Annotated in this window: 45 protein-coding genes and 1 tRNA gene (2 of these 46 running past the window's edge); 13 read left to right on the top strand and 33 right to left on the bottom strand. The window is 39.5% G+C overall.

The annotated features are described in order from the left end of the window. The 12 genes from AC04QZ_RS13580 to AC04QZ_RS13525 form a co-directional block, all read right to left on the bottom strand. On the bottom strand, nucleotides 1-1,262 hold the 5' portion of the coding sequence (locus tag AC04QZ_RS13580; RefSeq protein ID WP_478358186.1) for a SusD/RagB family nutrient-binding outer membrane lipoprotein. 307 nt of this gene lie to the left of the window's left edge; 1,262 of the gene's 1,569 nt are visible here — the first part of the coding sequence; the start codon lies at nucleotides 1,260-1,262; its stop codon lies beyond the left edge, outside the window. Between the two features lie 10 nt (nucleotides 1,263-1,272). Beyond that, nucleotides 1,273-4,500, bottom strand: coding sequence for a SusC/RagA family TonB-linked outer membrane protein (locus tag AC04QZ_RS13575; RefSeq protein WP_478358185.1), 3,228 nt, complete (start codon nucleotides 4,498-4,500; stop codon nucleotides 1,273-1,275). Nucleotides 4,501-4,604: 104 nt separating this feature from the next. Next, nucleotides 4,605-5,765 carry a TIGR03364 family FAD-dependent oxidoreductase gene (locus AC04QZ_RS13570; protein WP_478358184.1) on the bottom strand — a complete coding sequence of 387 codons (1,161 nt, stop codon included), beginning with the start codon at nucleotides 5,763-5,765 and terminating at the stop codon, nucleotides 4,605-4,607. Between the two features lie 181 nt (nucleotides 5,766-5,946). Next, nucleotides 5,947-7,266 carry a DUF5690 family protein gene (locus tag AC04QZ_RS13565; protein WP_478358183.1) on the bottom strand — a complete coding sequence of 440 codons (1,320 nt, stop codon included), beginning with the start codon at nucleotides 7,264-7,266 and terminating at the stop codon, nucleotides 5,947-5,949. 1 nt (nucleotide 7,267) lies between these two features. After that, nucleotides 7,268-7,426, bottom strand: a complete 159-nt coding sequence (locus AC04QZ_RS13560; RefSeq protein WP_478358182.1) for a hypothetical protein — start codon at nucleotides 7,424-7,426, stop codon at nucleotides 7,268-7,270. 100 nt (nucleotides 7,427-7,526) lie between these two features. Beyond that, nucleotides 7,527-8,417, bottom strand: a complete 891-nt coding sequence (locus AC04QZ_RS13555; protein WP_478358181.1) for an alkaline phosphatase family protein — start codon at nucleotides 8,415-8,417, stop codon at nucleotides 7,527-7,529. A 172-nt stretch (nucleotides 8,418-8,589) separates the two neighbouring features. After that, nucleotides 8,590-9,159 carry a helix-turn-helix domain-containing protein gene (locus tag AC04QZ_RS13550; RefSeq protein ID WP_086549023.1) on the bottom strand — a complete coding sequence of 190 codons (570 nt, stop codon included), beginning with the start codon at nucleotides 9,157-9,159 and terminating at the stop codon, nucleotides 8,590-8,592. Nucleotides 9,160-9,305: 146 nt separating this feature from the next. Next, entirely contained in the window at nucleotides 9,306-9,464 is a 159-nt protein-coding gene (locus AC04QZ_RS13545; RefSeq protein WP_478358180.1) for a hypothetical protein, read from the bottom strand. A 342-nt stretch (nucleotides 9,465-9,806) separates the two neighbouring features. Then, entirely contained in the window at nucleotides 9,807-11,267 is a 1,461-nt protein-coding gene (locus AC04QZ_RS13540; RefSeq protein WP_478358179.1) for a M23 family metallopeptidase, read from the bottom strand. A 56-nt stretch (nucleotides 11,268-11,323) separates the two neighbouring features. Beyond that, nucleotides 11,324-12,289 (bottom strand): STING domain-containing protein, encoded by a 966-nt coding sequence (locus AC04QZ_RS13535; RefSeq protein WP_478358178.1) that lies wholly within the window; start codon nucleotides 12,287-12,289, stop codon nucleotides 11,324-11,326. A gap of 32 nt (nucleotides 12,290-12,321) precedes the next feature. Beyond that, nucleotides 12,322-12,594 (bottom strand): hypothetical protein, encoded by a 273-nt coding sequence (locus tag AC04QZ_RS13530; RefSeq protein WP_478358177.1) that lies wholly within the window; start codon nucleotides 12,592-12,594, stop codon nucleotides 12,322-12,324. Between the two features lie 28 nt (nucleotides 12,595-12,622). After that, a complete protein-coding gene (locus AC04QZ_RS13525) occupies nucleotides 12,623-13,570 on the bottom strand; it encodes a caspase family protein (RefSeq protein WP_478358176.1) in 948 nt (315 codons plus the stop codon). 255 nt (nucleotides 13,571-13,825) lie between these two features. On the opposite strand from AC04QZ_RS13525, the gene AC04QZ_RS13520 reads away from it, so the two are divergent. Further along, nucleotides 13,826-14,284, top strand: coding sequence for a hypothetical protein (locus AC04QZ_RS13520; RefSeq protein WP_478358175.1), 459 nt, complete (start codon nucleotides 13,826-13,828; stop codon nucleotides 14,282-14,284). A gap of 56 nt (nucleotides 14,285-14,340) precedes the next feature. Here AC04QZ_RS13520 and AC04QZ_RS13515 read toward each other — a convergent pair whose 3' ends face one another. Continuing rightward, nucleotides 14,341-14,472, bottom strand: a complete 132-nt coding sequence (locus AC04QZ_RS13515; RefSeq protein ID WP_478358174.1) for a hypothetical protein — start codon at nucleotides 14,470-14,472, stop codon at nucleotides 14,341-14,343. 498 nt (nucleotides 14,473-14,970) lie between these two features. On the opposite strand from AC04QZ_RS13515, the gene AC04QZ_RS13510 reads away from it, so the two are divergent. Next, on the top strand, nucleotides 14,971-15,798 hold the full coding sequence (locus AC04QZ_RS13510; RefSeq protein WP_478358173.1) for a sensor histidine kinase: 828 nt from the start codon (nucleotides 14,971-14,973) through the stop codon (nucleotides 15,796-15,798). Next, nucleotides 15,767-16,462 (top strand): response regulator, encoded by a 696-nt coding sequence (locus AC04QZ_RS13505; protein WP_478358172.1) that lies wholly within the window; start codon nucleotides 15,767-15,769, stop codon nucleotides 16,460-16,462. Before AC04QZ_RS13510 ends, AC04QZ_RS13505 begins: the two co-directional genes overlap by 32 nt. 132 nt (nucleotides 16,463-16,594) lie before the next feature. Here AC04QZ_RS13505 and AC04QZ_RS13500 read toward each other — a convergent pair whose 3' ends face one another. Further along, on the bottom strand, nucleotides 16,595-19,846 hold the full coding sequence (locus AC04QZ_RS13500; protein WP_478358171.1) for a TonB-dependent receptor: 3,252 nt from the start codon (nucleotides 19,844-19,846) through the stop codon (nucleotides 16,595-16,597). A 463-nt stretch (nucleotides 19,847-20,309) separates the two neighbouring features. On the opposite strand from AC04QZ_RS13500, the gene AC04QZ_RS13495 reads away from it, so the two are divergent. Then, a complete protein-coding gene (locus AC04QZ_RS13495; RefSeq protein WP_478358170.1) occupies nucleotides 20,310-20,810 on the top strand; it encodes a GNAT family N-acetyltransferase in 501 nt (166 codons plus the stop codon). Nucleotides 20,811-20,818: 8 nt separating this feature from the next. Here the strand turns inward: AC04QZ_RS13495 and AC04QZ_RS13490 are convergent, their stop codons facing one another. The 6 genes from AC04QZ_RS13490 to AC04QZ_RS13465 form a co-directional block, all read right to left on the bottom strand. Next, nucleotides 20,819-21,394, bottom strand: a complete 576-nt coding sequence (locus AC04QZ_RS13490; RefSeq protein WP_478358169.1) for a DUF4256 domain-containing protein — start codon at nucleotides 21,392-21,394, stop codon at nucleotides 20,819-20,821. A gap of 564 nt (nucleotides 21,395-21,958) precedes the next feature. Next, nucleotides 21,959-22,543, bottom strand: a complete 585-nt coding sequence (locus AC04QZ_RS13485) for a YdeI/OmpD-associated family protein (RefSeq protein WP_478358168.1) — start codon at nucleotides 22,541-22,543, stop codon at nucleotides 21,959-21,961. Between the two features lie 49 nt (nucleotides 22,544-22,592). Beyond that, the gene (locus tag AC04QZ_RS13480; protein WP_478358167.1) at nucleotides 22,593-22,976 is read right to left on the bottom strand and encodes a DoxX family protein; all 384 of its coding nucleotides are present in this window, start codon (nucleotides 22,974-22,976) and stop codon (nucleotides 22,593-22,595) included. A 6-nt stretch (nucleotides 22,977-22,982) separates the two neighbouring features. Next, entirely contained in the window at nucleotides 22,983-23,450 is a 468-nt protein-coding gene (locus AC04QZ_RS13475; RefSeq protein WP_478358166.1) for an SRPBCC domain-containing protein, read from the bottom strand. 6 nt (nucleotides 23,451-23,456) lie between these two features. Further along, complete coding sequence (locus tag AC04QZ_RS13470; protein ID WP_086549015.1) at nucleotides 23,457-23,780, bottom strand: ArsR/SmtB family transcription factor; 324 nt, start codon at nucleotides 23,778-23,780, stop codon at nucleotides 23,457-23,459. 198 nt (nucleotides 23,781-23,978) lie between these two features. After that, a complete protein-coding gene (locus AC04QZ_RS13465; RefSeq protein WP_478358165.1) occupies nucleotides 23,979-25,793 on the bottom strand; it encodes a cytochrome c peroxidase in 1,815 nt (604 codons plus the stop codon). A 234-nt stretch (nucleotides 25,794-26,027) separates the two neighbouring features. On the opposite strand from AC04QZ_RS13465, the gene AC04QZ_RS13460 reads away from it, so the two are divergent. Together AC04QZ_RS13460 and AC04QZ_RS13455 are read left to right on the top strand one after the other, a co-directional pair. Then, nucleotides 26,028-29,987, top strand: coding sequence for a metallophosphoesterase (locus tag AC04QZ_RS13460; protein ID WP_478358164.1), 3,960 nt, complete (start codon nucleotides 26,028-26,030; stop codon nucleotides 29,985-29,987). 83 nt (nucleotides 29,988-30,070) lie between these two features. Beyond that, nucleotides 30,071-30,811 carry an ankyrin repeat domain-containing protein gene (locus AC04QZ_RS13455; RefSeq protein ID WP_478358163.1) on the top strand — a complete coding sequence of 247 codons (741 nt, stop codon included), beginning with the start codon at nucleotides 30,071-30,073 and terminating at the stop codon, nucleotides 30,809-30,811. A gap of 77 nt (nucleotides 30,812-30,888) precedes the next feature. Here AC04QZ_RS13455 and AC04QZ_RS13450 read toward each other — a convergent pair whose 3' ends face one another. The 6 genes from AC04QZ_RS13450 to AC04QZ_RS13425 form a co-directional block, all read right to left on the bottom strand. Then, nucleotides 30,889-32,751 carry a glycoside hydrolase family 36 protein gene (locus tag AC04QZ_RS13450; protein WP_478358162.1) on the bottom strand — a complete coding sequence of 621 codons (1,863 nt, stop codon included), beginning with the start codon at nucleotides 32,749-32,751 and terminating at the stop codon, nucleotides 30,889-30,891. Between the two features lie 54 nt (nucleotides 32,752-32,805). After that, nucleotides 32,806-35,622, bottom strand: a complete 2,817-nt coding sequence (locus AC04QZ_RS13445; protein WP_478358161.1) for an NPCBM/NEW2 domain-containing protein — start codon at nucleotides 35,620-35,622, stop codon at nucleotides 32,806-32,808. A 119-nt stretch (nucleotides 35,623-35,741) separates the two neighbouring features. Further along, nucleotides 35,742-37,481, bottom strand: a complete 1,740-nt coding sequence (locus AC04QZ_RS13440; protein ID WP_478358160.1) for a RagB/SusD family nutrient uptake outer membrane protein — start codon at nucleotides 37,479-37,481, stop codon at nucleotides 35,742-35,744. A 19-nt stretch (nucleotides 37,482-37,500) separates the two neighbouring features. Next, nucleotides 37,501-40,683, bottom strand: coding sequence for a SusC/RagA family TonB-linked outer membrane protein (locus AC04QZ_RS13435; protein ID WP_478358159.1), 3,183 nt, complete (start codon nucleotides 40,681-40,683; stop codon nucleotides 37,501-37,503). A gap of 88 nt (nucleotides 40,684-40,771) precedes the next feature. Beyond that, nucleotides 40,772-41,791 carry a FecR family protein gene (locus AC04QZ_RS13430; RefSeq protein ID WP_478358158.1) on the bottom strand — a complete coding sequence of 340 codons (1,020 nt, stop codon included), beginning with the start codon at nucleotides 41,789-41,791 and terminating at the stop codon, nucleotides 40,772-40,774. Nucleotides 41,792-41,846: 55 nt separating this feature from the next. Further along, the gene (locus AC04QZ_RS13425) at nucleotides 41,847-42,395 is read right to left on the bottom strand and encodes an RNA polymerase sigma factor (protein WP_478358157.1); all 549 of its coding nucleotides are present in this window, start codon (nucleotides 42,393-42,395) and stop codon (nucleotides 41,847-41,849) included. Between the two features lie 365 nt (nucleotides 42,396-42,760). Here AC04QZ_RS13425 and AC04QZ_RS13420 point away from each other — a divergent pair, with 365 nt between their 5' ends. The 5 genes from AC04QZ_RS13420 (at nucleotide 42,761) to AC04QZ_RS13400 (ending at nucleotide 51,901) form a co-directional block, all read left to right on the top strand. Beyond that, on the top strand, nucleotides 42,761-43,309 hold the full coding sequence (locus tag AC04QZ_RS13420) for an RNA polymerase sigma factor (RefSeq protein WP_478358156.1): 549 nt from the start codon (nucleotides 42,761-42,763) through the stop codon (nucleotides 43,307-43,309). A gap of 75 nt (nucleotides 43,310-43,384) precedes the next feature. Next, nucleotides 43,385-44,383: a FecR family protein gene (locus AC04QZ_RS13415; RefSeq protein ID WP_478358155.1), complete on the top strand. Its 999-nt coding sequence runs from the start codon at nucleotides 43,385-43,387 to the stop codon at nucleotides 44,381-44,383. A 246-nt stretch (nucleotides 44,384-44,629) separates the two neighbouring features. After that, a complete protein-coding gene (locus AC04QZ_RS13410; protein WP_478358154.1) occupies nucleotides 44,630-47,860 on the top strand; it encodes a SusC/RagA family TonB-linked outer membrane protein in 3,231 nt (1,076 codons plus the stop codon). 64 nt (nucleotides 47,861-47,924) lie between these two features. Further along, nucleotides 47,925-49,715: a RagB/SusD family nutrient uptake outer membrane protein gene (locus tag AC04QZ_RS13405; protein ID WP_478358153.1), complete on the top strand. Its 1,791-nt coding sequence runs from the start codon at nucleotides 47,925-47,927 to the stop codon at nucleotides 49,713-49,715. Nucleotides 49,716-49,825: 110 nt separating this feature from the next. Then, nucleotides 49,826-51,901 (top strand): sulfatase-like hydrolase/transferase, encoded by a 2,076-nt coding sequence (locus AC04QZ_RS13400; protein ID WP_478358152.1) that lies wholly within the window; start codon nucleotides 49,826-49,828, stop codon nucleotides 51,899-51,901. Nucleotides 51,902-52,146: 245 nt separating this feature from the next. Here AC04QZ_RS13400 and AC04QZ_RS13395 read toward each other — a convergent pair whose 3' ends face one another. From AC04QZ_RS13395 to AC04QZ_RS13380, 4 genes are all read right to left on the bottom strand, one after another. Beyond that, nucleotides 52,147-52,548, bottom strand: a complete 402-nt coding sequence (locus tag AC04QZ_RS13395; RefSeq protein ID WP_478358151.1) for a (R)-mandelonitrile lyase — start codon at nucleotides 52,546-52,548, stop codon at nucleotides 52,147-52,149. 36 nt (nucleotides 52,549-52,584) lie between these two features. Next, nucleotides 52,585-52,992, bottom strand: coding sequence for a putative quinol monooxygenase (locus tag AC04QZ_RS13390; protein WP_478358150.1), 408 nt, complete (start codon nucleotides 52,990-52,992; stop codon nucleotides 52,585-52,587). 648 nt (nucleotides 52,993-53,640) lie between these two features. Beyond that, nucleotides 53,641-53,946 (bottom strand): GIY-YIG nuclease family protein, encoded by a 306-nt coding sequence (locus AC04QZ_RS13385; protein WP_478358149.1) that lies wholly within the window; start codon nucleotides 53,944-53,946, stop codon nucleotides 53,641-53,643. A gap of 99 nt (nucleotides 53,947-54,045) precedes the next feature. Then, a tRNA-Asn gene (locus tag AC04QZ_RS13380) sits at nucleotides 54,046-54,122 on the bottom strand. Nucleotides 54,123-54,381: 259 nt separating this feature from the next. Here AC04QZ_RS13380 and AC04QZ_RS13375 point away from each other — a divergent pair. Next, nucleotides 54,382-55,302, top strand: a complete 921-nt coding sequence (locus tag AC04QZ_RS13375; protein ID WP_086548998.1) for a PfkB family carbohydrate kinase — start codon at nucleotides 54,382-54,384, stop codon at nucleotides 55,300-55,302. A gap of 140 nt (nucleotides 55,303-55,442) precedes the next feature. On the opposite strand, the gene AC04QZ_RS13370 is transcribed toward AC04QZ_RS13375, so the two are convergent. The 3 genes from AC04QZ_RS13370 to AC04QZ_RS13360 all read right to left on the bottom strand — a co-directional run bounded on the left by AC04QZ_RS13370 (nucleotide 55,443) and on the right by AC04QZ_RS13360 (nucleotide 57,354). Further along, entirely contained in the window at nucleotides 55,443-55,685 is a 243-nt protein-coding gene (locus AC04QZ_RS13370) for a cytochrome b5 domain-containing protein (protein WP_478358148.1), read from the bottom strand. Nucleotides 55,686-56,075: 390 nt separating this feature from the next. After that, on the bottom strand, nucleotides 56,076-56,762 hold the full coding sequence (locus AC04QZ_RS13365) for a lycopene cyclase domain-containing protein (RefSeq protein WP_478358147.1): 687 nt from the start codon (nucleotides 56,760-56,762) through the stop codon (nucleotides 56,076-56,078). 1 nt (nucleotide 56,763) lies between these two features. After that, on the bottom strand, nucleotides 56,764-57,354 hold the full coding sequence (locus AC04QZ_RS13360; protein WP_478358146.1) for a hypothetical protein: 591 nt from the start codon (nucleotides 57,352-57,354) through the stop codon (nucleotides 56,764-56,766). Nucleotides 57,355-57,534: 180 nt separating this feature from the next. Here AC04QZ_RS13360 and AC04QZ_RS13355 point away from each other — a divergent pair, with 180 nt between their 5' ends. Continuing rightward, nucleotides 57,535-57,671, top strand: the beginning of a protein-coding gene (locus tag AC04QZ_RS13355) for a phytoene desaturase family protein (RefSeq protein WP_478358145.1). It continues 1,345 nt past the right edge of the window; the window shows 137 of its 1,482 coding nt (coding positions 1-137); the start codon lies at nucleotides 57,535-57,537; the stop codon falls past the right edge of the window.

Genomic DNA, 57,671 nt, shown 5'->3' with positions numbered 1-57,671 from the left:
TCCGTCTCGAAAGTGAAGTTTACATTGTAAGTTTCAAATTCGCCAAGTTTACCGTCCTTTTTCAAAAAGGTTACCACATTGCTGCCATCTTTAATGCCATAGAAAGCAATAGACGCCTGGATGCCTTTTTTATACCAGCTTTCGGCATCGCCGGTAGCCCAGCCACGGTTAATGCCTTCGGCTTTGATAAAACAGAGTTCAGGATAAGAAATGATAAAGGTATTTTCGGCAGTATAACCGCTGTAATACCGGTTACGACCAATAAGCGAATACAATCCTTTCTGTACTTTATCCAGCATCACCCCCTGATCTTCGCCAGAGCTTGCGCCGATAAAATTGCGGTAATCGGTAATGGCATAACCATTGGCCTCAGCTATTCCTCTTGCTGGCTCGGCAACCATATAGGCTCTTGGGTCTTTATAATTCGAAAGTGTATTTAAATAAGTACCAGCCATGTTATATCGCAAAGCATCATTACCAAAGTTATCCTTGTTGTTTGGGTATTTGTTAAAACTTTCGTTGTACACAAACTGCAGGTTATCGGCCATGCTATCCATTACCGGGTATTTGCCTGCATTACCCAATACCGCAGCAAACTGTTGTTTAACCTGCAAATCGGCATCGTCTACTTTGGCACTCAACTGGATCAGGGTTCTTAATTTAAAGGTATTCACTACCTTTTGCCAGGCAATCAGGTCATTTTTAAGGTAGATATCGCCTTTTAATTCTTTGTTGCCCGCAGCAATTAAAGCGGTTAAATCTTTGTTCGATTCCTCTAACCAGGTTAACGATTGTTTAAAAATATCTTTTTGGGTATCGTACTTTGGAGTCAGGTTAGCGAAACCTTTTAAAGCTTCCGTCATCGGTAAATCGCCTACTTTCAAACTCATTTTCACAAAGAAATAGGCTTTAAAGAATTTAGCCAAAGCCAGGTAAGGCTTAGCTACTGCACCACCTAAACGATTGGCTTCTTCTTCCATTTTAACCACATTTTTTAAAGTAGTATAATCTAAAGTAGCACCTGTCCAATCGTAGTTATTGTTGGCATAATAGAAATAATTAGCTGCTGTATATTGGTTCCATCTTTCCGAGCCCGAAAAGGGGGCTTCATACATGTCGAACAAAATACCATTCAACAATAAGTTTGGCGGAACCGTTTCGGCCTGGTTTGGATTTTTAAAATTTTCTTCAAATTCTTTCTTACATCCGCCACAAACAGCAACGATAATGAAGAGGAACAGGGTTTTATATATTGATTTCATGTTCTAGCGATTAAAAAGTAACATTAAGGTTAAAGCCTACACTTCGTGTAGTTGGTGTTTGCAGCGTAGAGGTACCTTCTCTACCCGAATACTGATCTACATCCACATCATTATAGGTAGAATTGATAAAGTACAACAGGTTACGTCCTACTACCGAAATATTGGCCGATTTGATAAATGTGCGCTCCAATAATTTTTTAGGCAACTGGTAACCAAAGGTTACTTCGCGTAATTTGGCGTAGGTACGGCTCATCATGGTATTTTCTTTGGCACCATAAAAAACACCCAGATAATCTTGTAATAACTGAGGGGTGGTGTTTGGTGTAAAAGACAGGTCGCCGTAGTTGGTAATTACACCTGTAACCGGATCGAAGTTAAGTTTACCGCCGTTGGCAATAACCACCCCATCGCCTACCCAGGTACCTTTGTAAGTTGGATCGTTTACACGCAGGTAATCCTGGTATCTGGCCTCACCCATTTTACCCTGAATGGTTTCGATCTGACGACCACCCTGAAACGATTTTAACCTTACATAATCTTGCATTACTCCACCCACTTTACCATCTAACTGGAAGCTGAAAGAGAAGTTTTCATACCTGAATTTATTACCAATACTCCATACCCAGTTTGGATCGGCATGGCCTAACAATTGATTCACCGGCAAGGAGATTGGTGTTCCGCTTGAAGTATGGATTACCTGTCCGCCTGGTGTTTTAGCTAAAACTGAACCGTAGATATTATCGATTCGGTCGCCGGTTTTAAAGAACTGATCAACCGATGTTTCGCCCGGTGCAAGTTCTTTGTAAATCTGTTTGTAGGTCGACCAGTTGATCATTACGTCCCAGCCAAATTTATCGGTCAGAATTGGTGCGCCCGATAAACTTAACTCTACACCACTGTTTTGCGTTTTACGGCCGTTAATGGTATTGGTTTGGTAACCTGTAGCTGCCGAGATATTTTGTCTGATAATTTTAGGCCCATCGATATACCTGAAATAGGTCGCTTCGAAACCTAATCGGTTTTTAAGGAATTTAAGGTCGATACCCCCTTCGTAATTGGTTCTGCTCTGTGCTTTTACTGCATTCAGATCGATCAGGTTATTGGTATAATAGGCGCCTGTTTGATTGTTATAGGTTGGCCTGATGCTATATGGCGAAGAAAGACCATAACCAGGGCCGCCATATGACGAAGTGTATTCTGCACCATAACCAATCGGATAAGATTGCAATGGCGTTGCCCCAATAAATTCCTGTGTACCCAAACCCGGATCTTTAACGTTTGCATACGATGCCCTTACTTTTGCAAATGAAATAAAAGCAGGCATTTTTACATAATCGGAAATTACCGAACTTAACGAAACCGAAGGATAGAATGCAGCATTGTTGCCCGGAGCAAGTGCAGAGTTTTTATCTACACGACCTGTGGTATTGATATTCAGGTATTTTTTAAAGCTTAAATCAACAGAATAAAAGGCACTTAATACCAACATTTGAGAATTGAAATCGAAAGCTTTTACCGGATTTTTAGAGTTCGAAAAGTTATATACGTTCGGAACGTTTAAATAATCGGTAGTGGTAAAACTCGAGTTGTAACTGAAGTTACGGGCATTACCGCCACCAAAAGCACTGATCTCAAATAAATCGCCAACGTTTTTGTTGTATTTCAAAATCAGCTGGGTATTGTTTTCGAACATGCTACGGCGGTCTTCCCTGTAATCACCTAAACCTTCCTCGCGTCCGTACGGGTGGGCAGAAAATGGCATTTTCTCGGTTCTTAACTGATCGTAGGTCGAAATTTGTGTTTTTAACAAGACGTCCAGTCCTTTGGTTACATTATAGTTTAATGAAGCATAACCGTTAATATCGTTCTTTTTATGTCCGCGCAACCATTCGTACGACATAAAATAAGGATTATGGTAACGCTGGTATTCTGCATAGATAGACTGGATGCCTTCTTTGCCTGGCTGCCAGTAGTTTTTCATGTCGTCGATATTCCAGTCGGCACCGCCCCAAAGCGTCATGTTATAAATCACACTATTCGGACCATAGTTTACATCCGGTATGTTATCAGAAAACTGACGACTGTAATTGATATAGGCTTCGGCCCTTAATTTCGGGCTGATGTTATAAGAACCACTTACATTAAAATTATTGATATTTAATTGTGTGTTTGGTATAATTCCTTTCTGGTAATTATTGGAAATAGAAACCCTTAAATTATACTTATCCGTTGCAGAAGATAAAGCAATGTTGTTTGCAGAAAGTAAACCGGTTTGGATGAAACGCTTTAAGTTATCCTTTCCACGGGCCACCCATGGCGTACCCTGGCGCACGCCGTTTACCACCGGACTATCGTATTGCGGGATTAATTGCCCTTCGAATTTTGGACCCCAGATATCGTAATCGCCATCGTTTAAGCCACCACCTTTTCCATCGCCAAAGGCATAGGCACTGTGCTCACCTGGCCCGTACTCGTCCTGGCTTTTTGGTAAAGCGATAAAGCCTTTGTTAAACTGCGTGCTTGAGTTTAGTTCAACTGTAAAACCTTTATCGCTTAACTTACCTCTTTTGGTGGTGATTAATAATGCGCCATTATAAGCCTGATAACCATACAATGCTGCTGCTGCCGGGCCTTTAAGCACGGTGTAAGTGTCAATATCATCGGGATTGATGTTCCAGGTATCTGAATTGATTGGCACCCCATCTACCACGACTAAATTAACATCGTTACCGCGAAGGTAAAGCGACGAGCGACCCAAAAGCTCTGAAGATACCCCAACAGTTAAACCGGCTACCTTTCCCACCAATCCGTTTACCGGATTCGCTTCCCTGGCTTTTACCAGATCGGCACCTTTTACTTCCTGAATAGCATAACCCAGGTTTCTTTTTTCTTTACGGATACCAAGGGCGGTAACCACCACTTCGTTTAAATTTTTCGAGTCTGTTTTTAAAGTTATAGTCAGGTTTGCCCCGGTAACCTGAACTTCCTGAGGAAGAAATCCGATCGAACTCAAAACAAGTGTTTCACCTGTTTTGACATCGAGGCTAAAGTGACCTGATAAATCTGTAGAGGTGGCTTTTTTAGTACCTTTTACCAGTACACTAACACCGGGGATTGGCTGTTGTGCATCGTCTTTAACCAGACCAGCAATTTTTGTTTGCGCCCATGTAAAATAAGGCGTGAGGCATAATAGCAGCAAAACTATCATGCACATCTTCATCTTGTAGAGATGTTTCATTTATCTATAATTTTTTAGGTTTTATAGATGCAATGATAAGATGTGCATGTTAGCGTAATGCCAACTTTCAGTTAACAAAAACGCTAGTTTTTGTTTAGTATTTGTTAACTAAATATTTTCTTAATACTTTCTGCGGCATAGCCTGCGCTGGCCGTCATTCCTTTACCGCCAATAGCTGTACGGATGTGGATGCGATCGTCCAGATCGTATGTTACGATGTGTTTTGTTGCGTGCTGCGGATAAAATCCGGCCCAGGTACTTTGCAGTTTGCGGACATCGAAATCGACAATACGGGCTGCTTCTTCCAGCATCAGCTCATTAACGTGATGGCTTAAATCGAAACCAAGATCGTCGAAATGGTTTACATCGGCATACACATGCGAATCGCCAATAATGATCGTATTATCCGTTGCTTTTTTAAACAGGATATGGATACCCCATTTTTTCAGTTCTTCGTAATGCTCCGGCGTTTTAATGTTTTTAAAAGAAGGACAATAGTGCTCAAAACTCTCATAACGCCTGGTGGTTAAGCCCGTTAAAATATTCCCTGCTAAAGCTACCTCTGGCATAGGAATACTCCGCATCATTTGCAGTTTACTAACCACAATACCGCTTTCGCTAAACAGTTCGGGATAAAGTAATTTAAATTCGTAACCGTTACAGATAATGGCTTTTTCTGCCGTAAAAAGTTCGGCATTGTTTCTTAAACCAACTTCCACACCGGTACCTTTACTTTCGCAGGCGGTAACCGGACTGTTGTATTTAAGGGTGTATTGTGCAAACTTATTCTGCATATATTCATGCAGTCGGTGGATCATTTGATCAGGCGCTACACTAATTTCCTGCGGAAAAAAGATGGCTTCTTTGGCGTAAGAAGATTTAATAGCAGGATATTTTTTTAAAACTGCGTCCTGACTAAGCAATTCAGTTTCATAACCAATGGTATCGTAATGTGCCTTCAGCTCGTGGATCAAAGTCTGTTCATCGTTATCGGATGCGATGTACACACTACCATTTTGCTGCACAGAAATATCAAATTCTTGCTGGATAGATTTATAAATATCTAATCCCGCAACACCGTATTCGAACCATTCGGCTTCCATACCCGAGGGCACCACCTGACCAAAATTGCGCACGGTTGCGCCTACCGGGAAATTGTCTTTTTCGAGCTGCAAAACCGATTTGCCCGAAAGTAATGCATGGTAAGCATGGAATGTTCCTAAAATTCCTCCACCAATTACAATAAGATCGAAATGTTTGTTCATTGTTTATTTTTTTGCTGATGCCTAATGTTTTTGATCTATCCAGGCACCAATGTTATTTAATATTTATTTTAACTACGCAATTCTTTAAAATTACACGTCATTCCCGCGCAGGCGGGAATCTTTTTAATATAGATTTCTCGGCTGCGTTACACTCCGCTCGAAATGACGATCAATCTAAGCTTTATTTCCCTGCTAAAACCAACTGCTCCGCTGTCGGCATTTTTTTATTTGTAGCCACTGTTTTCCTTCTGAAATAAATCAATGAGAGCACACTACATACCCCACCTATTAATGGTACAGCAAACAAACACTGTTTAAAGAAGTGCATCCAGCTGGTATTCGTTTCGCCGAACTCATGAAAAAGCAGTATTGAAAAACTACCTACGTAACCGATGGAATCGGCCACATACATAATAAAACCGATATTGCTTTTGTAATGAAAATTGGCAATCATTCGTTCAAAGAAAATGGCATTATACGGAATGTAAGCCATATATAAACCCATCCCCAGTAAAGCCATCCAGCTCACTGGCCCAATGTAACCTCTATCGAAAAAGAATGTACTCACCCCGATCAGCAAACAGCCTGATATAATCATGATATGGATCACGGTGAAGGCTTTAAGGTTATCTTTAATCAGGATCAAAAGCCCCATCATCACCAATACCACCACCGAAATCAGCGTATCAATCTGTGTGTAGATATGGTTGTTATGAATACCCAGACCGTTCCAGATTTCTACTTCGAAATTATCGCGCATATCGCGGATACAGGTAAGCAGCACATAAATGATGATGGTTAAGATAATGCCCGGTAAAAATGTAGTGATAAACTTTCTGCGCTGTTTCGCATCCATGGGCACCCGTTTGGTACGCAACTCCTGATCTTCTTTTGAAGGCGGTGGAATAACCTCCAGGCAAAAAACAAACAGGAACAGCGGAAGCAGGAAAACCAGTCCGGTAAGAAAAGGCATCCAATAATCGCTTACCGAAGCAAAAGACATCAGTGTACGTGCTACCGTTTTAACAAAACCTGAGGCAAATATTAAGCTGATCGACATTAATGCGCCCATAAATTCGGTTGTTTTCCTTCCTTCCAGATAACTGAATACCAAACCCCAGATCATACCCAAAGGAAAGCCATTAAGGAAAAGGAATACAATATTGTAGGGTGCAGGCACCAGGGCAAAGCCGAGTAAGGCCAGCCAGGAAAAGAGGATCAGAAAAATGATGCTCCTTGCCCGGTTACTTTTCCCCGATTCGGAAATAAAACGGATACCATAAAACTTACTTAAGGTATAACCTACCATTTGCGCAATAACCAGCCAAACTTTATAATCGATATGCAAAAATTCCTGGTGCTCAAAAGTAGCAGAGGCAAAAGCTTTGCGAAAGGCATACATACTGGTATAACAACCAAATGCTGCTATACCACCAAGCACCGTAATTAACCAATAAGGCCAGTTAAGTGCTTTTTTCCGGGCAAGATGGAGTAAACTCATCTTAGTATCTGCTTATGTTGTTTAAACCACTGTTTACCTGACCGATTTGACTCTGCTCAGGACCAAACCTAGGCATGGCCTGCTGAAAGGCCAGCTCCGTCCAATATCCGTCTTTAATTTTTGTGCCCGCCATACCGAACACCACTAATTTGATTGACATATGCATTTCATTTAAAACACAATGGTAAACATTGTTTATTATTTGTAAACAAAGTCAAGATTATCAAATTGTTAAGTTTTCACCATACCGGGCGTGTATTTTATTTCGTAAAAGCCTCTAACACTGGCCTCCCTCTCCAACTTTGAGGTTGCTGCAGACCCATTAACCAGGCCAGTGTTGCTGCCGTATCGTAGGTAATAATCGCATCTTTTAATTCGTGATTTTTGCGTACACCTGGTCCTGAGATAATCCATGGAATCTGCACTTCATCAAGCGATTTACCGCCATGACCCTTACCCTTACCGCCATGATCGGCAGTAACCAGGATAACGGTTTCATCGGCTATGCCCGCATCGTTAACTGCTTTTACAATTTTACCAATCCGCTGATCCACCAGCTCCAGTTGTTTATAATAAGCGGGCGTACGATGACCAATTGAATGTCCTGTGCCATCTGGTTCGTCTAAATGCAGGAAGGTAAAATAAGGTTTTTCTTTTTTGATAATCGCAACAGTGGTATCAGTACAAAAATCATCTTTATCATTTCCGCTAACGATGATGTTTACTGCTTCTTTTTCAAATAAGTAGCCAATACCACTCCAGCTATACACAATAGCGGTTTTAGCCTGTTTTTTTTGATCTCTGATTACGCTAAAGATCCCCGGGAACAAACCATAAGATGTTTTAGTAACAGATGGGATTTCAGGAACCTTACTGTCCCATTCGGTGTATCCATGTTCGGTTGGTCCGGCGCCCATTAATAAAGAAGCCCAGTTTACCGCACTGGATGATGGCAATACACAGCGTGCCTGCGTGGTCCACGAGCCATTAGCCATTAGCGCTTTAAGATTAGGCATATTCGCCTCCGGCAAAGCGTAGCCGCCAAAACCATCGCAACCAATTAAGATCACGTGTTTAATTTTTTTAGATTGCGCCTGCGCAAATACAACTAAACAAAGTAACACTAAAGTACTTTTCAAAAACTTTTTCATTCGTATATAATTTTAGTTCAATGGTGATGAAGCGATCAGATTTTTCACACCCTGTGTGGTTTGAAAAATTGGGATGGTTTCATACTCCTAATTTGCTATTACCAAATCTAAGATTGGTTTATAAACGTGAAGATAAAGATTTGTTAAGTATTAATAAACTTTGTTTATTAATTTACTCAAAGAAATAAATAACCAGCATCAGCGCCTTACCATCGCCAACATTAACGGGGGTATGTGAAAGCCTTCCATCGAAAAGCATGGAGTCTCCTTTTTCGAGTATAATTTTCTTTTTCGAAAACTGATATTCTACCTTACCCTCTATCATGTATTTAAACTCGAAGGCTTCCGTTTTCACCATTGGCCGATGCGCATTTACCTCGAGCTCGAGCAGCACAAAATCGGCTGTAGAAAATTTGATATTCTTGGTTAAAATACGCGAATAGTTAAACCCTAAGGCCTGCTCCTTTTCGAATTTCTGGTACTGATCTTTTCGTTTCACCAGAACAGGGGCGTCTTTTTTATGAAAATTAATATCCTTAAAAAAGCTGTTCAGATCGATCTGTAAACTTTTAATAATATCCATTAATACCATTAAAGATGGAATTGTCCGGCTATTTTCGATTTGAGAGATCAGGCCTTTGCTTACCTCAGCTTTATCTGCAAGCTCCTGAACGGTAATACCCAGCTCTTTACGTCTTTCTTTAATTTTAAGGCTAATCTGTAAAAGAATTTCTTCTTGCATATGCTAAAATCGTGTTAATAACGCTAATGTATTATTTTATTCCTACAATCTAAATCAACAATCGCATAAGTTACGTATTAACATTTTTTTTAACCCGGTTATCAAAACAAATCGCCGCCTTTTTTTGTGGCGGCGATAGCAAAAATTTAACGGTAATGACCTGGCACCCAATAGTGACCGCCATGAGGGCCAACATTATAATGCCCGCGCACCCAGTGTGCCCTTGGTGCACGTGCGCTTACCACGCATGCACTAAAATTAACCGCCATAACCAATAAGAGCAATGCATTTACAATCCTTTTCATAACCTAACCTTTTAAATTAAAAAATAAATCAAGCTTTATACTGTGTTTAATTTGGACAGGCGGGGAATAAAAAAGTTTAATTGGTTTATTGGTTTGCATGGATTAACTATTTAAATTGGTTAACCGGTTAATTGTTATTAAACGCAAAACGGAGACAATCATTCGTTCATTGGTCATTCGTTCATTGGTTAGCATGGAGCAAAAAGGATAATTGGTTAATTGTTTACAATAATTAATCAATTAAAAAATCCATGTTTACTGTGCATCCGTGGCTGAATGCCTAGACGAATGAAATTCAATTAAACTGAAGTATTAGAAAGACTTAAATTTCATTTTAGGTGATCAGCTCCCTTCCTTTACGTCATTACGTTTCATTAAATTTATGTTGCTTTTCGTTTTAATTACAGGTGGAATTATAATATCCCAGCTAATCGATGTTGACTGTTGAAGAATACCCGACTTCCTCTCGCTACTATCCGAAAATTTTAGCCCATCATCCAATATAATTTCATAGGTACCTTCATTATCAGGTGCAACAACACATTTTAACGTAAGTGATTTCGTACCAGGCCTTAAATTATTCATGGCTATCGAATTTGCTGCACCAATATCAGTTTTGCCAATAGAAACGCCATCTAAAAAAACTTCAAATGCATCATCTGCCCAGTTGCCGTTATCGCGAACGGTGATACTTCTGGCCGCATTTTGTTCCTGCAGGCAGGGGAAAGGGTCAACCGGCCCTTTTTTATTATTTAAACCACTGTTAGTATAAAATTCGAAATGTAAATGTGGTCCTGTTACCCTACCCGTTTTACCCGATCTACCGATTAACTGGCCGGCTAAAACATCCTGCCCGGGCTTAACCAGTAACTCGGAAAGGTGAAGATATCTTGATTTATTGCCATTATCGTGCATAATTTCTATGAAATTACCTGCCGTATTAGAGAACTGCGAAACTTTTGTTTTTCCAGATCTCACTGCATAGATCGGAGTACCTTCTTTTACTTTAAAATCGATACCATTATGTGGCTTTTCATATTTCAGCACAGGGTGGATACGTACACCAAACAAATCATCCTGATCTGCCTGCGCCAGTAACTCACTACACTTTTCCAATAAGCCCAAGGGACAAGATATAGGTGATGCTTCGCAATCCATTGATGAAGGTTTTGAAGCTGCGGGAGCTGAAGCAGTTAAAGCTTTAGCATTTTTTTGTAGTACTGAAAATGCCGGATTCTCGCCTGGGCTTATGCCAATCATAATTATTGCTTCAAAAGTTTTTTCTTTACTTCTTTGATCCGTGAATAAGTATCTGGGCATTTCTAAAAGAATAGTACCCTTTTCCTGATTATATTTTGAAGAAACAATCTGAAAATTATCCAAGGTTTCATTTGCATTATCCTGGTATATCTGGGCAAAAACCTCAAATCCTGATGTTGTTTTCTTTAACTTCTTAAATTCATCGGGAATTTTAATTTCCATCGATATACGATCATCCAATGCCTGATTTTTCCCTAAATCTAAAACAATAGCGTAGGGCCAGTAATGTTCAACATCAAACAACCATGCCATTTCGTTAAACAGCGCTTCTGTTTCTTTATCTTTAACAACATTGAGCGAAACATCTGAAGAGTTTATAGAACCATCAGGAAAATTTACTTTCACACTATCGCCCAAATGAAGCTCTTTGATAATTTTATTATTTGAACCCTGGGCTTCTTCTTCTCTGTTTCTTTTTTTACAGCTAACAATATTTAATAATATTACACATATTAGAACCGGATAAGTATATTTTAATTTCATCGTATTTTAGTTTATTGGTTTGCATTAATTTTTATTTTACTTAGATCGGGAGTAAATCAGATATCAACAATTTCAACCTCTACAATACCATTGGTTATTGCATGGGTTTTGATCAGGTATTCGAGTGTTTTTTTAAAATTTAGAATCTCACGATGGGTTAATAAGTTTTCTTTTAAATCTTTTCCTATATGCGCTTTTGAAGAGTAGAGTTCGATAGCTTTATAAAGCGAGTTCAATGTAAAAGGGATATCTACCAGGTGCAACACATCATCAACAGCTTTAGAAACATCAACTGAAAAATCGTAATCCCTTACGTCTTCTGATTTCACTTTCATTTTTTGCCAGCTATCTTTCAGCCTTTTGGATTGAACTTTATTAAACATATTATCACCGAGATCATCCGGAAGCAGAATGGTGAATTTTAACGACGATATTTTAAAAGCCTTTTTGTTAAATAGATGAAATACTTTACCTTTTTTTTTATCCTCCAGCAAACGCTTTACCGTAGGTTCTACAAAATTTGTAAAATAACCATATGCAAGTACGGTTGATGGCAGAAAACCGATATCGAATGTTTTCTCTTTACTGATGATGTGTTTTCGTATTTTCGCTATACAATCATTTAATGCATCCTCGAAACCGGCAGACGATTCGTTTGGAATTAACGGCAGGGATATACCAACCAGATCGGTTGGAACTTTAATTCCCTCTTCAGTTACATAAAAAACCCGCGATCTTCCTAACCCTCCGGCAAAAAGACCAAACTCAAAAAGCACATTATCTCTCGCTCCTATTGATAATTTTTCCCTGGAAAGGATGAGATCATCGCCCATGGCTATTAAAATAGCATAGTCGTAAAATGCGATCTGAGAAATCAGATTATCAAAGGCACTAACCCCTAAATCAAACGCATCATCCCAGGATACACATTCTGCAATGTCTGTCAGGCCCTGCTTTATTTTTTTTACAACCCTGGCATTTTCTGTAGAATTACCTATAAATATTCTTGGCTTAAGGTCCATATCTTAAAGTTTGTATAGTTTTAGAATAACGATTATTTTTGATTGGAACTGTAGGCCCTATAACCTCCGTAAACTGCAGAGAACAACCATCCTGGCACAATACCTAAACCAGGTATTAAAATAAAGAGGCCAATAAGAAATACAAGGCACCAGAAAAAATCTGGGAAGCTTTTAAAATAAATACCTATACCAATTGGGCCGAAAAAAAAGCCAACCAAGGCAGATAAAAACGGATTTTTAGGTGGGATTTTGCTTAAACCATCAACATGATCTTTTACTCCCTTAATGTAGCGCCCGGTACTCATAATAGTTAATTTAAATGATTAAAAATGTTTATATTCTATTCTCTTTTACCAATTTCCAGTAATGCTTCCCTAAGGCGGTTAACTTACAGGCCTTTGAGTTTTGAGCCGCCCAATACAGATGCTCCTCATCGTGTGGAATAACTAAACCAACACTCTGCATTTTTTGGAGTTTCTTAAATATTTGGACATTTGCTTCAATAGCAAAATCCGTATTGGTGTATTCGTAAGAAGGGTTAAGCTGAAATATAGATTCAGGTTCGGCAAAGAATTCGGTTATCGTTTTCAATATTGTTACGGGGTTGATTTGGGGGGATACAGTGCGTAACGACATAAACCTGCTAACGTTGGTTTTAAATTGAGGACGTTGCTGCCAAAACCCCAAAGACCGATCAATGTATGCGTAAATGCTCCCTATAGTAATGTTTCCTGCAATATCTGCAGCACCTCCCTCCAAAGCTTTTAACAGCAACAGTGTAAACAGCCCATGACCACCGCTTTCAACAGATGTTTCGGACATTCCTGATGCAGTTAATATGGTAACACCATTACCAATGTAGGTAGCTTTACCTCCCAATAAATGCGGGTTACCAATATGCCCTGAATAGCAGCAATCTAAAATAATGACCTTCTCTTTTATTGGTGAATGATTGCATAAAGTCAGTAGTTCATCCATCGATATTCCTTCATCGTAACGTCCGTAATCAGGCGTAACAATATATCCGCCAACATCTGTAGTACATCCATGTCCTGCGAAATAAAAAAGTGCCACATGCAAATCGGATTGGAAAAGCCTAGTTACTGTTTTTTTTAATTCACCCTTGGTTTTAATATTGTTTCGGAGTTCGATCTGAAAATTACTCGTACCATCTTCATTTTTTGCCAGCAAATCTGCCAGGGTTGTAGCATCGTTTACACATCCTTTAAGTTGATTTCCGCCGTGATAATCATCTATTCCTACTAATAATGCACCTTTCATAAATTTGATTATATATGAGTTTTAAATCTGATCAATCAGAGATTATTTGTTATTTCTTGCTCAAATATTGATAGTAAAATCTATTGTAAAAAGGGTGTTTCTCATGTCAGGGATAAATCCCTCCATTAAGCACCGGGTAATTCCTATTGGCTACGGAAAATAAAGGGGATTAATCCTGTATACGTTCTAAAACTTTTTAAAACACTGATTTTCAACATAGTTTAGCACAACAAACATTTCCAACATTAAAAATTTATGAACAAATACACCCCTCAACCACTACCATTCTTTTTTGTTAGCAAAACCGTACTAAAAAGCCGTGTGGCCGACTATCAAAAAAATAAGCTACCCTTGCTCAGCAAGGCCATTGGTAAACCCGAAACAAAAAGCATTTGGTATACAAAAGACCATATAGCTAAGCTATTAGCCGAAATAGAATACGCCAACGGCGACGGACTGCGATTATATTTTGGCACTTATGATGCCGAACATCCATCTTTTGCAGATCAGCAATGTATTTTAATGACAGTTACCAGAGAAGAATTCTTTGGAGATTCTGTGCGCCATATCGATATATTTTTGGAAGAGCAACCAAGTTTTGAAGCAAGAATTTCTATAACACGCGAATTTTCGGCCGAAGGTTCAAGTGAAAGAAATTTTAATTTTGGTTCACCCTGCCCCCCTGCATGTGACGAAAGCAGCCTTGGAGATTAAATACTGATCACAAGTAATATTGTATATTAGTAAATGCATAAACTATTGAACCACATTTACATATACCTTGTTCCATTAACGCTGAGTACAATTGCCAGCCTAAAAAGTTTTAGGCTGGCTACGTTTCGGCCATATTTACTATTTTCTGTATTTTTAATACTTACTTTGGCCGTTGAAATATTTGCCATATTATGGAAATGGCAATTATATCAAACTGCCTACTGGAACTACTCCAGATCAAATTTATTTATTTATTGTGGGTTCCTTACCGTCCGGTTAGTTTTTACGCTATCGATTTACTACCAGGTTATATACAGCAAAAGGGTAAAAAAAATTATAAAATACCTATCCATTCCCCTTATATCCTTCTTTATCATAAATTATTTCTTCATTCAAATGCCCAACCAGGTAAATACATATTCAATCATTCTTTTGCACCTAACTTCAATTATCCTAGCATTTATGTTTTTTAATCAGATATTAAAAGATAAAAAAATTCTCCAATTGAGTGCTCAGCCAATGATATGGATATCTTTGGGTATTTTCATTTATCATGCAGGAACTCTCCCCTATTTTATTTTCTTAAACTACCTGAATAAAGAATACGTTACGCTGGCTCTTTCACTCCTTAACATTAATCAGGTCCTAAATATTATCATGTATTCATTTTTCTTAATCGCTTTCTTATGCATCCCATATCATCAGAAGTAAGTGCAATTACCATAATTGTCTCAACGGTTTTACTATTACTTTTTTCAAGCGTAATTATCTATTTCCTTTTCCTATACCAGAAGAAACTATTTCTCCATCAAAAAGAAGTATTAGAACTCAGGGAGACCTTTAATCAAACATTATTACTCTCTAAGCTAGAGATCCAGGAGCAAACACTTGATCATATCTCAAAAGAGCTTCACGCCAATTTCAGTCATCTGGTTTCCTTAATCAATATCAACCTTTCAGAAATACTACCGCAAAGCACGGATACCATGAAAGATAATATCTCGGAAACAAAATCTTTAGCGAAGCAATTATTATCAGAATTAAAGGCATTAAGCGCAAGTTTAAACACCGATCATATTATTCATATTGGCTTTTCAAAAGCTTTAGACAATGAACTCAAACGGTTAATCAAAACAAAAAAATTTACGGTCACTTCGTCAAAAACAGGTGAAGAGTTCCGCCTACGCCCCGAACATGAAATCATATTATTCCGACTGTGCCAGGAAGTTTTAAATAACGTAATTCAATATGCACAGGCTAAAACGATCACAGCTAACCTGGTGTATTCCAAAAACCTTTTTAGACTCGAAATAATCGATGACGGTATTGGCTTTGACATTGAAGAATCGGATAGCCAACGGACACAGAAAGAAAGTACCGGCCTACCCAACATTAGAAAAAGAGCCCATCTTATTGATGCCAGTATTGATATTAAAAGTACAATAGGGCATGGAACAAATGTTACAATTACAATTCCAATCAATGAATATACTAAAGGACAGAAATACTATTAACCTTGGAATAGTAGACGATCACAATCTTTTTCGAAAGGGTTTGATCAAGCTTATCAATCTTGGTGATACAAACAAAAAATATAACATCTTATTCGAGGCAGAGAGCGGATTGGATTTGAAAGAAAAACTAAAAAAAGACGAGTTACCCGACATCATTCTAATGGACATAGACATGCCTGATATGAATGGGTACGAGGCTATAGAATGGCTGCAAAGAATTTATCCTTCTATTAATATACTCGTAATATCCATGTTTGAAACCGAAGAAGCGGTGCTTAGGATGCTCAGACTTAAAGTTAAAGGATATCTATCAAAAGATATTGAAGTTGAAGATATGCACATGGCTCTTGAAGCCATTTTGCATAATGGATATTATTATTCTGATTTTGCATCGGCAATCATTTCCCAGTCTTATGCACCCCTTGAAGGAGATGACAAAAAAAACATGTTGCACAATAAACCAAGTAGTTTCCTATCACAAAAAGATCGTGATTTTTTACAATATGTTTGTAGTGATATGACTTACCAACAAATAGCTGGAAAAATGTTTTTGAGTCCGAAGACAATTGATGGGTACCGTGAATCGCTTTTTCAGAAATGCGGTGTTAAAAGCAGAGTGGCCCTTGCACTTTTTGCTGTAAAACATGGAATAGTGGAATTATAGGCAGGTAGGGTGAGTTATATGTTTCCTAATACAATATATTTAAGACATTATTTCATAAACCCAAAACTGCTTTCCAAAAAAACGGCCTGACCATACTGGCCAGACCGCTTCGTTTTATGTATTTAAAAAAGATTAGAAACTATATCTCAATCCCAATTGCATCTGGTAACGTGAGGCAAAGAAATCTTTTGAATAAGAAGTAACATCTTTCTGTGCAAAGGTATACACCGGATATGTGGTTGGTGTACCTGCAGTAGACACCTTAATACCTACACTGGCCATTGAGTTATAGGTATTAGGAGAAAAATACTGAATACCCCAGTCTTTATTTACCAAATTGGTCAGGTTAATAATATCATAGGTTAAAGTCAGTACATGTGGGTGTTTCCCTTTTGCCACCTGGATATCCTGAGCGAAGCGAAAATCGGCCTGAACATTCCAGGGTGTACGTGCACCGTTACGTTCGGTAAAATCGCCACGACGGGTACTTAGGTATTTATCGTTATTGATATAATCATCAAATGCTGCAGCCTGTGCAATTCCTGTTGCGTTATTGGCAAAGAATTTCTGTGTTTCGCCTACCGCCGGAATATACAATAAACTTACGGTTTGGCCGGTTCCGTTAATACGGGTATTCACTAAACCCAGTGAATATGGCGAACCTGACTGACCACTAAAAAATAGCGAGAAGTTAGACACGTATTTACCATTTTTAGCCCAGTCTAACCTGTAATTGATGGTCGAGATAATCCTGTTGCGGATATCGAAGTTAGAATATGCTAATGCAGGCGTGTTCGGATTAAGGGCCTGATTCAATTGCCAGTTAGATTCCATTGAGTTACGGATACCATTGGCAATATCTTTCGATCTGCCGTAGGTATAAGCCACCATCATATCTAAACCTATAGGGAGTGATTTACTCACCTGAGCGGTTAAGCTATATTTATAACCTTTATCCGTGTTTGATAACAGGTAAGCATTGGTGTACAATGGATTGATTTTGGTACCTGAATAAATAGGCTGTTGTTTTTGGGTATCATAAGCCATGTACGTAGGATTATCAACATAGTTGATCTGTTGAAACTGTACATCTTTAATTACCTGGCTAAAAATCCCCTCTATGGTAAATTTCCACTGATCGTCTGTTTTATAATCGAAGGCTAAATTACTCCTCCATGCTTTTGGCATTTTAAAGTTGTTGTCAACTAAATCTACCTGGGTAGCGCCGTTTGCATCTTTAACATTAACACCTTGTTTGGTTACATAACCTGCTTCGCCATTACCCGTTAAAGCATCTTTAACCGGATCTGAACCAGGAGCCGGCGTTACGATTTTTGTAGGATCTGTATTTACATAAACATAGGACTTATCAAAAGCACCGTAGTTTACACCGTTATTGTAGTAAGCATAACCAATCCATGCAAAAGGAACGCGACTGGTAAACAAACCTGTACCACCGCGAACAATCAAACGCTGGTTGCCTAATGCGTCAAAATTAAAGCCTAAACGTGGCGAGATCTGAATCTTGTTCAAAAACTTTCCGGTAATTGATGATGGCTGAGTATAGGTATAAGTAGTTCCGTAATTTTTATCAACAGGAGAATTGGTTGTTTTTGTGCTTAATGAGGGCATATCCGGCAGGTTTGCCATATCGAAACGTAATCCCGGTGTTAATTTTAAACGGTCGCCCACACGAATTTCATCCTGACCGTAAACACTGTACATATTCACGTTAAACTGCGCCGTTGGATTAGCAAGAATGTTATCACGGCTATTATCGTCATAGTTATAACTGGTACGAACCCTATTTGGCTGGTTCGCCAGGAAATCGGCTATACTGCTGTAAGCCACACGGCCATTCCATGAGTTAACAAAACCATAATTAATGTTGTAAAATTCATTGTGCGTACCAAAGGTAAAAGTATGGTTGCCTTTGCTAAAAGTATAGTTATCGGTAAATTCGAAGGTATTCTGTTTCATGTTAAAAATACTCGCCTCGCGATCGGTACCTAAAAACAATGTTCCACCGTTCGAAGCAATTTCGATCTGCGGTAAAGCCGGATTAGAAAGCGGATCGCGGAAATCGTGAACCGTAGAATAACCGATAATTAAGTTGTTGGTAGCCGAATTTCCAAAACGTGTTTTCAGATCGGCAACAGTTGATGTCTGATTATTATTCTGTCTGAAATCGATCCCCCCAAACCTGAAGTTAGATTGGTCTCTTTCCAGATTTGTGGCTTTCGAAATAATGGTATTGTTTCTGATGGTTAACTGGTTGTTTTCATTGATATTCCAGTCTAGACGGTTGAAAAATTTATTCGATTGCGAATAGATATTGTAATCACCAAACGAACCAGCATCTATACCATAAGCATTTTTCATACGGTCTGAGATTTGCTGTGCCTCAGATAAGGTAAGCAATTTCATATCAGACGATCCTGCACCTAAAATTACCGGATCCTGGCGACGTGTAATTTCTTCATTGGTAAAGAAGAACAATTTATCTTTTATAATCGGAAAACCAACACGGAAACCAGTTTGGTAATCGTGAAAAGCAGAAGGCTCTTTACTGTTGTCGCCGATTTTATTTCTACCGATTAAAGAGGCGTTACGGCCATAGCCATAAACCGAGCCTACCACCTCGTTGGTACCACCACGCGTAACAGCGTTAATGCTTCCCCCTAAAAAGTTACCCACTTTAACATCATACGGAGAAAGTAAAACGGTAACATCCTGAATCGCATCCAATGAAACTGGGTTGGTTCGTGTACTGCTTCCAGGCATACCCGAGCTACCACTTTGCCCACCTAACGAAGGACTAAAACCAATGGCATCGTTATTAATCGCACCATCGATGGTTACGTTGTTGTACCTAAAATTGGTTCCACCGAAAGTGTTATCCTTACTTCCCTGTGGCGTAACCCGGGTTACATCCTGCAAACTGCGGTTCATGGTTGGCAGGGTTTTAATCTGCCCTTCGCCAATGCTGGTGCCTGCACCCGCTTTCGTCCCACCTTTTTGGCCCTTCACACTTACTTCGGCCAATTGATTACCTTGTTCATGAAGATCAAGATCGAACCTTACATCCGAACCTAAGGTTAAATAAATATTCTCTTTTACTACCGGACTATAACCAACAAAGGTTACGGTAATTTTGTATGGTCCGCCCGGGTTTAAATTGCCGATACGGTAAAGTCCATTCTCGTTTGATAAACCTTTAGATACGGTACCTGTTGGCACATGCACCATAACGATGGTTGCACCTGGGATAGTTCCCTTCTCATCTTTTATCTTTCCATTAATACTAGAAGTTGTAACCTGTGCCTGAGCAAATGCGAACAGGAGCATCAGGGTACTCACCAGGAATAGTATGCGTGATTTCATTTTCTGTTATTTTATTTTGGTACAAAACAACAGCCTTAATGTTAATTCAATATTAACACTAAATTAAGTTTAACACTACGTTAACAATTTGAAAATCAAATGAATACAATAAGAAAACAATTCCTTAACAACCCCTATTTCAGGCCGGAATATAATGAAGAATAGAAAGCGCAAAGGTGAAAAGGAAAGATGAAGATTTGATGAAGTTGGGGATAGTCCAAAGTCATTAGTCGGAAGTCCAAAGTCGATTACGGCCATGGGTTTGGAGCCAGGCGTTTGGAGCCAGGCGTTTAGCGTTGAGTAACCTTTTGAGTTGAGAGCCTGACCCTTAGCATTTAGCGTTTGGAATCGATTAACCAATTTAAATAATTAACCAGTTAACCATTACGCAGGTTTCTACACTATGCCAACCAATAAACGAATGACAAATGAACTAACAAACCCATTCATTATCTTTGCAGGCATGACAATTAGATTAGCCGTAACAGCCGATATTCCGAAAATAATGCACCTGGTAAGTAAAGTTGTACCCTTAATGCGTGCTGCAGGGAATTTCCAGTGGGGAGATGATTATCCGAACCCGGAAGTATTTGCCAGCGATATTACCATCGGTCAGTTATGGGTAGCTGAGCTGGAAGAGCAGGTTGTTGGCGTTTCTGCAATTACTACAGATCAAGATCCCGAGTATGCTGATGCAGGCTGGGACATTAACGAAAAAGCCATTGTTACACACCGTTTAGCAGTAGACCCTGATTGCCAGGGCATGGGTATTGCCAGGGCTTTGATAAACCAGGCCGAGGCGGTAGCAAAAGCTTCGGGTATTTCCATCTTAAGGGTGGATACCAACAGCGAAAATATGGCCACTCAGGCACTTTTCCCGAAGCTCGGCTATCAGTTTAGTGGCGAAATTAGCCTGGCGAAACGGCCTGGGCTCCGTTTCTTTTGTTATCAAAAATTATTGTAAGCATCGGCTTAAACTTTTAACAAAGCACGAAATGCCCTTGCGGCATAATACGATTGTGCACCATTGTGATACACGAATACATGATCGTAGCGGCGATCGCCAAAAAGGGCACCACCTAATTTTCTGATTGCAGGAGGCGTAACAATCCAGCTCGATGTTTTGGTATCGAATTTTCCGAGTTGTTGCAAAAAACGATATTGTTCTTCGGTTAAAATCTCTACACCCATCTCTGCAGCCATATCTATGGCATTATTTTCCGGCTGATGCTCTTTTCTTGATGTTAAACCTTCCAGATCATAACAAATACTTCTGCGTCCTTTAGGACTTTCTGCCGAGCAATCGTAAAATATGTATTCGCCCGTTTTTTTATCGAAATCAACAACATCAGGCTCGCCACCGGTTACTTCCATTTCATCGAGTACCCATAGTTTTTCGGGTTTAGCCTCAAGTTTCGCCTGTACTTTAGCCCATTCAAAACCCTTGTGGCGATTCATGTTTTTTTCAAAACGAACGCTTAAAGTATGGAGCAGTTCTTTGGCCTGCCCGGGTGATAACTCTTTTTTATTGCTATTTATTTTACTCATAAGTTTTATATTTCGGTTAAAAATTCTTTTACATCTTCAATCAACAACCCCTTTCCTGATTTAAAGCGGATGGCGGGACTGCAAACTGCCAGGAACCACAAGCCATTCCTTTTCTAATTTTAAAACGCCAATTTCCATGTGGAGCGCAATGCCTGTACAAAACAGTCAGTTTCTTCCCGTCTTCTGCTTGTACGCTTCGCTGCCTCGTTCCTCGTTGCTGCAGGGTACCGCTTCAACCGCCCGCCTGCTTCGGGCAGGGAGCTAAAGGGCCTACAACAGCAGCTCATTTTTATGGTTGCGGGCGCACAAACCCCTGTTTCTAAACCCGACAGCAGCGGGCATCCAGATTTTTCATCTGGATAAAGCGAATGGCGGGACGGAAAGCCTCCAAGAATTACTGCACAATCATTTCCAAATTTTAACACAAAAACATGTCTCGGCCTATTGGGATTAATCCCCACACACAAACTACTGATTCAGATCGCTGCTTCTATTCCACTTAGAACGACAAAACAGTGGCTCATGATGCCTATGGTAACTTTCAAACATCATGAACGGAGATTGTTAATCATTCAATCCTTTGCCGTTCAGAATGTGGGGCATAAATTTTTCAACCCTGGCCTCACGGGTTTTAGCTTGCTTGGGCGCAGTAAAATGAAGCAAATAAGCTCTCTGACGACCAGGCGTTAAGGCTTCGAATGCAGTTTTCAAATCCGGAATGTGATCCAATTTATATTGAAACTCAGCTGGAATGGCATACTCAGCAGTTTTTTTCAAATCTACTTTCAAACCAGCTCTCTCTACCTCAATAGCTTCCTCAATATAAGCCTTCAAAATGCTTTTCAGCTCTACTATTTCGAGGGTGTTGGTAAAACGTGCCTGTCTGGCCGACTGTACATTTTCGGTTTGCTGAATCAAAATCTCAGCGGTATCATTCAATAAAACGCCTTTAAAAAACAAAAACGCACAGTATTCCTTAAAATCATGGATTAAAACAATATTGCTGTTCTGCCAAGTATAACAGGGTACTCCCCATTTTAATTCTTCGCTAAGCCCACAATCTAATGCAATTGTTCTCAATAACAGCAGTTCTTCCTGCCACTTTTTGGCTTTGTTAAAATAAAAATCAACTTTTGGATTCGTTTTCATGTCGGTCGAATTTGTTTGTTCCTTTGCTTGTTCCTTACTTTCAATTATTTCAGTTACCTGAAATGATTTTTCGATCTGCAGGCCTGAAATACCACGACAATACCGTTAACACAAGTAGTAATAATGGGCCGAAGTAGGCTGAAACACTGGTATCGCCAATAGCCATGTGCGAAAAAACAGCACCAGACATAGCAAAGAAAAAGCCTGCATACGCCCATTCTTTCAGTAAAGTAAATTTAGGAATTAACACCGCAACCACACCCAAAATTTTCCAAATCCCTAATATAGTCAGGAAATAGATTGGGTAACCCAGGTGGGTAAATAATGCTACTTCTTCTTTCATTTTGATCAACTGTACGATTCCTGTTGATAACATGCCTAACGACAGCCACACGGTGGCAATCCAATAGATAATTTTGTTTGTCTTTGTCATGATGGATTATTTTATTTGTTTTACAATGTCTTCTAAACGGCTATGCGCCATGTTAATACCCTTTGCAAAAGGCAGCGATAATATTTGATCCCTTACCGCTACTGATTTGTAAATTACGTGCATGGTGAGTTTACTCCGATCATCGGTCAGTTTTTCGAAGGTTAAAAACTCGAGCTGAACCCCAAAAGGCGTCTGCTCCATTTCGAATGTGCGCGTAATTTTTTCCTCAGGCACAAACTCATGTATTACACCAGTGGCCACAAATGCCAGGTTTCCCTTGGCATCAGATGTTTCGAACTCGTAACTGCCATACTTTTTATTTTCAAGCTTCAATACTTTGGTTCCCATCCATTGTGTGATAATTTCGGGCTCAACGTAAGCCTTAAAAAGCAAGGCTACAGGTAACTCGAATTCTCTTGTCATGATCATTTCCTGTTTGCCACTTTCGGCATCAATTTTTGTTTTCTGCTCCATGTTATGCTATTTGCCTGGTTTGTAGTTTTTCATGATATCTTCCAGTTTATTAAATCTGTCATCCCACATTTTGCGGAATGGCTCAATAAAATCGGCAATTTCTTTCATTTTTTTCGCGTTGGTGTGGTAATGAATTTCCCTTCCATTTTGTTTTTGTTCTAACAACTCGCACTCGGTAAGAATTTGCAGGTGTTTTGAAACAGTTGGCCTTGCCGTGTCGAAATTAGTAGCTATTGCGCCAGCGGTCATCGATTGCGAAGCCACCAGCAACAATATGGCCCTTCTGGTAGGATCGGCAATGGCCTGAAATACATCTCTTCTTAAATTCATTATGTAGCTATTTGACTACAAATATAAATGTAGCTATTTGACTACGCAAATTTTTTAGCATTTTTTTTTGAAATCAGCATTGGTAGTATTTTTGAAGCAGTCCACGTTATCCGCTAATTCCGATAAATCGGAACCGCTACTACTAGGTTTATGAACAAAAGTGTGTGCAAAAAACCACCAAAGGCCCGAATACCTAGTTTACCTTGACCGGGTATCGGTTAACGTTTTCAGAAAAGCAATAAGTTTTGTTTTTTCAGATTTGCTTAATCCCAATGGGTCAGTTCCCAGCGTTTGGTTATCCGGACCTATTTTCCAGCCTGCACCACCGCCATCATTATAAAAATCGACAACCTCTTCTAAGGTTTTAAAAACACCATTATGCATGTAAGGTGCTGTTACTGCAATATTCCTAAGGCTTGGTGTTTTAAAGGAGTGTTTCAGGATATCAATTTTATACCGGTTGTATTTGCCCAGATCAGCATCCAGTTTAGCTGTCTTTTTATCTGCACGATCCGGAACACCGAGTACTTCAGATTCTGATTCAGCAAAATAAGGTGGCGCTACGCCATTAAATAAAGGTACGTAATGGCAGGTGCCACATTTTGCCTTACCCATATAAATGTTAAATCCCGCCTTTTCTGATTCAGAAAGCGCCTTTTCATTGCCTTTCATATATTGGTCGAACCTGCTATTTAAGCTCACCAAAGAGCGGATATAAGAAGCCAGGGCATTGGTTATATTATCGACCAAAATAGATTTAGCATCAGGGTAAGCGTTATTGAACAATCTGGCATATTCGCTGTCCTTATTCAATAACAGCACAGCTTTATCCAAAGAGCCCCCCATTTCGGTGGCATTATGCACTACATCAAAAACCTGCTCTTCTAAAAACACCGCTCTCGAGTCGTAAAATTGTTTGGGTTGGAAAGCCGCATTAAGCAACGTTGGGGCATTACGGGCCGTAGTTGATTTCTGATCAAACGCAATACTTTTAGGCAAAGCATCTGTAAAAGCCATGGCGGGGTTATGACATGAAGCACAGGAAACCCGGTTATTTCCTGAAAGGATTGGATCAAAAAAGAGTTTTTTGCCGAGTTCTATTTTTTTAGGCGAAGGCGCGGATGCTACATTCAGTCCGAAAATAGCGGGATCGAAACTATCCATGGCAAACAGCGAAGCTGCGTTGGTATTAATGCGCTCAGATCTTTGTTGTAATACAATGCCCAATTGTTTTTGAAATGCCAAAAAAGAACCTGATAATGGGTTGGCGAAGTTTTTAATAAATAACAGCCTGTCGAATTTATTGAAATTATCATTCTGCTTTAAATAATCCCTGGATAGCTGAAGTTTTGAAAGTAAATTATTTTTTGCCTGGTTTTCGGGCTTGTTGCTATCAAAAAACGATACACATGCTGACAAACCACTTAAAACTGCGCCGGCCTCTGGCAAAGAATGATAGGCAACCGGTGAATCAAAACCACTTATACCTTGTGCAATGATGCGGTAAATTTCATAACGCATGGCTTCGAAAATATATTGATCCTGAAAGCCTAATGGATATTGCTGATTAAGAATTTTCAGGAAATTCTCTTTCAACAACTCAATATTCTTAATGAGTGCTACCGCTTCTTCAGGCTTGAAATCTGGAAATATCATTTCCTCAATCACCTGATAACCTTCGGGATCCAGGGTTTTTAAAGAATTTTCGCCATCGCTAAAAGGTAAAGCCGGTCCATTAATCTGCCTGGCCAGATAAGGATAATAATACTCGGTTAAAAACTCAATTTTTTTAAACTGAAGCCTGCTATTTCTGAATGAGTTTTGAATACTTTTAGCATCCCCTGTTTTTACGGCCAACGTTAAATCGTCTAACGATTGAATAACATCCTTTAAACCCGCTTTAAAAAAATATTCGGTTTGAGCATGCGCCGTGCGCACATCATCCTTTTTTACGGCATAGATATTACACAGGCTTACAAAAGCCGCCACAACCAGGAGTATTCTAATTTTCATTACTCATATAAAGGTTATAAATTTAATTTTATAAGTTTATAAATACTAAAAACAGTTAATAATCAATACAAAAAAGTTAATATGCGGTTTATTATTAGACAAATACTGATGTAATTTTATTCTTCACCTAATCCTAACAAAAACTAAACATAATTAAAATGATCAAAACTTACCTAATTCCCTTAGGGCTTAGTAGGTTTGTAATGTCATTAAACAAACAGCTGTTTCCGCTCTATGAAAAAAATCTACTTTAGTTACCTGGTATTGGCAATATTGTCGTTAATCTTTAGCGCAAAATTGCAGGCACAAATTACCACTTTCATCCCATTTGGTGCTAACTGGAATTATTTAGACAATGGAACTGATCAGGGCACGGCCTGGCGCAGTGCCTATACCGAAACCTGGAGTAGTGGTAGTGCGCCGTTAGGCTATCCAACCAATAAACCCGTTACCACTACGGTGAGTTATGGCTCCAACGCCAGCAATAAACCTGTTACCACTTATTTCCGCAAGAAAATAAATATTGCCAATGTTTCGCTTTATAACAACATTGTTGGCACGGTTAAACGCGATGACGGCGTGGTTGTTTATGTTAATGGTACTGAAGTATATAGAAATAACGTGGGTACCGGCACCGTTACCTATACTACACTTGCTCCGGTATATTTAGAATATACGGATCTGCTCACATTTAAAGTACCTAAAAGCCTTCTGAATAATGGCGACAATTATATAGCGGTTGAGATCCATCAGCAAAGTGTGAGCAGCAGCGATATTTATTTTGACCTCGAACTTAAAAACATTCCTGAAAGCAATATTTTACCTTATGGTTCTGCATGGAAATACCTGGATAATGGTACCGATCAGGCGGCTGCCTGGAGAAGTAACAGTTTTGACGATACCAGCTGGACCACCAACACGGCAGCTTTTGGTTACTCGGCAAGTAACTTAACCACAACCGTAAGTTATGGAGGCACTTCAAGCGCAAAATACATCACTACCTATTTCCGCAAGAAAATAAATGTATCAGACATTAACAACTATGCTAAATTTAATGCCAGCATAAAAAGAGACGACGGCGCCATTGTGTACGTAAATGGCACTGAAGTATATAGAAATAATATCGCAGCAGGAACAGTTAATTACACCACCCTGGCTAGTCTTGGAGACGATGGCGCAAGCCCGCAATCCTTTACCATTCCGGCTTCAGCCTTTGTTACCGGCGATAACTACATTGCAGTAGAGGTTCACCAGCAAAGTGCTAGTAGCAGCGATATCTTTTTTGACATGGAGATAAAAGGTGAGTATAAACCTAGCGGGATACCGCCATTGTTAATTGCTTCTTCTCCGGCTGATGATCTAACAAATGTTGCAACCAGCAGCAATATATCCTTAACCTTTGATCAGAATGTGGTTAAAGGAACAGGTAATATTATCCTTAAAAATGGTGGAATTGTATTGCAAACCATCGATGTAAATTCGACGGCTGTTAGTATTTCGGGCAGTGTTGTAACCATTAATCCGGCAGATTTTCCATTTAATGCGGCGATTAACCTGGAGATGCCAAAAGGTGTTTTTCTGGCTACTTCGGGCAGCAAACCAACAGATGCCATTATAGATTCGAAAACTTATAATTTTGGCGTTGTCTCGCAACAAACAGAACCGCTTACCTTTTTCCCTTTTGGTACATCATGGAAATACCTCGATAATGGCTCTAACCAATCGAACCTGTGGACCTCTGTAAATTACAATGATCTGGCCTGGCCTGGAGGCCCGGCACCTTTAGGTTATGCCAGTAGTGGCGTATTAACAACAGTTGGTTTTGGCGGTAATTCATCCAGTAAGTATGCAACAACCTATTTTAGAAAAACATTTTCTATTCACAATCCTTCGCAATACCTGCAAATTACCGGAAGAATTAAAAAGGATGATGGAGCAATTGTTTATGTTAATGGAACAGAAGTATACCGGGGCAATTTACCCACTGGCACGGTTTCTTATACTACACTGGCTTCTGCTTTAGGAAATAATACCACTATTAACGAGTTTCTGATTGATCCTGTTTTGTTAAAAGATGGGTTAAATACAATTGCGGTTGAAATTCATCAGCAAAGCATCAGTAGCAGCGATATTTTTTTCGACATGGAACTTAAGGGTTCTACCCTACCACCGGCGCCCGCTATAACACGGGGACCGTATTTACAAATGGGTGGGCAGAATAGTGCCACTTTAAGGTGGAGAACAAACATCGCTACCGACACAAAGGTTGCATATGGTACTGCACAAAATAGCTTAACCAGTAGTGCCAGCAATGCTACGTTAACCAAAGAGCACGAAATTAGTATTACCAACCTCACTGCCGATACCAAATATTTTTATAGTGTGGGCACCGGAACTACGGTTTTAGAAACCGGGGCTAATAATTACCTGCGTACAGCGCCATTGGCCAATACAACCAGAAAAATCAGGGTTGCCGCTTTTGGAGATTGCGGAAATAATTCGACCAACCAAAAGAATACAAAAAATGCATTGTTGAACTATTTGGGCAGCAATCCGACAGACGTGTGGTTGCTGTTAGGCGATAATGCTTATGAAAGTGGCCAGGATGCGGAATACCAGACCGGTTTTTTTGATATCTATAAAGATGATCTGTTAAAGAATGTATACCTGTATCCATCGCCAGGCAATCACGATTATGCCAACAGCGGTAGCAGACAGGACGACCATAACATTCCTTACCTGAGCAATTTTACCATGCCGAAAAACGGAGAATTGGGTGGAGTAGCCTCAGGCAAGAAAGAATATTATTCCTTTGATTATGGCGATATTCACTTTGTGGCACTCGATGCCTATGGACAAGAGGACAACAAACGTTTTTACGATGCCGGAAGTACGCAGGCTGCATGGTTAACCAGCGACCTGGCGGCCAACCAGAAAAAGTGGACCATCGCCTTTTTTCACCACCCGCCTTATACCAAAGGCAGCCATAATTCTGATACAGAGAGTGATTTAGTTGCGATTAGACAAAATCTAATTCAAATACTGGAAAACAAAGGCGTAGACCTGGTTATTAATGGCCATAGCCATGTATATGAAAGATCATTGCTATTGAAAAACAATTATGGATTGTCCAGCACTTACTCTGCAACCAACCATGCGGTAAGCACCTCTTCTGGCAGATATGATGGCACAACTAATTCTGGCCCTTATATTACCACATCGGCCAAAAATCAACATGGTACCGTTTATGTCGTATCTGGCTCTTCAGGCAAGGTTGGAGGTCAGGCCAATGGTTATCCACTTTCTTTTATGCAGTATTCGAACAATACCGTTGGAGGCAGTTTCGAGTTTGAGGTTGAAGGAAACAGGCTTGATGCTAAATTTATCATGGCCAACAATACCGTTGCAGATCAGTTTACCATCATGAAAGATGTAAACAAAACAACAAACATCACTATTGAGCAAGGTCAGCCGGCAACACTAACCGCATCATGGATAGGTAATTACAAATGGAATACCGGCGAAACAACAAAATCGTTAATTGTAAACCCAACCGTAGGGCAACATACTTATACGGTAACCGACAATATTGGCGGTACCACCTACCTCACCGATACCTATAACATTACGGTGGTAGCCAATACATCACCACAAGCCCTTGGCAAGTTGAGTACAAAAATGTTAAGTAATTCGGTAAAACTTTCGTGGAATACCACCAGCGAGCAAAATACCTCCCATTTTGATGTACTAAGGGCCGATGAGCAAAAGAAATTTCAGGTTATTGGAAAAGTAAATGCGAAAGGAAATTCGGATGTTAACCTGAATTACAGCTTTGTCGATTTAGCACCTTTGGCTGGCAATAATTATTATCAGGTTATAAAACAAGAGGTTGATGGCAAAAAGCAAAATTCGAATTTAGCCATCGCCAGCAATGCAGAAAACAGCCTCAACTTTAATATTAAACAGGTATCGAAACAAGAAACAACCCTAAGCATTTTTGTAGCCAACAACACCAAAACCAAAATAGATGTAGTTGGTTTAACTGGCCGTCGGTTGGGAACAGTTTCTAAAGAACTGGAAAAAGGTTACAATACTGTAGTTATCCCAGCAAATTTAGAGTTAGGCGTAAATATAATCAGTGTAACCACTGACAGAAACAAGCTCAGCAAAAAAATTGTTTATACCGGACAATAGCAAAACATGTACGATTATAGCTGTCAATCGGAAAAAACCAGCAAATAACGTATCTTGTATGGGGTAATTATCAATCAGTGTTTATGGACATGCTTCAAGAACTCGCTATACAAATAGAGCTTCATTCGGTAGCAGGTATAGAAGCATGTTTTAAAAAGGGCGTAAATCCCAATAGCCTTTTCAAAGGAGAACCATTGATTTACGAATTAACTAGCGAATACACCCGCAGCCCCAGGTTTAGCAACTGCGTAAAAACCTTTGTTAATTATGGTTTGGAATTTGACGATCCCATACTATTGTCGGTGCTGCTGGATGATGCAGAAATTTTGGATGCTCAACTAAAAAGCAATCCCGATGCACTGAATAACCGGTATACATTGCGATGCGCATACACGCCCTTTTTTGAAGTAACGTTATTGCATATCTGCGCAGAATTTAATCATGTTGCCTGTGCCAAAGTACTGGTAAAACATGGCCTGGATGTTAATGTACCGGCCGGAACCAACCCTGAAGGATTTGGCGGACAAAGTCCAATCTTCCATACGGTTAACCAAAATGGTGATCAATCTGCCGATATGCGAAATCACCTGCTCGAACAATCTGCAAATCTGGAAATGACCGTTGCGGGTTTGATTTGGGGTGAAGGTTATGATTGGGAGACGCTTATTCCATCCGTAAATCCAATCAGTTATGCAATGATGGGGCTATTACCCCAAATGCACCGAAACCAAATGGTAATTGCAAAAGTAATTACTCAATTGATGGAAAAGCGATACGGAATAAATTATACTCCACAAAATATTCCCAATAAGTATTTGGGCTAACCGTTAAACTTTTATAAAAAAACCGCAAAAGGAAATATACAGGATAAATTTCCTTTTGCGGTAAATAGATGCAATACTTAGTTATTTTTTTTCGCTACAATTAATTGTGCACTATGTGGTGGCAAATCATTAATTACATACTCTTTTTCAAAAGTACCAATGGCTTTGCCTGTCCATTTATTGCTTAAAGTGTATTTTCCAGCAGGTAGTTTAATTTTACGACTAACCGGGGCATCACTTGCATTAAACACCGCGTATTCAATACGATCTTTAAAATTAATCGTACCTACTTCAAATTTTTCGTTTTCAAATCTGGCTGATTTTCCTGTTGGAGGAATCATTTTTTTAAGTATTGCCAGTCTTTCTGGCTTAATCGTAGTCAGATCATCGCCACTTAACAACATACCGCCTGAGGCATACACGGTTGTTGCGTGATATAGAAATTCATTTTCGGGCAATACAACTTTCTTGGTTACGGAAGCATTACCGCCTTGATCCATTACATCTTCGGCACTATTGTCCGTTAAGAGAATACAATCAGGATCGTTCCACCATAACCTTCCGTTCTGCCAGCCTCTAAGCAGGTTTTCTCTTCCAATATTCCTAAACGATTTCCAATCGCGCCAGGTATCCATAGAACTTCTTGATCCATGAATTAAACCCAACGAACCCCATATCGGGTGGTTACAGCCCAATATAAAGGCATTACCAGCGCCCTTAAGTATAGCTTCCATGCCCCTGCGATAAGCCTCAATTCTGGTTGCCTTTTTATCATAATGTACGCCACCATGAATAGCACCCCAATAGTTGGCATCGAGTTTAAAATAGGTAACGCCCCATTTTTCGCGCATGGTTTTAAAAAGTTCGGTAAAATATTGCTGAACTTCCGGGTGTGTACCATCCAATACATACCATGGTCCTAAACGCCAGCCGCCAAAACCAATTTTATCAGAACGTAAGGATTTGCCAGCTTCGTCCTTAACAAACCAATCGGGGTGTTTTTTGAACAATTCAGATTGCGGACTGGCCACAAATGGTGCTACCCAGATGGCTGGTTCCAGACCTTTATTTTTAATATCATGCAGTACCTGAGCAACATCACCACCAAAAGCTTTTCCTTTTTCCAGCCAATCGCCCATCAAAGGCTGATAGCCATCATCAATCTGTATGTATTTTAACTGTGGCAGATTTTTGGCAATCCAGTTGGTATTATCTGATACATTTTTGGCTGTAACTGCTGGTCCGAAGCAGTACCAGGAACACCAGCCCATTGGCACAGGATCGTGTTTTAACCGTGGATGGTGTTTAGAAATAGCTTCTGTTAAACGGTCATAGTTTTTCTCCCTGTCCTTACTGGTGGTAGCCAAAAACTCTTCCAGGTTCCAGGTTTCGCCGGGTTGTAACAACAGGTTTTCGCAATCGAGCGAAATACGAAGGCGTTTGGCATCGAAAGAAAATCTGGATATAAACCTGTTACAAGATGTGGTAGCCAGTAAGACTCTGCTATTTTCAGGTAATTGCAGGGTTAACATACCATAAGCTGTACGTAAATTTTCAGGTTCAGGGATTTTATAGTGGCTTCTGTCATTATAGGTCCCCCAATCTTCGGGTTTTCCCAGTGTACCGCCTATCTGTTGTAATTTCTGAAAACCTTCGCCATATATTTTGGTGGTATCGGCCAGTTGATGCTGAAGATCGAATACGATTACTTCTTTTACCTGTAACGGTTTGTCTGATGTATTTTTAACGGAAAGTGCACATAAATCGCCACTCCATTTCCGATTTACCACGAGTGCATCAGCCACTGTACCATCAGTTAGGATAACTTTGGCCGGTGCATCTTTTAAATGTTGTATAAATTCGTTGTTATCAACACTACAAGACAGACTAAATACTCCAAAAGCGGTGAAAAGGATGAGGCTTGCTAAATATTTTTTCATCTAATAATAATTAAGTTTTAATTTAAACTTAGAACTGTTTTTTTAATCAATTTCTTATTCCACTACCATCCAGGTGTTCCCATTTGCAGGTATTGTAACTTCAATTAGTGCCATACCATCTTTATCAACCGCTACAGGTTTCGCTAGTCTGCCTTCTATACTGATGTTTGCGCTGTTACTTATCCCTGTATAATAAAGCGGGAGTTTAATCGCTGTTGTAATCGGTATATCAAGCGGATTGTACAATATAGCAAAACCTTTTTCCTTTTTTGCCAAAGGATCTGCATGTAATATTCCATCCCAGTCGCGACCCGTTGGCCTGCGCAAATGAATGATATCTGCATTTAAAATATCCCTGTATTTTTTATAGTGGCTAATATTTTCTTTCACCAGGTTTTTGGTGGCTTCGGTATCGTATAGGCGGTTGCCACGGTAACAAGCCTGCACACCGCTGCCATAGTTTTGCTGCATGTGGGCAGCATATTCTTTAAGATGTTCGGAAAGGGGCTCGAGCGTAGCTGCTGCACCACCACCCTGATATTCGGTAAGTGGCACAAAGGTCCAGCCCATAGAGGGGGTGCGTACCCAGGTACCATCATATAAATTTTGGCGCCCCAAGATAATTTGCTCTGCCCTGGGCAGCGACCAGTTTACTTCCCTATAACCGATGCCGGTTTTATTAGCGCCGTTAAGCATATAAAAATCGGGCGTATTCAGGTAAATATCCTTCGCCAGCATCCACTGATAAAGACCTGTTGATTGTTTCCACTGGTTCCATTGCGAATCGAAATAGTCTTTGTGGCCCGGGTGGTCTTTTGAAGCACAAAAATCACCGGGATAAGGTCCATCATGCTCCAGTAAATCAAAACCTGTATATTCAAAAAATTGCTGAATTTTTTTCAGATAGCTGATTCCCCACTGGCTACCGAGACAGGGCGCATTGTTAAAAGTAGTGCCGCCGGGTTTACCTGTTTTTAAATTAATGACATCATTCTGCGGATCGATGCTACGACTTGAAAACAATGAGTAACCGCCTATTTCGATGCCTTTGCTGTGCGCATAATCTGCAAGCATTTTATATTTATCGAGGTTTTCTTTTGATACATTTTCCATATTTAAGCCGCTGCCAAAACTAAGAATGATCATTTCATACCCCGTGGCTACACATTGATCTACAGCATCTTTAACCACTTCCGGTTTGGTAGAAGTGAGGTGCATGAAGATGGGGTTTTCGGTAACCCAGGGTGCCAGCGCACGATACATTTTGCGGCGGCTTAGGGTATTGCGCTCCCGATCCGTGCCATCCATCAGCAGGGTATAAGTGTTAAATCCCTGCCAGCGCTGACCGTTTTGCAAAACCTGAGAAGGGCCATTTTTGGGGATGCTTTTAACAACACAGGGGGTTTGTAATAAGTAATTCACCTGTGAGGTATAGGCACTGTCGCGCTCCCAGCTAATCGACTGATCGCTTTCATCATAGATCATACCTCCAAAAGCGTAATCGTTTTCTATATAAAAATTGGGTTTGCTCCAACCGGCGCCAGGACTCGGTACCGATACAAAATTTTCTTTTTCGGGATAAGCAATGATTTCACCCACAAAATGATTTACCTTAATTTCTTTACCACTGTTATTGGTAACAGATATGGTTTTAGTTACCAAAGGAAGATTGTCGTAAATTTTATGGTGCACTTTTACCACTACCCCTTTTTTATCAGGATGTGTGAAAGAAAGTATCAATTCTTTACCGGTTGCTTCCCACTGCGTAACAGGCAGCCATCTTTTGGCTTTCCATTGCAGCAAGGGTTGTATGGCCTGTATAGTGATATCGCTTAATTGAAAAGACCCAGCCGGGCTGTACATATCCTTTAACCAGTCGTGGAGTAAATAACCACGGTTTACTTGGCCTGCAAGACCGCCTATTTCGTAAGTTTCTCCATCTATCGTAACCACGGCTTCTGGCTGTACAGCACGAATAAACTCCTCTCCTGTTACCAGGTTTTTTAAACTTGTTGTAGCGGCATTTGGCGAGATGGTAATGGTGCGGCTTGCCAGGCCATTACTGATTATAATTTCGTTATGACCTATCCGCTGTATTTTCGCCTTTTCAGCAGGTTTTTGGATCAACCAATCTGTTTTAGCTACTTCGGCTACATAGTTTGGTAATTTTTGCAATGCTGATGCCAGGGGCTTAGTTAAAACGTTGAGATTATTTTTTGCATTATAATTTTCGTTAACCAATTGGGGCACAAAACCCGGGCTTGTGGTAACGTAAGCATTTACCCAATTGGCTACATCTCCACTAATGCCATCGCCGGCATCGCTAACGGTAAAATTTAAGATCGCTATCCCTGAAATATCAACATCAATGTGTTTGGCTTGATCTCCCTGTTTCATTACTCCGCTGGACCATATTTTCTTTCCATCGCCAATAAGGGTAAAAACAACACTACCTGGTGCAATTTCCTGCAGTGAAGTACCAATGCCGATCAATACTTTTTTACCGATAATGTTAGCTGATTGATAAAAAACCTTGATGCCATCGGTACGGGCAATCGATTCGATATTAGGTGCATTCAGGTTGCGGTTAGCGCGATCATCCACACCAACATCGGCTATAAATTTCAAGCCTTTTTTACCCACATCAAGAAAGCCGGAAGAGGGTGCCTGCACACTAATCCCCTCATTGTATTTTTTACCGGCAATAACCATGGCTTTGCCCAGCATAGATTGATTTACCATTGGCGAAAACACCTCTTGCTTAATTAAACCGGTATTCATTTTGGCTAAAGCATATTTCTGGGCATAACCTTTTACAAAAGGGCAAACCATTAAAAAAAGCAATACTATTTTATATCTTATTTTACTCATTATCATTTGGTTATATTAAAATAGCATAAATATGATCTATTTTAATTTTAAATATTTTAGCAACCTTACGATGTGTACGCATCGTAAGGCATTTTAATATTATTCGCTATTCAGCTAATTTATTGTAAGGGATCAAAAGTACCTCCATCCCAGCCCTTGGTTTGCTGCAGGTTAGGATTTTTTTGCAAATGGCTTTGCGGAATGGCATAGAAATAGTACTCATCTTTAAAGTTGATGGTGTTGGTTAAATCTATTGGAAGCTCTGTTTCCTTAAAATAATCGAAATAGTTTGTTTTTAGATTAATCGTTCCAGTGGCATAGGCTGTGAAAAAATCTTGGGGTTTACCATCGAATTTAATCAAGGTAGCATCGTAACCGGTGCGTTTTTTCCCATTCAGTAACGATGCATATAACCTGCGCCGTCTAAGGTCCTGCTCTCTTTTACCTTCAAAGGCAAATTCTAACAGGCGTTCATCTAAAATGGCCTTACGCATTTCGGTCTGGGTCATCCCTGCTTTTAAGCCATACAGATTATTGGCAGCAGCATCTATACCGGCACGCTTTCTGATTGCAGTAAGCATATCGTAACCAATTTGAATGTTACCAATTTCGTTTGCTGTTTCAGCATAGTTGAGCATTACCTCGGCAAATCTTATTTCAATCCAATCTGTACCACTTGTAGAAGCCTCAAAAGGTTTATAGGCTTCAAAAATTCCTTTTCTACTATAAAAGCTGGTACCGGTTCCACCTTGTGCTTCGGCACCTTTAAACGTCCACTGGGTTCGGCCAGCCTTACCAGATAATTCCCAAATATCGCCATTATGCACTACCGTTGTTGCAAAACGCGGATCTCTGTTTACCCAGTAGGCTTTAGGATCGTATCCAGAATTAGGATCGGTTATCGGCAAACCGTTTTTCATCGGAAATGCATTGACCAATTGCAGTGTTGGTTGATCACCACCTGTAAAGTTCTGCGACTCCTCCAAAGGCCTTACTGAGGCATCGCGGGTTTGAAAACGACCAGGATTATTGAAACGGGTAACCAGTATGGCTTCCTTATTTCCATTACCCTCAATAAACCACAGACCGGCAAAACTAGGCATTAATGCTGCACCTTGCTGGGTCAAAACATCCATAGCGGCTTTATTGGCATCAAAGGCGGTTTGCCATCTGGTTTGCTGTTGCACTGGGGTAAATTGTTCTGAAGCATAATGTAACAATACACGTCCTTTAAAAGCCAAAGCCGCACCTTTTGTGATCCTGCCTTCATCGTCAGTAGCCCATGAAACAGGCAATAACGTACTGGCTTCATCTAAATCTTTTGTAATTTGAGCTATACATTCTGATGTTTTATTTCTTTTTACATTTAAATCCTCTTCTAACGACTGAGGAGTGAGCACCAAAGGCACCCCACCATAACGGCTTACCATTTGGAAATACACCCAGGCCCTTAAAAACAATGCCTGGCCTCTTAATTTATTTTTATCATTTTGCTGATAGGGCGTGGTTGGCAATTTCTGCAAAAGCAGGTTAATGCTTCTAATAATATCGTAAGCCTTATAAGTAGTCCAAAAATCAACAGAGTTAATGGTTAGCTGTCCATACATTACACCGCCGCCGCCGCCAGCCTCATCTGAATTATGATTTAGCGGATCGGGCCAGCCCGGTAATGTGCTAAAATAAATGTTGTTTAAAAATTGTGTGGTGAGGGTAACATCAGTCCAAACCAAATCTTCAGGTATAGCCCCTAAGTCGCGTTTATCCAATACCTTCTTACAGCTTTGCAAAGCAACAAGCACCATCAAAAAGCCTGTAATAAGCGCTAGCCTATTTATTTTATATATTGATACTCTATTCATAACGTATTTAATAATAGGTTTATAATGTAACATTTACACCAAAAGTATAATTTCGGTTAAGCGGATAGGCCAACATTGATTGTGCTTCGGGATCGTAATATTTGGTTTTGTTTTTGAACAGGAACAGATTTGATCCATTCAAAAAGAACCTAATATCTTTAAAGCCTATTTTGTTAATGACTTTAGCTGGCAAGGCATAGCCTAAATTGATATTTTTTAAACGGATAAATGAAGCATTATCTAGCCAAAAGGTTGATGCGCTACCACTCCCTCCCTGATCAGAATACAGCGGATAGGCAGCATTAGGATTATCTGGTGTCCAGTGGTCTTTCCAAAATTCGGCACTCCCTGCCTCTGGGGATACATATTGTGCATTGTTTAATGCAGGTCTTATTTTGTAAAAATTACCTGTACCTTGTATCAATACATCAATACTGAACGATTTCCAGTTGGCACCCAAAGTTAAACCATAGGTGGACGGTGGGGTTGAATATTTACCAATAAATTCCTGGTCGTTACCATCAATTTTCCCATCTGGGGCATCGCTGGTCGCTCCTCTTATATCTTTAAAGTTCAACATACCCAAGCGAGGGGTTGCCCCGTTAATGGTATAACCGGCCGGTAGTGCATTAAGATCGGCCTGGGTGCGGATAATATCAGTAGCGATAAGCCCCGTAATACCGCCTGTAGGCCTGCCAATCAGATTTTGATAAGCTCTTGTACCCGGAGCCTGATTAATACGCACCTGTTTATTTACCGCATAACTGTAATTAATCCCTGCATTTAGACTGAGGTTATCATTAACTGCTTTTTTATAGTTAAGGGCAAATTCGTAACCACTTGATTCCATTACTCCAAAATTGATCAACGGATAGAATGCGCCCCAGGTTGTAGGAACACTAGCGCCAACATCACCTAGAATATCGGTTCTCTTGTTCATAAAACGGGCTGCAGATAACGTTGTACTGTTATTGAATAAAGTGGCATCAAAACCAAAATCTATCGAACGTTTCTTTTCCCAGGTTATATCCGCATTTGGGTAGGTACCTAAAGCAATTCCATTGTTCACATTACCACCAAAAATGGGACCTGCGGCAGCCTTACGATAATATTGTGCCCATTGCAGGTTGGTTATTCTGTTTCCGTTAACATCTAAGGGTTCAGCCCCGGTAAAGCCTAATGATGCCCTGAATTTAAGATCGTTCACAAACTTTACATTATCTTTAAAGAAGGTTTCATCGCTAATACGCCAGCCCACAGAAACTGATGGAAAAAAAGCATAACGGTTAGTAGGTATAAAATACCTCGACCCTTCGTAGCGCATGCCCGCCTCCAATAAATATTTACCCGCATAGTTGTAGCCTAAACGTACAAAACTGCCCAAACGGCCATCATCAAATTCATTGCCACCTAAACTGTAATATAAAGGATTGCTACTGGCCAGGTTTAACTGATCGAGATCGCGATTGAGCACAAATTGATTTTGGGCATAAAAATTATCGTTATTGGTTTCGCTCTGCTCATAAACAGCAGTAGCCGATATGTTATGCTTTCCAAAAGATTTGTCATAGTTGATGTAAAAATTCAACTGATAAAAACTTGATGCATTATAAACCTCCTGTAGGGTATTGCCATCATTCCTGGTTTGGGTTTGGCTAAAGTCTATCTGATCGCCTACTAAATGGTTCTTAGAACCCGCTTTATTAAAAATATAGAGCTTGTAAGGCTGATTTAATAATTTTCTAAAATCATGGCGTGTATAATTAGCGAAGGTGGCACGTAATTTTAAACCATCAACCAATGATGATAAGTTGTAGTTCACATCTACCAAAGCCTGATAATTACTCCATTTTTTGCGGTTATAACCAGTGTTGCCATTTATCACCTCTCCCGGGTGCCATTTCATAAAATTACCAACAGGATAATCTTTTCCATTTACATTAATATAATCGGGGGCCATTCTACCACGGGTAAGCAAACCCTGATATAAGTTGGGCATATCATCATTATCGTTATCATATAACCAAAATGGTTTTTGATCATTTCTAATGTCGGTTGTTAAGTTGAGTGCAATATTTAAATCTTTGGTAATATTGGCATCCACCTTTGCCCTGATGTTATATTTCTGATAATCCACATTATCAAAAGAACCTGTTCCCTTGTAATAAGAACCGCTTACAAAATAATTTACCTTATCACTGGCACCTGAAATGTTTAACGTGGTACGGTATTCAGTTGGTCTTTTATAATATTTCTCCACCAAATTCACATCATTATTTTTCCAGTATTCCAACTCATCTGGTGCGTAATATCTTGCATCAGTGAGGTAGGCATTAGGATCAAGATTGCTATACCTTAGATAATCGTTCGAATAGATGGCTTCATCATAAGCACTTAAGGTTTTTGGTTGGATCGTAGCCTCACTGATACCATAACTGGAAATAAGATTGATTTTTGGTGGGCCAGTAACACCTTTCCTCGTGGTAACTACAACCACACCATTTGCTCCACGTACACCATATGCCGCAGCAGATGCGCCATCTTTCAATACTGAAATATTTTCGACCTCAGAGGCATCTAAACCATCAAACGCAAACTGGTCTGAAATAACACCATCAATTACGAAAAGCGGTGGCTGCGATGGGCCAAAGCCATCAAATGCCCTTACCCTGATGCTTGATGCCTTCCCGGGTTTACCTCCACTTTGGGTAACCACCAAACCAGGCATACGCCCAGCCAGGCTCTGAGAGAGCGTAGCATTTGGTACTTCTACCACCTGTTTGGCATCAATTGCGCTTACACTTTGCAACAGGTTTCTTTTTGAACTTTTCCCATAACCTACTACAACTACATCGTTTAGCTCATTACTACTTTCTAACTGCACTATTAATGAAGATTGCTCTGCCTCTTTAAGTGTGAAATTATCAATCGTTTTAGATTTGTACCCTACAAACGATACCGTAATGAGGTAGGGTGTTTTTGCATTAAGATTTGCAATCGCAAATTTCCCTTCGTTATTGGTTTGTGCAGTTTTCTTCTGGTCGGTACTTTTGGAAGAGATTACTACCGTTGCACCAACCATTGGAGCTCCTTTTTCATCTTTTACAACACCAATAACTTCTGCATTTTGTGCTTTTGCTATGCCCCAGGCACAGGTTAGCAACATAAACAACAACATGCGCTGCGTAATTTTTTTCAACATTGTTTGGTTCTTTATTTGGTTTTTTAGGGCAATAGGTTCCTCTCCAGCATAAAATTGCTGGTTAAATTAAAGAGCGGTAATGGCTGTTTTATTTTTTGACCAGATACCTTTTGCCTGATTTTGTTAGTTTGAGTTTGTTTAATTCTGTAATTTCTGCCAATATGCTGTCCAATGGTTTTTGCAGATAAATTGTTCCGGTAAAAAACTTGTCGTCAACATCCTCGCCTATAAAGCTGATACTTACTTTATAGTGGTTTTCAAGTTTGCTAAAAACTTCTTTAAGTGGTGCCTGGCTTAGGTTTATCGCAACCGTTTTTTCTACAGGTTTAGCACTTTTACCGTTCGATACCGTTAACAGGTTATTCAATTTATCAATACTTAATATATCCCCTGGTTTAAGGATACTGCTAAATACCGGTGTTTGAAGATCGGAACCTATATTTTTTACCCAAACTTTTCCCGTGTGCAGTTCAACCTTTACGGTGGTGCTGTTTTTGGCTGCAGTTATGGTAAACGAGGTACCCAGCGCTGTAGTAGAAACGCCGTTTGCATACACCACAAAAGGATGTTTTTTATCCTTTGTTACCTTGAAGTAAGCTTTTCCAGTTAGGTATACTTCTCTTTTCTCCTGAACAAAAGGTTGGGTGTAGCGAACTTCTGCTCCTGGATAAACCTTAACTTCTGAGCCATCTGGCAATTCTATTTTTTCAAAGCTATTGGCATAGTTAACAGTCGATTTCCAATCGATTACGTGTTCTTTCTGGTTCTGTTTTTTTTCATTTAATACGAGTTTAGGTTTAGGTTGATGCGGAGCCTGGTTAAAGTACCATAAGCCTATCGCCATAAAAATAACCGCTGCTGCTGCAACATTGATTAACCATTGCTTTACCCTGAGTTTTGGAAAGGTTTTTGCCTTTATCTGATCGAAAAGCTGATCGCTCTTTTCTGGTGATAATGCTGCCTCACCTATGCTATCCCACTCATTTTGCGTCAGTAAATGGTCCGGAAACTCATCTATCTGCGCTAAAAAAGCGTTTACTGCAAATTTTTCTTCCGGGGTACACTGGCCTTTAAAATGTCTATCCAGCAACTGATCGGTTATATTCATATACCTAATACGATTGAATGTGGGGATTACCCGTAATCAATAAAAAATATTTTTTTTAGGCCAAATTATAGGCTAATGAAACAATAATGGCTGCACCCGCATAACCGCCTAATTGTTTTAAAGCTAAGGAGATGTGTTTCTCTACCGTTCGGGGAGAAATAGAGAGCTGCTCTGCAATTTCGTTATAAGAATAACCTTCGATCCTACTCAGTATAAACACCTTTTTACGTGTTGGAGGCAACTGGTTTAAAACAGCTTCCAGTTGCTGGTTGGTTTCATAATCAGATGATGGGGCATATAATTCGGTTATATTATCCTGATAAAAGGATTTCAATTTCCTTTCTTCCGTTGCAAGTTTTTTAAAATGATCAAGCAAAGTAGTTTTTGCAATCCGGAATAATTGAGTATCCAAAGTAAGATCCGGGGTCAAAGTATGCCTAAAACGCCACATTTTAATAAAAGCAAGCTGTGTAAGCTCATCAGCCAATTCTTTAGAGGCTGTTTTCTTATTAAAGTAGGCATAGACTTTTTTGTGACTTAGTTTAAATACTATTTCAAAAGCTATCTGATCACCTTCAATGATATGTTGAATGTATGCATCCATTAAGATTTTAAATAGTTTGATATTTGGTAAGCGAAATATATGCTTTATTTATCTGTTTGACAAGGATTAACAAGCCGGACCGTGTTAAAAGTCTTCACCAGAATCATTAAACAGTTATTACTAAAACTTTGTATATATTTGAATGAAGATAGAAAGACGTTTTCAAAACAGACCGGTGTCTTGGATAGTATTAATTTAGAGGTTAAATTTAGCCTCCAAAAAATTGCCCAGCGTTACCAGTAAGCATCAACCGCTGTTTAAGTACTGGAGTAAACATTTTGAAAGCTTTGTATGTGATATGCAAAATCTAAGCACCTATAATCAATAACCTATTACAAACATTTACGATTCTAACTGGTATTATTTTGGATTTAATATTAGCCATAAAAAGAGGAGATGAGGTTGCTTTCGAACTTGCCTATAAACAATGGAGAAGCAAAGGCTACTATTATTTTTTGCGTAAAACTAATTCTGAAGAAGATGCCAAAGATTTGCTTCAAAGTACATTTTTAAAACTCTGGCAATACCGGAACTCGGTAAATATCGATTTTTCTTTAGACCAGCAGTTATTTCACATTGCCAGAACAGTACTTATAGACCATATACGTAAAGCGAATAAACAGGAGGAAATCAATTCCACCGTCAATACAGCTACCGAAAAAAAGAGTCTGGAAAATTTGCAGTCAATGGCGTTTGATACCAAAGGCCAGATCGAGCACATTTTAAACAACATGCCCGAATTACGAAAAAAGGTTTTTGAATTACATAAATTAGAAGGTTACAGCTATAAAGAAATTGCCAATAAGTTAGGTATCTCTGAAAAATCGGTAGATAACCATTTAACCAAAGCACTCAGAAAACTCCGTAAGGAATTCCCACTCCCTTTGTTTCTGATTTTTCTACTCTTAAAATAATTTTTTTCAAAAAAATTAAATCAGCGAAGGACTTTTAACTTCTCCCACGTATTACCATATAACAACCCAAAGAATATGCATGTTACAAATGACTTAATTGAGAAATTTTTCTTAAAAAAGTGCAGTCAACCAGAAGCTCAGCATGTTGTTGCCTACTTAAATAATCATCCTGAAGTGTTGGATAAATACTTAAGCAAAAGTGAATGGGACCAGGAAATTATTAATGACGACAAAACAGCGCTATTCTGGGATGAAATCTGGGCTGAAATTAAGCCCAGTCAAACGATTATTAAACGCAAAACTTTATTTATAAAGTACGCGGTAGCTGCATCTGTTATTGCTGCGTTGGTTGTATTTACCCTAAGTTATTTGCCAAAAACTCCTGAATCGAAAAAACAAGAATATCATGCAAAAGTTTCTAAGCACAGCGTGATACAGAATAACAGTAAAATGGTTAAGAAACTTACACTAGCTGATGGCTCTACTGTTGAATTACAAGCCAATGCGAAAATTGAATATGATGAACCATTTCAACGCCGCCGCGATATTTCTTTAGAGGGAGAAGCACTTTTTAAGGTGGCTAAAGATAAAACAAAGCCATTTACGGTATATAGCAGTCATATTTCTACAACTGCTTTAGGTACCCAGTTTAGTATTAAATCAAACCCGAACAGTGCTCAAATTGTGGTTCACTTATACGAAGGTAAGGTAGTGGTAAAATCGACAGTGAATAAAATTGCCAGAAAGTTCTATTTATACCCTGGAGATGAGTTAACCTATAATAAAACCACTAGTACTGCAAGTATTAAGCATCGGATGGGCAATCACAAGAAGGAACAAAACCATTTACTTGTTTTTGATAAAGAACCACTGTCTGATGTTTTTGATCAGCTTGCCAATAAATATAATGTGCATATCCAATACGCCAACAATGATTTTGAACACATGTACTACATAGGAACTTTTGACAAAACAGATTCTATTCAACACATCTTGATGAACATTGTAAAGTTAAACGGACTTACGCTCTTCAAAAGCGGAGATAATGAATATGTTATTGAAAAGAAACCATAATAAGCTAAAAAAACACATAAAAATACCCCAAGTAACTAAATCCCTAACCACCAAACCGTACAAACATGAAAAGAATTACAATAAGCTAATGCAACGTAGCATCATGCTTAACTAAGCAACTAATCTAACTAAAAACTAGTCGTTGCCCTAATCAACCTGTTGTGTAGGGTATCCTATTTTATTCAATAACAAATCGCTAACGGATAGTGCAGGGATTGTTATGTCCAAAAAACCAAATATTAATATATGAAATCAATTTACTCAAAAAGTAAACACTTGCTCATTGTAAGTGCAATTGTTTTGTTTCAGCTCGCAATTTCCTTAAATGTAATGGCGCAAAATGCGGCTACCGTAAAAGGATTAGTGACAGATGAACTAAACAAACCATTACCCGGTGTATCAGTTACAGCAAAAAACCTTAATGGGGGGCCGCCGCTAACCACCCAGACTGATTTGGACGGAATTTTTCAGTTTAAATCCCTTCAAGCCGGCTCGTACTCTTTTGTACTCCGTTTTATTGGCTACGAGGCTCAAACTTTGAGTGGTTATAACCTTAAAGGCGGAGACATAATATCCCTAACGGCAAAATTAAAAGAAGAAACCAGTAACTTAAAAGATGTAGTGGTTGTAGGTTTTGGTACCCAGAAAAAGGTCAATTTAACGGGAGCAGTGGCTACCGTAAAAATGGATGAAATATTGGGCGACAGGCCTATAACAAGCACTTCACAGCTTTTACAGGGTGCATCTCCCGGGCTTCAGGTTACCACCAATAGCGGGCAGCCGGGTACTGGGAGCAATTTAAACATCAGGGGTTTTACCTCAATAAATGGTGGATCTCCACTGGTATTGGTTGATAACGTGGCCATGAATATGGATGACGTTAATCCTAAGGATATTGCAACAGTAACGGTATTAAAAGATGCATCTGCATCCTCTATTTATGGTGCGAGAGCGGCATTTGGTGTAATTTTAATCACCACAAAACAGGGAGGTCGTAACCAGCCTATCAAATTCGAGTATTCTGGTAATTTGGCCAATACAAGCCCCAGCACTTTACCACAAAAAACAACGGTGACACAATTTGTGCAGGCACTCAATGATTTCGGAACTACTTCATACTGGGCTGGCCAAAATGTGAGTACCTGGGCCGACCTGCTACAGCAATACCAACAAAATCCAGGGCAATTTCCATCTACAGGTATCGCTACCGTAAATGGGATCCAATATCCGCTGGCACAAACTGATTTGTACGATTCCTTTATGCCCGGTGGATTTGAGCAACTGCACAATCTATCGTTCAGTGGCGGATCTGAAAAATCAAATTTTAGGGTATCAACGGGGTACACCAACCAGGATGGGATTATGGCTACCAAAGCTGATGCCTTTACACGTTATAACCTAAACGCCTATTTAAATACCAACCTTACCTCAAAACTAACGGCAAGCGTTAACGTACTTTATCACAACACGACCACAAATTCTCCGAGAGATTTCGCTCAGCTTTTTTATAATGCCATCACCTTTGGCCCTTATGCGCCTACAGATTCTGGCACGGCTCCCAACGGCTCTACACTTCCTTATTCAACGCCAAATAATTTTCTTGAGAAAGAGCCTTTTAACATCAGGAAAGACAACAACTTAAGATTGTTTGGCAAATTACAGTATAATATAATTGAAGGGTTGAAGTTGAATGCCGAGTATACGTTTAATCAGATAAATACCAACCAAACTAGCCAGATCACCGTAAATCAATACATTAATCCTTTGAATTTTACGGTATCGCCAATTGCAGTAAACTCGAGCTATTCCCGTAATAACAGCATCACAAATTATAATGCTGTTAACATTTACGCCAATTATTCAACAATAATTAAGCAAAAACATAATTTAGATTTTGTTTTAGGCACAAATCAGGAAAAAAGCTTACAAAACAATTTTGCGGTGAGCAGGCTAAATGTTATCAGCCAGGGCTCGCCTTCAATTTCTGGCAGTACGGGTACCATCAATAGTAATGATGGATTCTCATCCTTCGCCGTTTCCGGTTATTTTGGCCGATTGAATTACAATTATGATGGTCGGTATTTATTAGAAGCTACCGGGCGTTATGATGGATCTTCACGTTTCCCGTCTAACGGACGTTTTGGGTTCTTTCCTTCATTCTCTGCCGGCTGGAATATCGCAGGTGAATCCTTTATGCAAAAAATAAAATCAACCATAACCGCACTAAAACTAAGGGCATCATATGGAGAGATTGGCAATCAGGTTGTGCTAAATACCGATGGTTCGCAAAATTATTATCCGTATATCCCAGCCTCGTCACCAAGTAATTCAACCTGGATAGATCCGGTAACTGGGGTTTTAAGAGTTACCGTGCCCCCACCATCATTGGTAAGCACCAGTTTTACATGGGAACGCGTGCAAACTTCGAACATTGGACTTGATTTCGGCTTTTTCAATAATCACTTAACAGGTTCGTTTGATGCTTATATCAGAAAAACACTAGGGATGCTTGCCCCGAGTAACGAGTTACCTACGATATTGGGTACTGCTGCACCGTTACAAAATGTTGCAGATTTAAAAGTAAAGGGCTGGGAAGTTAACTTAGGATGGAACGATAAGATAAACGACTTTAAATACGCGATAAACTTTAACCTATCAAACAATCAGGCCTATATTACCAATTACAATAATCCAAGTGGCTTACTTAACTTTAATGCAGATGGAACAATTTCCAACTATTTTGTTGGCCAGCGGATTGGAGATATTTGGGGTTACACTACACAGGGCTTTTTTACCAATAGCGATTTTGTTGCAGGAACGCTGAACGCCAACCTGCAGAATGGAAAGTTAAATCCAGGAATAGCACCTTACAAAGGCATCAATCAGAATCCCGGTGATATCAGGTTTGTAGATTTAAATGCTGATGGCACCATATTTACAGGAAACAGCACACTATCTGATCCGGGAGACCGATCTATCATCGGCAATAACAACCGCCAACTACAATTTGGCTTTAATGGTAACGCATCGTACAAAAATTTCGATTTTTCCTTTTTCATAAACGGAGTAGGTAAACGCGATATTTGGATCAGCAATCAGGTGTACTTCCCTTATCTGGATCAATTCAGTGGTATTTTTGCCAATGAACTAGATTATTGGACACCGAGTAACACCAATGCTTTTTATCCAAGATCTTATTCAAACGCCTCTGGAAACACCGGCACAAGCAGACTGGTACAAACAAGATACTTATCAAACGGGGCTTACCTGCGACTTAAAAATATATCATTGGGATACACCTTACCTGCTAAACTATTCAAAGATAGGATAAAGGCAAGGGTATTTTTCTCAGGAGAAAACCTGCTGACTTTAGACCACTTACCTGACGGATTGGATGCTGAAGCTCAAAATCTGGGCAGTGGTGGGATATACCCCTTTATTAAAAAATACAGCTTTGGAGCAAATATCAGTTTTTAGTATATCCCTACTTCTTCATTGCATCAGAAAAATTTATTGAAGGTTAAACCTTAAAAAAGAAATCATGAAAAAGAATACCTCAACCATATCAAAAATAAAATGCGCCGTGGTTTGCTGTCTTTTAACTGCAACCATTGGCTGCAACAAATTAGACCTTAAACCCGAGGGCCAGCTTACCTTAGAAAATACCCTTTCTGATTATAATGGCTTTTTAACTTACTCCTGGCAATTTTATAGTGCATTTGCTGGTTACACCAATGAGATGTTAGATAGAGATCTCAATAGTGATATGTTCGCTAATGCAAACCCAAATGGCCAATCGCAATGGATCTGGCAGCAAATGACCATTCCTTCATCAGCCGATTCCTACTCGAGACCTTATGCAAACATCAGATCAATTAACCTAATGCTCGATTATATCGATCAATCTACATTAAGTCCCGCCGATAAAGAACATTGGCGCTGCATTGGTTACTTTTTCAGGGCATACAACCATGCCAGCCTAATTAATTTATATGGCGATGTGCCTTATGTAGACCACGCACTGAATGACAAATCAGAAGAATTAACGATGCCACGTAGCTCGCGGGATGTGGTGGCAGCGGGTATTTTAAAGGACCTGCAATATGCTGAAGCCAATCTCAAAAATGGCGACGGGGCCAACACCATCGATGCAAATGTGGTTAGGGCATTCATTTCCCGCTTTGGATTAAGGGAAGGTACCTGGCGCAAATACCATAGCCTGAACAATGCCAACATTTATCTTCAGGCAAGTGTTGATGCTTCAACAAAATTAATGGCAACCTTTCCAACCTTAAACCCGAGTTACGATTTAGAATTCAACAGTGTTTCTTTGGCGGGCGTACCCGGAATCATATTGTATAAAGCCTACGTAGCGAATCAGATTACCCATGGCCTATCCACCCAAAATAGAAACTCAGCCGGAAGGTATGACCTCACTAAAGCTGCTGCCGATATGTTTTTAATGACAGATGGCCAAACGCGTTTTACGAGTCCGCTATTTCAAGGCGATAAATCCCCTTTTACAGAGTTCAGAAACAGGGATAGACGCTTGTATTTCTGTGTACCACCACCCTTTGTTGTAAACACCACACCTCCAAGTTTAAACTTCACATACACCACCAATCCGGTAGATACCTCCTATTTTGGTTTAATGAAATCCATTTCTGATGAGACGCATAAAACATTGCCCACGCGCAACTGGAACGGCTTTGTAGTGAGACAGGAACCTCACTATGTCGATTTTCCCAATGGTCAGCCTTACTCGGTTACCTACACCGGCTACAGATTTTACAAATATTATAATCAGCAGGTACAGGATGCGCAAGGTCAGGATATAAGCGATTGCCCGCTCTTCAGAATGGGCGAATTATTGATTAACCATGCAGAGGCCAGTTACGAATTGGGAACTTTTAATCAGGCAATAGCCGATGCAACCATCAACAAATTAAGAGCAAGAGGCGCTGTTGCCCCATTAAATTTAGCAACAATAAGCAACGACCCTAACCGTGACCCAGCGGTAGTACCGGTTTTGTGGGAAATTAGAAGAGAAAGAGCAATAGAGCTGATTGGTGAAGGCTTTAGATTTGATGATTTACGCAGGTGGAAAAAAATGGAGTATGCGGTTAAAGAAAAACTGGGAAGGTACCTGACCAAAGGGGTCGATGTGCCAGCAAATAGCATTATTCCAATTCAAAATGGGGCAACTGCTGGTTATATTTCATATCTGGGTATCCCCCCAAGCCCTTTTCCTGAATATTATTATCTTTACCCAATTCCATCCAATCAGATTGTATTAAATCCAAAAATTGTACAGAATCCTGGGTGGAAATAGTTCATTTTAATTAACACTTAAAAATAGCCATGGTTGAATAAAGATAAAACCATGGTTATTTTAACCATTTATAGCGAAACGTCAATTTAGTCATGCATTTTAAAGTGAATATGAGAAACACAGAAAACAAAATCCTGGGCTTGCTTTTTTTTATCGTTTATTTCTTTTCGTGCGGAGTTAGTCTGCATGCCCAGCAAAAACCCAATATCATTTATATTCTGGTAGACGATTTAGGTTATGGTGATTTAGGTGTATTATTCCAAAAACAAAAAAACAAAGATCTCCCGGCATTATTTTCGCCGCATCTAGATAACATGGCTGCCTCTGGTGCTGTGCTCAGTCAACAATATGCAAATGCACCGGTTTGCGCACCTTCAAGGGCATCATTGCTCACCGGAGTAAATCAAGGTAATGCCCATGTTAGAGATAATCAATTTGATAAAGCACTGGAGCATAATCATAACATCGCCAACGTGCTGAAAAATGCCGGGTACAATACCGTTGCCATAGGAAAGTGGGGCTTACAGGGAACCAACGAAAAGCAAAAACCAGACTGGCCTGCTCATCCGTTAAAAAGAGGCTTTGACAATTATTTTGGTTACATGCGACATTCAGATGGCCACGAACATTATCCACTGGAAGGAGTTTATAGAGGAAAAAAAGAGGTTTGGGCAAATTACCTGGAAGTTTCAAATGGGTTAGAAAAGTGTTATACCACCGATTTGTGGACGGCAAAAGCCAAAGACTATATTATTAATTTTGAAAAGGATAATACAAAGAAAACTCCTTTTTTTATATACCTGGCATATGATGCGCCACATGCAGTACTGGAGCTGCCAACCCAAAGTTACCCTAGTGGGGGTGGCCTTAACGGAGGCTTAAAATGGCTTGGCCAGCAAGGGAAAATGATTAATACCGCATCAGGTACGGTAGATAGTTACTTACATCCAGATTACGCCAATGCAACCTATGATGATGATAAAAACCCTAACACACCAAATGTCCCATGGCCAGATACCTACAAAAGATATGCAACAGCAGTAAGACGATTGGATGATGCCGTTGGTGATATCAGAAAATTACTTTCAGATTTAAAAATTGATGATAATACCCTAATTGTTTTCACTTCTGATAACGGACCATCAATAGAATCATATTTACCAAAGCCTTTTGTTGCATATAAACCAACTTTTTTTGAAAGCTACGGCCAGTTTGATGGCATAAAACGCGATTGTTGGGAAGGTGGTGTTCGCATGCCAGCACTGGTTACCTGGCCCAAACATATCCCTGCCGGAAAAGTGGTCAACACGCCATCCATGTTGTCTGATTGGCTGCCAACCTTTGCAGAAATAGCTAAAACATCAATTCCTGTGCGAACAACCGGTGTATCATTAGCCCCGGCATTAACTAACCAGGGAAAACAGACCAATGGCCTGGTATATGTTGAATATTTTGAGCAAGGTAACACGCCAAATTTTGAGCAGTTCGAGCCTGATCATGCGGGCAGGAAACGAAACCAGATGCAAATGATCAGATTTGGAGACTTTGTTGGGGTACGGTATGATATTAAATCAGCAGATGACAATTTTGAAATTTATAACGTTCTAAAAGATCCAAAGGAAATAAACAATCTGGCCAAACAAACTGGCTTTAACAAGCTGCAGGCTCAAATGAAAGCTAAAGTACTTCAGGTTAGAACACCCGATTCGGATGCCCCGCGACCATATGATACCGCTCCTATTCCAGGCATATCCTTAGCTAAAAATGCAAAATACGGCTTGAAATGGTTCTTCTTTAATGGCGATTTCCCATATATACCCTCACTAGATCTGGCAAAGGCTAATGGAAAGGGAGAAGTTAAATCACTGTCTGTGGCTAAAAAAAATCAAACAGGCCTGGTGGTATTTAAAACTTTTATCAAAATTCCTAAAAACGGGGTTTATTCATTTAAACTGGCGGCACAGGGTAAGGCCTTTGTCAAACTTCATCAAATTAATTTATTGGATGCCGATTTTGATTATAAAAATGGAGAGATGATCCAGAAAAGCGTAACACTCGAAAAGGGCTTTCATCCGATTACCATTTACTATTTAAAAGATAAAAACACGAAAGAAAAACTAGAATTTCAATTTAAAGGTTCAGATGGCATATGGCAAAATTTAGGAGACCAGAATTGCCTTTATTAATCATTCCTTAGTACATCTTGTTTTCGCTTAAAAAAATCTAAAAACAAAGCCTTACCATTTAAAATGGTAAGGCTTTGTTTTTGTCACGTCAACTCAAACACCCATGTAAAGTTGGATAAACTTCTCGCCAGTCCTAATCGCAAAAATTGATGAAAATCTTTTACAATAATGGAACCATACTGTTCTTAATTTAAAACATCACAAAACAGAGCCTATTTATTGACACCTTAATACCCGAAAGTCTCTTACTTAACTACTTCATTGTATTCTTCGTGGGATACTGGACTCAGCCAGGTTACCTGTGTCTCATCCTTGAAATTTGTAATAGCAATGTGAACCATTTTCATTGTAGCGGATGCACCGTGCCAATGTATTACATTTTCAGGAATATTTACCACGTCACCTTTCTTTATCGGTTGTGCCCTACTGCCTTGTTCCTGATAAAAACCATTACCTTCAATAACTATCAGCACCTGACCCTTCGGGTGGATATGCCAATTTGTTCTTGCTCCAGGTTCAAAGGTTACGCTTCCAGCCGAAAATTCATTGTTCTTGTCTTTGCTGACTAATGGGTATAAAAAAGCATTGCCGGTAAACCAATCATTGGATAACGGTTCACCTATAGGGAATATTTCTGTGTTGTTCATTTCGAGTAGTTTAAGATTTATATTTCATTTGAAAAATCATTGCTTTGAAAGCACATTCTTAATTTCAATACCAATTGGGGCAACTTCAACAAGATCGAGAGACTTTACCATTTTTAACGTGCCATTTTTATATTTCAAGAAATGCTTAGTTTTTAAGTGTATTTGATAGGCCTCTTCATTTGCGTAGACCTCAAAAACAGTAACATTTCGGGGATTAGACTTGTCATAAACCGCTTGAAGTGCCAATACACCCGGTTCTAATAAGACTGCATCTTTTGCATGTTCAGCTAGTGCGGCCTTATATTCTTCAAGATATTGAGGATAGACTTGTATTTTTGCGATACGAAATTTTCTATCATTATGCTGTGCGTTGGCTGTTTGTACCATTGTTAATGAAATAAAAATTAAAACGAACAAATTCAGCATTGGGTATTTTCTTTTCATAGATTCTATTTTAGTAAATGGGCAGGGTACGACTTAATTAATTAATATAACAATATACTTTTATTATCTAACAGTTGTTTGGAGTACATCCATTTATTAAGTTTCAAACAAAACAACTATAATGAAAAATCAAACCACAAGATCTCTTTCTACTAAAAAGGTAATCGAATACTTCAAAGCTAAAGGCACGAATCTTTCATAAGAGGAAGCAGAAAAATACATTAACTTAATTTATTTCTTTTCAAAACAGGCAAATAAACTATATAATGCCAGCAAAACTTGCAATCCTATGGAATTTAACAGCATCTAACCAAAAAAAAGCCGGGAATGTAGATTATAACTTATTCGCTAGGAAGATGTTAGTAAAGCAAGTTTGAGATTTTTGAATGCTTTAAACAGTATGGTGTGGATATTGTACTCAAACCAAAATAATCCTCTATTTACTGTATTAACGATTTGAAAATCAGTTAAAAACAAAAACGCCTTTACGATAACCTGAAAGGCATTGGCTCCCTCTGCTGGGTTCCCTTCGCCTGCGCTCAGAATAACTTCTCGCCCAGCAGGAATATAAAACAAAAAAGCCTTACAACGGTGTTGTAAGGCTTTCAATCTGCTCCCTCTGCTGGGCTCGAACCTGCGACCCTCTGATTAATCCCGCACATGCGGGACTCTAACCAGCTGAGCTAAGATTCCTGTTAACTCACTACCTTCAATAAGTCTCTCTATTAAATTTCTACTTTTCTGTTTTTTTATAAACCGTTCGATCTTGACCGCCTCTGCCCTTAGATTACCACAGGCGTAAACTACTTTTAAAACCCAGGGGCGATGTTTAGCGGTAAAGGTCGAGTGCTCTGAGGTATTATGTTCTTCCAATCGCCTGGTAAAATCGTTCGTATGGCCAATATAATAAACATTGGAGCCCTCGGAGTATAGGATGTAAATAAAGAATTCCATAAAAATCTTTAAAAATAAGAAATCTGTTCCTTTGCTGGACTCCCATAAACTTATCGCCAGCCCCAAACGCAAAAAACCCACAACTTTCGTTGCGGGTTTTGGCTCCCTCTGCTGGGCTCGAACCAGCGACCCTCTGATTAACAGTCAGATGCTCTAACCAGCTGAGCTAAGAAGGAATATTTATTTATTCTGGTTGTGTTTTCATTAATACTGATCAAAATCCTCTGATCTTTTCTTAACCTCTGATTAATCCCGCATGTGCGGGACGCTAACCAGCTGAGCTAAGAAGGAGTACTGGTCGTTTCCTAAAACGAGGTTCTCTGTACTTTGCGGCACACATAGCCTTGTTCGTTTTGGGAATGCAATATTAGGGCTTTTAAATTATTTATGCAATATTTGCAGTGAAAAATTTTAAAAAAAAATTAATACATAGATATGAGCCTGATAATCATAGGTACTGTAGCTTTTGATGCTATTGAAACTCCTTTCGGAAAAACAGATAAAATTGTAGGTGGAGCGGCAACTTACGCCAGTTTAGCGGCTTCTTACTTTTATAATAAAGCAAAAATTGTAGCAGTAGTAGGTGATGATTTTCATCAATCAGACATCGACACCTTCACCGCACACGGTATTGATACCGAAGGACTACAGATTAAAGCAGGTGAAAAATCATTTTTCTGGTCGGGAAAATACCATAACGACATGAATAGCCGCGATACTTTAATTACCGAACTGAATGTATTGGAAAATTTCGACCCGATTATCCCGGAGAGCTATCAGGACTGCGAATACCTGATGTTAGGCAATCTAACCCCACAGGTGCAGCAAACGGTAATTAAACGCCTTAAAAACCGCCCGAAATTAATCGTAATGGATACCATGAACTTCTGGATGGATATTATGATGGATGATTTGTTGGAAACCATTAAAATGGTAGATGTATTAACCATTAACGATGCTGAAGCACGTCAGTTATCAGGCGAATACTCGTTGGTTAAAGCTGCTAAAAAAATCCTTGCAATGGGACCTAAATACCTGATTATTAAAAAAGGCGAACATGGTGCATTGTTATTCCACGAAGACCAGATTTTCTCTGCTCCGGCTTTGCCTTTGGCAGAAGTATTTGATCCAACTGGTGCCGGCGATACTTTCGCAGGAGGTTTTATCGGTTATTTGGCTAAAGTGGGCACAATCAACTTCAATAACATGAAAAACGCCATCATTTATGGCTCTGCATTGGCTTCTTTCTGTGTAGAGAAATTCGGAACAGAGAAGTTATTAAATTTAACGGATGAAGAAGTTGCTGCAAGAATTCAGGAATTTGTAAGCTTAAGTGCTTTTACGATTGAAGTGTAATCAGTTAACAATTTTCAATAGGCAGTTCCCTGTTTCGTACTGCAGATAAATTGAGCTGCAGGTTTAAAGATGAATTTCTTTTAAATCTGCAGCTTTTTTATAGAGTAAAATCTTCGCTGAACAATCTACGCTTATTAAAATCAATTGGGTGTAGCCAATATGGCTATCGGTAAGAATTTTTCGAAAACAGCTTCGGTGTGGGGTGCATCGGGTAGTTCATCAGTTAAATCCTGACCAGCCCAGTGTTCATAATGTTTGCCGTTCCGCCACAGCCTGCTATCGGTCATATCGTAGATCAAACCTTTATAAGCCACCCATATTTGAGGTTTGTCATGTCCGTTGCGTAAGGCGAGTTGCTGCTTGGTATAGCTGGGTAAATCCATTTAATTAATTTCGGGTTGAAGATAAACAAAAAGGTTTTTAACCAGATAAGAAATTTAAGTACCATATAAGCTTATATTACCTTCAATGCCTTACATGCTTGATTTAGCTATTGTTTTTGGAGCGCAAGTTCGCTACAAAGCACCAAGTTACTTCCCGTTTTACGCTTATACGCTTTCCCGAAACTTCGGGATACCTCGTTGCTGCAGGGTAACACTTCAACCGGGGCTAGGTAGCCCTAGCAGCATTTCATTTGCTGGTTTACAAGGCACAACCCCTTGTCCGTAAACGCGATTGGAGCGAACACGAAGTGCAACGGAGTAAAGCGTAAAGCGGGACTGCCAGCCTCCAAGAACCACAGGCCAACAATTTCCTAATTTAAAAACACTCCTTTAAGTTCTTATAACGTCCTTGCTTTTAAAAACTTCGTAGAGGTAAATATTCATCAACAACAGCCCCATTAAATAAAAATGATCCTCAAAAGGAATAGTACCTACTCTAAAACCAAGGTTTTGCTGATCGTTATAAATCACCACCGGAATAGAAGTTAAAAAGCCGTTTACAATATAAAAGGGAATAAGTGAAACCAGGTAGGCCCTATAGAATTTGTACATAAACCTGAACTCCACATTCACATATTCAACATAGGCCAGCACCATAAATAAAAAGCCAAAATTGATCAGCGTATACCACCTGTTATAGCCAAAAAATAAAATGGCCACACAAAGGCCCAGGAACAAATTACTGACGGCCAGACTATACTTTTGCAGGTTGTTTTTAGGAAAGTAGGCATTTAAACATTCGTAAATAAATACACAGGCATAGGGAACCGTTAAAAAGAACAGGATCTCTTCTAAGGGTAATCCCAAAAGATTTACCCCAATAAGGTAATCGGGATTAAAAGACCATACATTGAGTTTGGTAAACAGGATATCCCAAACTAAAAACACCAGACCTGTGATGAGTATTGCAGGGAATACAAATTTCCATTTGCTAAAAAAATGCACCTTTTTATCGAACGACAAAACCAGGGGAAAGAAAATTACGCCAAGATTAATCAGCAGGTAGATATAATTCATACTAAAGGTGTTTTGTTAAAATTTTAACTTCAGCTGGCGTACATTTTTTACTGTCGATCATAAATTTAGCTACGTTTTTAACCAGCTCGCGATCGGCAAGGCCAAAATTTTCATTTTGATAATGTTTAACGATCTCTTTTTTATCCAGTGCTAAATCTTTGCTGAAACCGAGGAAGGAAGGGGTATAAAATTCAATCGAAAACCGCATAAAACGGATTTCCATATTTTCTTTATCCATATCAATGGCTTTTTGCATGGTTTTGAGCGATCGGCTCACATACCTGATCTTGTTGTATGGATTCCATGAGTGCTTGGCTTTAAGCGCCTCTAATGTGCCGGTATAGCCGGTTATTAGTGCGGTTTTGTTGGGCAGTTTGTTCAGCCTGGTAAACAACGAGTCGGTTAGCCTGGAGTTTTCTACCGCCTTAACCATATTCGTTTTTAATATCGAAATTTCCTGAGCAGTTAACTGAGCGTAAGTAACATGGCTTGCTGCAAATAGCAGAAAAAATATAATGCGTAGTTTAATCATGAGTTTAGGCAAAGGTAAGAAATCTATCAGGAGTTCTCTTTGCAGATATTCACGCTTCAATATTAAGAAATTAAGGGCATTAAGATAATCCCGCTTAACTTGCTTAACTCCTTAATGGCAAAACCTATGTTTTATTAATCGCCTATACCCTACATGCTTTAAAGATTTTGCATCAGGTGCAGAATAATAGAATATTAGAATAACAAAAACAAAACGCAATAAAATTCCTTTATTTACACCATGGAGAAAAAACCCACGGTTACCATTATCGGCGCTGGTTTTGCAGGTTTGGCTGCGGCAGCTTTATTGGCTAAAGATGGTTGCGATGTTACAGTTATCGAAAAAAATGGAATGGCTGGCGGCAGGGCCCGGAGCTG

It is taken from the genome of Pedobacter folensis (assembly GCF_056490665.1).
The sequence above is the reverse complement of the archived record's forward strand: the minus strand, read 5'-3'. Positions and strand labels throughout refer to the sequence as shown.

Excerpts from the sequence above, each read along its gene's own strand:
- AC04QZ_RS13550 (WP_086549023.1), bottom strand. The coding sequence starts at position 9,159 with ATGCAAGAAGAAATTCTTTTACAGATTAGCCTTAAAATTAAAGAAAGA.
- AC04QZ_RS13460 (WP_478358164.1), top strand. The coding sequence starts at position 26,028 with ATGAAAAAAATCTACTTTAGTTACCTGGTATTGGCAATATTGTCGTTA.
- AC04QZ_RS13475 (WP_478358166.1), bottom strand. The coding sequence starts at position 23,450 with ATGGAGCAGAAAACAAAAATTGATGCCGAAAGTGGCAAACAGGAAATG.
- AC04QZ_RS13515 (WP_478358174.1), bottom strand. The coding sequence starts at position 14,472 with ATGGCAAATATTTCAACGGCCAAAGTAAGTATTAAAAATACAGAAAAT.
- AC04QZ_RS13390 (WP_478358150.1), bottom strand. The coding sequence starts at position 52,992 with ATGAAAAGAAAATACCCAATGCTGAATTTGTTCGTTTTAATTTTTATT.
- AC04QZ_RS13425 (WP_478358157.1), bottom strand. The coding sequence starts at position 42,395 with ATGGATGCATACATTCAACATATCATTGAAGGTGATCAGATAGCTTTT.
- AC04QZ_RS13370 (WP_478358148.1), bottom strand. The coding sequence starts at position 55,685 with ATGGATTTACCCAGCTATACCAAGCAGCAACTCGCCTTACGCAACGGA.
- AC04QZ_RS13450 (WP_478358162.1), bottom strand. The coding sequence starts at position 32,751 with ATGAAAAAATATTTAGCAAGCCTCATCCTTTTCACCGCTTTTGGAGTA.
- AC04QZ_RS13430 (WP_478358158.1), bottom strand. The coding sequence starts at position 41,791 with ATGAATATAACCGATCAGTTGCTGGATAGACATTTTAAAGGCCAGTGT.
- AC04QZ_RS13385 (WP_478358149.1), bottom strand. The coding sequence starts at position 53,946 with ATGGAATTCTTTATTTACATCCTATACTCCGAGGGCTCCAATGTTTAT.
- AC04QZ_RS13405 (WP_478358153.1), top strand. The coding sequence starts at position 47,925 with ATGAAAAAGAATACCTCAACCATATCAAAAATAAAATGCGCCGTGGTT.
- AC04QZ_RS13485 (WP_478358168.1), bottom strand. The coding sequence starts at position 22,543 with ATGAAAACGAATCCAAAAGTTGATTTTTATTTTAACAAAGCCAAAAAG.
- AC04QZ_RS13545 (WP_478358180.1), bottom strand. The coding sequence starts at position 9,464 with ATGAAAAGGATTGTAAATGCATTGCTCTTATTGGTTATGGCGGTTAAT.
- AC04QZ_RS13400 (WP_478358152.1), top strand. The coding sequence starts at position 49,826 with ATGAGAAACACAGAAAACAAAATCCTGGGCTTGCTTTTTTTTATCGTT.
- AC04QZ_RS13415 (WP_478358155.1), top strand. The coding sequence starts at position 43,385 with ATGCATGTTACAAATGACTTAATTGAGAAATTTTTCTTAAAAAAGTGC.
- AC04QZ_RS13560 (WP_478358182.1), bottom strand. The coding sequence starts at position 7,426 with ATGTCAATCAAATTAGTGGTGTTCGGTATGGCGGGCACAAAAATTAAA.
- AC04QZ_RS13365 (WP_478358147.1), bottom strand. The coding sequence starts at position 56,762 with ATGAATTATATCTACCTGCTGATTAATCTTGGCGTAATTTTCTTTCCC.
- AC04QZ_RS13465 (WP_478358165.1), bottom strand. The coding sequence starts at position 25,793 with ATGAAAATTAGAATACTCCTGGTTGTGGCGGCTTTTGTAAGCCTGTGT.
- AC04QZ_RS13410 (WP_478358154.1), top strand. The coding sequence starts at position 44,630 with ATGAAATCAATTTACTCAAAAAGTAAACACTTGCTCATTGTAAGTGCA.
- AC04QZ_RS13530 (WP_478358177.1), bottom strand. The coding sequence starts at position 12,594 with ATGAGTACCGGGCGCTACATTAAGGGAGTAAAAGATCATGTTGATGGT.
- AC04QZ_RS13470 (WP_086549015.1), bottom strand. The coding sequence starts at position 23,780 with ATGAATTTAAGAAGAGATGTATTTCAGGCCATTGCCGATCCTACCAGA.
- AC04QZ_RS13375 (WP_086548998.1), top strand. The coding sequence starts at position 54,382 with ATGAGCCTGATAATCATAGGTACTGTAGCTTTTGATGCTATTGAAACT.
- AC04QZ_RS13510 (WP_478358173.1), top strand. The coding sequence starts at position 14,971 with ATGCATCCCATATCATCAGAAGTAAGTGCAATTACCATAATTGTCTCA.
- AC04QZ_RS13535 (WP_478358178.1), bottom strand. The coding sequence starts at position 12,289 with ATGGACCTTAAGCCAAGAATATTTATAGGTAATTCTACAGAAAATGCC.
- AC04QZ_RS13555 (WP_478358181.1), bottom strand. The coding sequence starts at position 8,417 with ATGAAAAAGTTTTTGAAAAGTACTTTAGTGTTACTTTGTTTAGTTGTA.
- AC04QZ_RS13435 (WP_478358159.1), bottom strand. The coding sequence starts at position 40,683 with ATGTTGAAAAAAATTACGCAGCGCATGTTGTTGTTTATGTTGCTAACC.
- AC04QZ_RS13525 (WP_478358176.1), bottom strand. The coding sequence starts at position 13,570 with ATGAAAGGTGCATTATTAGTAGGAATAGATGATTATCACGGCGGAAAT.
- AC04QZ_RS13570 (WP_478358184.1), bottom strand. The coding sequence starts at position 5,765 with ATGAACAAACATTTCGATCTTATTGTAATTGGTGGAGGAATTTTAGGA.
- AC04QZ_RS13500 (WP_478358171.1), bottom strand. The coding sequence starts at position 19,846 with ATGAAATCACGCATACTATTCCTGGTGAGTACCCTGATGCTCCTGTTC.
- AC04QZ_RS13445 (WP_478358161.1), bottom strand. The coding sequence starts at position 35,622 with ATGAGTAAAATAAGATATAAAATAGTATTGCTTTTTTTAATGGTTTGC.
- AC04QZ_RS13520 (WP_478358175.1), top strand. The coding sequence starts at position 13,826 with ATGAACAAATACACCCCTCAACCACTACCATTCTTTTTTGTTAGCAAA.
- AC04QZ_RS13495 (WP_478358170.1), top strand. The coding sequence starts at position 20,310 with ATGACAATTAGATTAGCCGTAACAGCCGATATTCCGAAAATAATGCAC.
- AC04QZ_RS13480 (WP_478358167.1), bottom strand. The coding sequence starts at position 22,976 with ATGACAAAGACAAACAAAATTATCTATTGGATTGCCACCGTGTGGCTG.
- AC04QZ_RS13440 (WP_478358160.1), bottom strand. The coding sequence starts at position 37,481 with ATGAATAGAGTATCAATATATAAAATAAATAGGCTAGCGCTTATTACA.
- AC04QZ_RS13455 (WP_478358163.1), top strand. The coding sequence starts at position 30,071 with ATGGACATGCTTCAAGAACTCGCTATACAAATAGAGCTTCATTCGGTA.
- AC04QZ_RS13505 (WP_478358172.1), top strand. The coding sequence starts at position 15,767 with ATGAATATACTAAAGGACAGAAATACTATTAACCTTGGAATAGTAGAC.
- AC04QZ_RS13540 (WP_478358179.1), bottom strand. The coding sequence starts at position 11,267 with ATGAAATTAAAATATACTTATCCGGTTCTAATATGTGTAATATTATTA.
- AC04QZ_RS13575 (WP_478358185.1), bottom strand. The coding sequence starts at position 4,500 with ATGAAACATCTCTACAAGATGAAGATGTGCATGATAGTTTTGCTGCTA.
- AC04QZ_RS13565 (WP_478358183.1), bottom strand. The coding sequence starts at position 7,266 with ATGAGTTTACTCCATCTTGCCCGGAAAAAAGCACTTAACTGGCCTTAT.
- AC04QZ_RS13395 (WP_478358151.1), bottom strand. The coding sequence starts at position 52,548 with ATGAACAACACAGAAATATTCCCTATAGGTGAACCGTTATCCAATGAT.
- AC04QZ_RS13490 (WP_478358169.1), bottom strand. The coding sequence starts at position 21,394 with ATGAGTAAAATAAATAGCAATAAAAAAGAGTTATCACCCGGGCAGGCC.